This is a genomic window from Roseibium sp. M-1, assembly GCF_054515675.1.
Genome location: NZ_CM137257.1, coordinates 4,766,706 through 4,815,000 on the forward strand (window position 1 = coordinate 4,766,706; position 48,295 = coordinate 4,815,000).

Consider the following 48,295-nt stretch of genomic DNA (forward strand, 5'->3'; position numbering starts at 1 on the left):
GGCAAGGTCTTTCACGGCGGCGTGCTGGGCTCGCAGCCTGACGCGATCGAGCAGACCCGTCTGGGTGTCATCGATTTCGGCGTCTTCAGCCTCGGCCCGATGGGCCAGGTGGTGCCGGAGGCAAACGTCGTTTCCCTGCCTTTCATCTTCAAAAGCGTGCCGGATATGTACGCGATTATGGACGGGGCACCAGGAGCCGCGCTCAGCAAGGGGCTTGAAGCAAAGGGTCTTGTCGCACTTGGCTATTACGATGCCGGTGCGCGGTCTTTCTACACCTCGGTCAAGCCGATCGGTGAACCCGATGACCTGACCGGCATGAAAATCCGCGTCATGAACAATGACCTCTTCGTCGGCATGGTGGACTCGCTTGGCGGCAACGCAACACCGATGGCTTTCGCCGAGGTCTACCAGGCCATCAAGACCGGCGTCGTGGACGGAGCGGAAAACAATCCGCCGTCTTATGAATCGACCAATCATTTTGAGGTTGCGAAATACTATTCGCTTACGGAACACCTGATCATTCCGGAATGCCTTTGCATGAGCAAGAAGAGCTTCGATGCCCTGACGCCCGAGCAGCAGGAAATCGTCCGCACGGCCGGCAAGAACAGCACCGACCTGCAGCGCAAGCTCTGGCAGGAGCGGGAAGCCGCCAGCATGGCCAAGGTCGAGGAAGGCGGCGTTGCCGTGAACAAGATCGAGGAAAAGGCCGCGTTCCAGGCCGCCATGGCTCCGGTCTACGACATGTTCCTGACCCAGAACCCCGAGCTTGCTGATCTGGTCGAACTGTTCAAGAACGCCCAGTAACAGCCCGCGTGGACCGTGCCATTTCTCTCTCCTCCGGCACGGTCCACATCCTCACAGAGATAGGCTCATGCTGCATTCCGAGATTTTCTGGGACCGGCTGGAAACGTCGCTGGTACTGTTGAAGCGCCTTTGCGTGTTTCTGGCCTCCGTAGCCCTGGTGGTCCTTGTGGCAACGTTCGGCTGGCTGGTGTTCGGCCGGTATGTTCTCAACCAGACACCAACCTGGGTCGAACAACTTGCCCTTCTGCTTATCTGCTACATCACCTTCCTGGGTGCTGCCGTCGGCATTCAGGAGCAGTCGCACCTTGGGGTGACGTTCCTGCGCGATGCGTTGCCCGCAAAGGCGCGCGAGTGGTTGCTTCTCCTCACCGACCTTTGTCTCGCGACTTTCGGAGGCGTGATGCTGACGGCCTGTCTTGAGCTGTTCCGGTTCGGATGGACGACACGTCTTCCAATGCTCAACCTGCCTGAAAGCGTGCGCACGGCCTCCGCGGTCGCTTGCGGTCTGCTGATGCTGCTCTTCGCGGGCGCCCGCGTCCTGCTGCGGCTCAAGTCCCTGCTGCGCGGTGAGATCTACAGCACTGAAAAGGTAACAACATAATGGGTCTCGCAATCCTGCTCGGGGTCTTCGGTCTCAGCGTGGTGCTGGGTGTGCCGGTGGCGTTTGCAATGGGTATCTCCGCGGCGGCTGCCTTCCTCTACGAAGGCTTCCCGCTTCTGATGACCTTTCAAAGAGCCATTTCCGGAGTTGCGTCATTCTCGCTGCTCGCCATTCCGTTCTTTGTGTTTGCAGGCGAGTTGATGCTGCATGGCGGCATCGCCGTTCGTCTTGTCCGCTTCGCCTCGTCGCTGGTCGGTCATGTCCGGGGCGGGCTCGCCTCCGTGAACATCTTCTCCAGCATGCTTTTTGGCGGCATTTCCGGATCAGCGATCGCAGATATTTCGGCCCTTGGGTCGCTGCTTATCCCGGTGATGAAGGAAAAGGGCTACCGGGCGGACTATGCGGTCAATGTCACCGTCACGTCGTCGGTTGCCGGCATCGTCATCCCGCCAAGCCACAACATGATCATCTTCGTGGTTGCCGCCGGTGGCGGGATCTCGGTGTCGAAACTCTTCCTCGCAGGCGTGATCCCGGGCATTCTCATGTGTGTTTGCCTGGCTGTAGCTGCCTATCTGGTTGCTCTGAAACATAATTACGGCTCTGAACCTTTCCCCGGTTGGCGGATCGTTGCACAGACCGCCGTCAGCGCCATTCCCGGCCTCGTCACTGCGGTGATCATCGTCGGCGGTGTTCTGTCCGGCATCTTCACGGTCACGGAGTCGGGTGCTTTCGGCGCGATCTATGCGCTGGCCCTGACTGCCATCGTCTACCGGACACTCGACTGGGACAAATTCGTCATCGCCGTGACAAGTGCCATGCGCACCACCGCGATGGTGATGATCCTGATCGGGTTCGCCAGCTCGTTCGCCTATCTGCTGGCGCTGTATCAGGTTCCGGAAAAACTCAGCGATCTGCTGCTAGGCATCTCCCAGGAGAAGATAGTCATTCTCCTGATGATCAATGTCATGCTGCTGCTTCTCGGGATGATCATGGACATGGCGGCGCTTATCCTGATCTGCACACCGATATTCCTCCCCATTGCCAGGGACCTTGGAATGGATCCGGTGCAGTTCGGCATCATGATGCTGGTCAATCTCGGGCTCGGGCTGTGTACGCCACCGGTCGGCACCTGCCTCTTTGTCGGATGCGCAGTCGGCAAGATCCCGATCGAACAAGCCCTGAAGTCGATCTGGCCGTTCTACGTGGCTCTCTTAGTGGCGCTGATGTTCGTCACCTATGTGCCGGCTTTCTCCCTGTACCTGCCCTCGCTGTTTCAGTGACCGCGACCGCATACGAAGGAAAACTCATGAATCTCAAAGGAAAAACAGCCATCGTCACCGGTGGCGGACGGGATATTGGCCGCGCATGCGCCATCAGGCTCGCGGCTGCGGGAGCGAATGTCGCGATCAACTACTTCTCCAGCAGCACTGGGGCGGACGAGACTGTCGAGGCGATCCAGTCAGCGGGCGGCAAGGCGATTGCCCAGCACGGCGACCTCAACTCCGAATCTGATGCACATCGCCTGGCAGCAAAAACACTGGATGAGTTTGGCGGCATCGACATCCTCGTCAACAACGCCGGCGGCCTGATTGCAAGAAAAACGATTGCGGACATGTCGCTCGCACATTGGCATGCAGTCATGGACCTCAACCTCACGAGCACATTCCTGATGATCAAGGCCTGCCTGCCGCACTTCACTTCAGGCGCTATCGTCAACATCGCCAGCCAGGCGGGACGGGACGGGGGCGGAGGCGGCGCTGTCGCCTATGCGACGTCAAAGGGGGCGATCATGACGCTGACCCGGGGACTTGCAAAGGAACTCGGCCCGTCTGTCCGTGTGAATGCGCTGTGCCCGGGCATGATCGACACCGACTTTCACAACACCTTCACCAAGCCTGAAGTGCGCAGGAACGTCGAAGCGGCAACGCCATTGAAACGCCAGGGCACGCCTGAGGACATTGCCGATCTGGTTGCCTTCCTGGCCTCGGACGAGGCTGCCTTCATCACGGGCGCCAATGTCGACATCAATGGCGGACTGTATTTCAGCTAGATGAATGAACCGGAGTGAAACCGTGAGCGAGTTTGCAGTGGTAAAGACGGGCGAAAACGTCACCCGGCAGGTGCTGGCTGATCATCCCGACCTGATGGTTGTCGCCTTCAGTTTCGAAAAGGCCGGCGCCGAGGGAGCGCTTCACAGCCATCCCCATGTCCAGTCGACATTTGTCGAGAGCGGACGGTTCCGGTTTTTCCTCGGCGACGAAGCGCGAGAAGTTGCCGCTGGCGACAGTTTCGTCATCTCTTCCGGTCTTACGCATGGATGCGTTTGCCTGGAGCCCGGACGGCTGATCGACTGCTTCACGCCGCGGCGAGAGGATTTCCTGTAAGGTCCGCCTCAGGAGGATCTAAACGTCAAAACCAAAAAACCCCGCCGAAGCGGGGTTTTCCGGAAAAGTCTGAGGTCGGTCCGATTACTTGATCGGAGCCAGAACCATCACCATCTGGCGGCCTTCGAGCTTCGGAGCCGATTCCACCTTGGCGATTTCGTTGGTTTCTTCGCGGACCTTGTTGAGCAGGTTCATGCCCAGGTCCTGGTGCGCCATTTCGCGGCCCCGGAAACGGAGCGTGACCTTCACCTTGTCGCCTTCGCCGAAGAACCGCAGCATGCTCCTCATCTTCACGTCATAGTCGTGCGTGTCGATGTTCGGACGCATCTTGATCTCCTTGATCTCGACGGTCTTCTGCTTCTTGCGGGTTTCTGCGGCTTTCTTCTGCGCCTGGTACTTGTACCGGCCGTAATCCAGGATCTTGCAGACAGGCGGATTGGCATTCGGCTGGATTTCTACAAGATCCAGGCCTGCCTCCATGGCGATGTCCATCGCCTCTTCCGTCAGTACGACGCCGCGGTTGGCGCCTTCATGATCAATCAACTGGACTTCGCGGACGCGAATTTCGTGGTTTGTGCGCGGACCTTCCTTCGTGGGAGGCGGGGCGCGGAAAGGACGGCGAATGGTCGCGATCTCCTATATTGTTTCAACGTGGCGTCAGGGATTGGCTCGGTCCCTACACAAATAGCCTCGGAATTTCTGTCCAAGGCGACTCTATGTGCTTGGCCTGACGCCAATGCACAAGCTCCTGCGAAACCGGCAAAAAGTCAACCGAAAACAGTGTTTTTCGGGCTGCCGGCGCAGAAAAGGCCGGCCAAACGGGGTGCGTCGGATACGTTAACCGGGGTTGGCCGGTTTCAGGCCCTGATTGCAATGCGGATGTCCCGGCTTGCAATCCGGGGCGTCATCGCTCAGGTAAGGGGGCAAGCGGCCCGGATCAAGGAGGACATCGGATTGGACGGCGGAAAGCTTTTGGTTCAGCTCCTGAAAATCTGTTTCGGCTTCATTCTTGCCGTCATAGCCTGCGGCGTCTTCCTTGCCTGGGGCTTTTTCCGTGCCGGTCATCCCAATGAGGATCCGGTCGCCTTCGCCGCCATGGTGGGCACCGGCCTTGTCGGTGCGAGCGTCGTTGGCGCGACCGCGCTGGTCCCGGCTGCCGTTTTGATTGCGATTGCCGAAGCCGTGCGCCTGCGCGGATTGATCTTCCATGTTGCCGCTGCCGGGGCTGTGGCGTTTCTGGTCTGGTCGCTCGGCGAGCCAGTGGCCGCGCGCGGGACAGTGGAGGGGCTGCGGCCGGGCAGCGCCGTTGCGCTGGCGGCAGGGTTCCTGGCCGGTGCGGTCTACTGGCTGGTGGCGGGAAGGACGTCCGGCTGCTGGCATGCAAAGGCAGCGCCAAAAAGTCCGGAGCCGAAGGCGCCTGAATGAAGGCGCCTGAATAGAGTGCCTTCGGTCAGGGCCATAGGGCAGAGCCGGCGAGGAGGCCGGCGGTAAGGCGTTAGAGTTCCCCGTCCTTCAGGCTTTCGCGCGCGGCCTGATAGTGATCCTCGCGCATGTGGCTGCGGATCATGGCAAGCGCCGCCATCAGCACCGTGGCGTCGTCTCCGAAGCCGACACCGAGGATGAAATCAGGAATGGCATCGATCGGCAGCACAAAGTAGGCAAGCGCCGCAAGCAACGTGGCACGTACCTTGGTCGGGGTCGCGGGGTCCAGGGCGCAGAAATAGCCGGCAATGACATCTTCCACGAACGGAACCTGCCGTGCCGCCTTGCGGGCGGTCGTCATCAGCTTCTGCCGGATGGTTCTCTTCTGCTCTTCTTCGGGCCCGAGGATTTCGGGATCGAAACCGAGGTCTTCGAATGTTGTGGTCATCGCTCCGCCCGCTCTGGATTTCATTCCCTAAAGATAGGCGCGCAGGCGAACCGGTTCAACATATTGCCCGTTTCGGGCCAAGCGGCCCGCCGTGCCGTACGCTGTTCAGAGCGTTGCCGCGCTTTTCTCGTCGGCTTCCGTCAACTTGCCGTGGCCGAGGCGCTCCAGTGCCCGGTCGACCTCCCTGAGGCCCGAATCCTTCGAGGTCTCTGTCCCCATCGGGCTCTCGGTCGCCGCCCGCTCCAGGGCGCGGGCGTCGTCACGCAGTTTCAGAAGTTCCAAAATCCGGTCGTCCTTGCTGCGGCTGTCATCCTTGAGAATGCGCGCAATTTGATCCGTCATCCTGTCACTCATGGCTTGTCCTCCTGAGGTTCGCCGCCGGAGTTTCCAGTCGCCAAATCACCGGCCGGCCTTCTGAAGAGAAACGCTTTCGCGAGCGGGAAGTTCCGTTGCTGCACGGGGGTGCCAGAGCACGTACATGGTTCCTTTTTCGTCGGCGGTTGGCGAGAAGAGCGCAAATGGCCGCGGAATGAATCCTTCGCTTTGCGTTTGGTTCCAGCACAATTGGAATGACTTCGGCATGTGGAAGTTCATGCTTGTTGCTGTTCTGCTGACCAGCTTGGCCGCCTGCAACACCACCCAGTGAGGTGCCGTAATCGGCGGCGCGTCAGGTGCGTCAAAAAGAGTTAAAGCGGGTCCCGTGAATTCAAATGAACGCGACACGCTTCAGATCAGCCAGATGCCGACGACGCCGAGTGCGATGGCAGCGCCTGCGGTGCCGATTGCCAGCACGTAGCGAATTTCATTGAGTTCAAGCCCCTGCTTGGCGCTCGTCTCCTCAAGGACTATCTGCTTTTCCTGATTTTCGGGAGAGCCGTGAACGGTCATCTTTCACCTCGCAAGTGTGTTCGGGGAAGGTTTTCCGGGCGCTGCCCTTTCAGGACAAGCCCGGAAGTCGGGACGCTCCGGCTGCCGAAAGCCGTGGACGCCCTGGCGTCATTAGGCCTCATTGGACTGAAGGCGGACCGAGCGGGATCGACGCGCGCCAGCGCTTTTCGGCGCATCATCGCACCCGGATCAGGCGGCCGGATCAGTAGGTGAGGAGAAAGACCAGCGCAAGCATCGACAGAAGGATGCCGCTGAGACCGAATCCCAGCGCCAGTTGCTTCCAGCTGGAGGCCTCCTTGTCCCAGATCCGCTCGCGCAGCCTGGCGTGTTGCCGAGCCGCATCGTCGTGAAAGCCGTGATAAATCATCATCGTCTCAGCCTCGCGGTTTGCCTGACTGCAGCCTTCTGGCCGCGTTCGGTAAGTAAACGTATGACTGAAGCGATCGTTCCCATTGAGGAACCTCGACGGCTTGCAGCCGTTTGCCGTGAACGGAAAGCCGCATTGACGGTTCCGGCTCACGGTTGCCGAGGGGACGATTTTGATATGGGATTTGGCGACCAGCCGCTTTGGGTACTGCTTGCGTTGTTCGCGGGGGCTGGAGGCGTCATTCTCATTTGCGGCATACGGCTGACCGGTCAGGCCGACAGGATCGCCGACCGGACAGGCCTTGGCGAAGCCCTGGTCGGCGGCGTGCTGCTCGGGGCGGCGACGTCCCTTTCCGGAACGGTCGTGTCCGTGACAGCGTCGCTGGACGTCCGCCCGTCTCTGGCCTTTTCCAACGCGGTGGGCGGCATTGCGGCCCAGACCGCCTTTCTGGCGTTTGTGGATGTTCTTTACCGGCGCGCCAACCTGGAACATGTGGCTGCGGATCTCGCCAGCCTGTTCCAATGCGCCCTGCTTATGCTGCTGCTGGTCATTCCGCTTATTGCCTTCACCACGCCGGAGGTCACGCTGTGGCAGGTTCACCTGATGGAAACCCTTCAATCGAAGATCCGTTCCTGATCAGGGGGCGACACGAAGCCGGAAAACAAGCCGGTTCGTCGCCGAGCCGCTCAAAGCCTTTATTGCAGGTGGCAGCAGCCCTACATGACAAAGGGCTGTCGGGGGCATTCAACAAGCATCGCATTCGACAAGGGAGGATTTCATGAAGAAACTTGCAACCGGCCTTGCAGCAATCGGCATCGCACTCAGCACGTCCTTTGCTTTTGCCGGCGAAACGCCGGCGCCCGAAGGTGCCAAGGTTTATTTCATCAACCTGAAGGACGGGGACACGGTGAAGAGCCCGGTGACGGTGCAGTTCGGCCTTGCCGGCATGGGCGTTGCCCCGGCGGGCACCGAGAAGGAGCACACCGGGCATCATCACCTCCTCATCGATGCCACGCTTGAGGGCGACGCATTGAACGAGCCGATCATTTCGGATGACAATCACAAGCATTTCGGCGGTGGACAGACCGAGACAACGATCGAGCTGCCCGCCGGCACGCACACACTGCAACTTGTGCTGGGCGACTGGAGCCACATCCCGCACAATCCGCCGGTGATGTCGGAGAGGATCACGATTACGGTGGAATAACGCCGGGTCCGGGTGACCGGGCCCGCGACTGCCGCGGGTTCGGTCGTTTTCGGAACGAATACCTCGTTGCGCTGTTTTCTTCAGGGAGACACTATCCGCAACGAGGGAGCGCATATGACGGATCGGATATTTGCCGAACTAGATGTCAGCTTTACGGCGCTTCCCGTCGACATCCTCATGATACGCATGTTCGCCGCCCTGCTTCTTGGCGGCATAATCGGATTTGAGCGCGAAGGCCGCGGCAAGGATGCCGGTCTGAGGACCCATATGCTGATCGCTCTCGCGTCCTGCCTTTTTCTCCTCATCAGCCAGTCACTTGGCGAACTTTCCTTCGAGGGGGCCAGCAATATCAATATTGATCCACTGAGGCTGGTGGAGGCTGTAACCGCCGGTGTTGCGTTCCTGTCCGCCGGCCTGATCTTTTCCCGCAACGGTTCGGTCCGGAACGTGACCACCGGCGCGTCCATGTGGTTGGCAGGGGCCATCGGCATGGCCTGTGGTGTCGGCCAGATCGGTCTTGCCGCTCTTGCGGCGGTGATGGTGGTTTTCGTGCTGGCACTGATCGGCAAACTGGAGCGCTGGGCTATTCGTCCGGGAACCGATCAATCAACCCCGGACGAATGAAGTTTGCCTGAATTTCAGGCATTTCCACACGTTTCCAGAAGCCGGCGGGCAATCACCTGCGCCTGGATTTCCGCCGCGCCCTCGAAGATGTTGAGGATGCGCGCGTCGCACAGCACGCGGGAAATGGCATATTCCAGCGCAAAGCCGTTGCCGCCGTGGATCTGCAGCGCATTGTCGGCGGTCGCCCAGGCGACGCGCGCACCGAGCAGTTTCGCCATGCCGGCTTCCAGATCGCAGCGCTTGCCACTGTCCTTCTGCCAGGACGAATGATAGGTCAGCTGGCGGGCAATCATCAGTTCGGCCGTCATCATCGCCAGTTTGTCGGCAACGCGCGGGAAGTGAATCAGCGACTTGCCGAACTGGATGCGTTCCTCGGCATAACGCAGACCGAGATCGAGCGCCGACTGGGCGACTCCGAGCGCGCGGGCGGCCGTCTGGATGCGCGCGCCCTCGAAGGTCTGCATCAGCTGCTTGAAGCCTTCGCCCTCGACCTGTCCGAGGAGGTTCTCTTCCTTGACCTCGAACCCGTCGAAGGCGATCTCGTATTCCTTCATGCCCCGGTAGCCGAGCACCTCGATCTCGCCGCCGCTCATGCCTTCCGCCGGGAACGGATCGGCATCCGTACCGCGCGGCTTTTCCGCAATGAACATGGAAAGGCCCTTGTAACCGGGCTCGTCCGGATTGGTACGGGCCAGCAGCGTCATGATGTCGGCGCGCACCGGATGGGTGATCCAGGTCTTGTTGCCGGACACTTTCCACACATCCCCGTTCTTGACGGCGCGGGTCTTCAGCGATGCGAGATCCGAGCCGGTGTTGGGCTCGGTGAAGACGGCGGTCGGCAGGATCTCGCCGGAGGCGATCTTTGGCAGCCAGTGCTGCTTCTGCTCTTCCGTGCCACCGCACAGGATCAGTTCGGCGGCGATTTCCGAGCGTGTGCCGAGAGAGCCGACGCCGATATAGGCCCGCGACAGCTCTTCGGAGACGACGCACATGGCCTCCTTGCCGAGGCCGAGTCCGCCGTATTCCTCCGGGATCGTCAGGCCGAAGACGCCGAGTTCGGACATCTGCGAAATCACATCGAGCGGGATATATTCGTTCTTCAGGTGCCACTCATGGGCATTCGGCACGACGGTGTCTTCCGCAAAGCGCCGCATCTCGTTGCGGATCTGCTCCATGGTCTCGTCGAGGCCCGGATCGCCGAAGGTGGAGTGGCCTGCCTGGTCCCGGATCAGGCGGGTGATTTCCGCCCGGACTTCCGGGGCGCTGCCGGCTTCGATCAGGGCGGCGATTTCCGGGGTGTGAAATCCCTTTGCTTCCTCGAAGGAGATGCCGAGATCAGGCAGACGGACGATCTCACCCTGGTTCATCGGAATGCCACCGAAGATCTGCGCAAGGTATTCGGCAAAGCCGAGCTGGACGATCCGGTCCTCCAGCGTGCCGTAGCGTCCTTCCGAGGTCAGACGCCGCGCATAGGCGTCTAGCTGGCGCAGGGACTCCACGTAAGTCGCGAACCAGGCAAGGCCGTGGGTCGCCCGTTGCTCCGCGTCCATCCGGGCGGAAGAAATTCGACCGTCCACGCTCACCAGTGCTCGCACGCGCTGCGCCGCAAGATCGAGCAGGCGGTCGAGAGTGAGGACAGCGGCTTCCGTGCGCTCGGGAAGGCTTTCCGGCGTTTGGGCCGCCGAAAGGGCTGCGGGGGACATGGCGATCTCCGTTTTCATTTGTTGCGCGGCAGCGCTTCTTGTTGAAGCTATGTTGCGTCGCACACATGCATTTGTCGAGCCGGAATTTATAGACCTTTTGGAGAATGCGGTTTTTGCAACTTGAGCGCTGCTGCAGCCAGTTTTCCATACCTTGCGGACTTGACGGGACGCATTGGCAAAGGCCACATCAAAAGCCATGAGTGCCCGACAGACAGTTCTCGTGGTCTATGCCGTCCTCAAGGATGCCATCGGTCACTTCGCTCGCGACGACGGTTTCGCCATGGCCAGCCATGTCGCTCTCTCGGGCCTTCTGGCAGTGTTTCCCCTCCTGATCTTCATTGCCTCGCTGGCGGCTTTTTTCGGCATGACCGGAGCTGCGGACACGGTGTCGGATCTCTTGTTCGATTCCTGGCCGGAAAGCGTCGCCTCGCCGGTGGTGCGCGAGGTTCAGAATGTCCTGACCGTCCGCCGCGGTGATCTTCTGACCTTCGGTGCCGTGGCCGCGCTCTGGTTTTCCTCCAACGGCGTCGAAGCGCTGCGCACGGCCCTGAACAGGGCCTACCGTCAGCACGAGCACCGCTCGATCTTCCTGCTGCGGCTGCAGTCCCTGGCGCTTGTCCTGGTCGGGGCCGCCATCCTGCTGGCCTATACTTTCCTGGTCGTCCTAGCGCCGCTCGCGATGGAGACCCTGAAGCGATACGTGCCGCAGGTGGAAGCGTTTCTGCTCTCGATCAACGTTGCCCGGTTCTCGCTCGCCGGTTCCCTGCTGATCATCGGTCTTTTCATCACCCACTGGCTGCTGCCAGCGGGCCGCCGGAAATTCCGGGACCTGTGGCCCGGGGTTCTGGCGACGCTGGTGATGTGGATCGTTGCCGGCAGCGTCTTCGGGGCGTATCTGGCGAGCTTTGCCAATTACGTCTCCACTTATGGCGGTCTGGCAGGGATCATGACCGCGCTGATCTTTCTCTATATCTGCGCGCTGGTCTTCATTCTCGGCGGAGAACTGAATGCCGCGATTTCCCGCCAGCGGCGCTTCTGGCGGCGCCGGCAGGAACAGCTCAGCTTTGCCGGGATCGCTGACGGATCGTCAGAACCGCGCTGATCACCAGCGCCATGCCGACGATCTGCACCAGGGAAAGTTTCTCGCCGAAGAGAAGGTAGCTCTCGACGGCGGTCGCGACCGGCACCAGGTAGAAGAGACTCGCGACCTGAGAGACTGCGCCTTCGCGGATCAGCAGCATCAAAAGCAGGATCGCGCCGACGGACAGCACCAGCACGAGCCAGGCCATGGCGAAAATCAACTCGCCCGACCATGTGATCTGCCAGCTTTCCAGGAGGCTGAGCGGAGCGGTGACCAGCAGCGCACCGACATATTGCCAGACCGTCGCCGCCAGCAGGTCGGTCTGTTGCACAAAGCGCTTCTGGTAGACGGTGCCAAGGCTGATGGCGGCGACCGCAACAATCACCATGGCGATGGTGGCCGGCGTGATGCCGGTGCCGGCAATGTCGAATTTGGGACCGAGCACGAGGGCAAGACCGGCGCCGCCGATCGCAATCGCCAGCCAGTGCTTGCGCGAAACGCTCTCGCCGAGCAGTCCGACCGCGATCAGCGCGGTCAGTACAGGCTGCAGGCCGACAATGATGGAAGACGCGCCTGCCGGCATGCCCTGCTTGATCGCCCAGAAGACACCGCCAAGATAGATGCCGTGCACCAGCATGCCGGTGAAAATGCAATGGCCGATCGCTGCCGGGGTCTTCGGCCAGGATTTCGACCAGATCAGCGCCAGGAGAACCAGAACGGGCAGGACCGCCGCGAACCGGACGGTCAGGAACACCATCGGATCGATATACGGCGCGCCGAGTTTCGAGCCGACAAAACCGGTCGACCACAGCAGGACGAAGATCGCCGGTGCGGTTCTGGCAAGAAGGTTCACGTGTGGCCTCGATGAAAAGAGCGGTCAGGGGAAAGAGTGGTCGGGCATACTGATGGGTGCGACGGGCAGGCTGATTGCGCATACGTTAACCGTAAATTGGCATTTTTAGCGAAATCTACGGCGCTAACGAGCAGTGTTAAGGGACATACGCCGGTGGCCATGGGATCTCAATCACCTTTTCTGATCTTGTCCAATTTGTCGGTCAAAGTGAGAATTCTGGCGTTGAGCCTGTTCACGATTGTCGGCCTTCTGGCGATCGGCGGCGTGTTCTTCTGGAGCCAGGGCGAACTGAACTCGGCCTTTTCCCGCATGAGCAGCAGCTCGATGCTGGCCGAACAGGTCGGAACTCTTGCCGAAACGGCCGCCTCGCTGCGTTCCATCGAAGAGCAGTATCTCAGCGCACCCTCAGCTGACCGGTTCCAGGCTTTCGGCACGAAGCTTGCCGAAGCGGACAAGATCATCGCGAAGGTTGCCTCAAATCCCGCAGCGGCTGCCTATTCTGCCGAAGTGGCAGACGTGAAAGACACGCTTGAAGGCGCTGGAGGCGCGTTCGAGATGCTCGATGCGGCCCAGCAGAAGATCGGGTATGACGTCACGCAAGGTTATCTGTCGGGCCTCGCCGAGTATGCCGGGGCTGTCAAGTTTCGCCTGTCGGAAGAGATGAAATTCGGTGGCGGACCGGATTTTGACAAGCTCGCCCGCGCGATCCTGACGGTGCAGCTGGCCGAAAAGGAATTCACGCTAAACGGAACGCCCGAGGCTGCTGAAGTTTTCGAAACCGAATTCCAGGCCTTCGAAAAGCTTCTAAAGAAGGTCTATATCTCTGACGCGATCAAGGCGGAACTGACCGCCAACATGGTCAAGTACAAGGAGACGTTCGACGGCTACAAGGTCGCGAAAGGCCAGCGTGCCGAGCACAAGGAGCTGCTGGGCAGCCTGTTTGAACTCGTTCCTCCGCATATCGCCAAGCTCAACGAAGCCGCCAATTCCATCCAGCAGGAAGCCGCCGGCCAGCTGGAAAGCGCCCGCTCGATTGCTGCCTACGCCATTGGCGGGGCGATCCTGGTGCTGCTGGTGCTGCTGCCCGCCATTGCGATCCTGATCGGCCAGTCCGTTGCAAAGCCGCTTGCCCGTCTGCAGTCGGCGATGGAAGCGCTTGCCAGCGGCCAGACCGATCTCGACCTGCCGGAAATGTCCGGCAAGACCGAACTCGCCTCCATGAGCCGCACAGTTCAGGTCTTCCGCGACAACGCGGTGGAGCGGGCCGAACTTGCGGCCGCCCAGGACAATGAAAACCGGCAGCGGGAGGAACGCGTTTCCCGTCTCGATGCCCTGATCGGCCGTTTCGAAGGCACTGTCTCGGACGCGCTCGACAGTCTCGACCGGGCGAATGGCGAACTGCGCCAGACCTCCCAGTCGATGGAACAGTCCGCTGACGATGTCGCCAACCAGTCCGGCGAGGCGGCCGATGCCGTGCGCACCGCTGCCGAGAACGTGACTTCGGCCGCCCATTCGGCAGAGGAACTGGCCGCGTCCATCGCAGAGATTGCCGGTCAGGCCAACAAGTCGACCGAAGTGGCGCAGCAGGCGGTGGTGAGCGCCTCCTCGACGGTGGCCACCATGCAGGAGCTTTCCAGCGCCGCCGACCGTATCGGTGAGGTCATGGGCCTGATCCGCGATATCGCCAACCAGACCAACCTTCTGGCACTGAACGCAACCATCGAGGCCGCCCGCGCGGGCGAAGCCGGCAAGGGCTTTGCGGTCGTTGCTGCCGAGGTCAAACAGCTTGCCGACCAGACCTCGAAGGCAACCGAAGACATCGCCACCCAGATCGAAGCCATCCAGGGCTCTTCCGGTCAGGCTGTCCAGGCGATCGAGGACGTCAACCGCATAATCTCCGACATGGAAGGCCTTGCCTCTGCCGTCGCCTCTGCCGTGCAGCAGCAGGACGAGGCGGTGCAGGCGATTTCCCACAACGTCTCGAGCGCTTCGGCCCGGTCCGAGGAAGGCGTCAACCGCATGGAGGCGGTTGGCTCCGCGGCGGAACTTGCCCGCTCGAACGGCGCCGAGGTGGAGCACCTGGCCGAATCGCTCGGCGAGCAGGGCGCTCTCATCCGGCAGGAAGTCGCCGAATTCCTGCGCGGCGTGCGCAGCGCCTGAGGCCGACCGGTCCAACCGATCCATCAGAAAAACGCCGCGCCGGTCCCGACGCGGCGTTTCGCCGTTCTGGCGGACCGCCTTTCTTCGTGCTAGCCATGCTGTTCAAACACAGGCCGGAGAGGCTGTTCCTAAAAAAGGGCGGAGCGGAATGCAGGAAGAAATCGTCATCATCGGAGCAGGACAAGCAGGCGCCCAGGTTGCACAATCGTTGCGCCAGGGCGGCTTTGAAGGGCCGCTGCGGCTGATCGGCGACGAACCTCATCCGCCCTATCAGCGCCCGCCGCTGTCGAAGAAATTCCTGGCAGGCGAAATCGGCGCGGAAGGCCTGTGGCTGCGCCCGCCGGCCTTCTTCACGACCAACAATATCGACCATATCCCGAACACCAAGGTCGTCGCGATCGACCGCGCGGCCAAGCGCCTGAAACTGGAAAACGGCGACACGCTGCCCTATGGCAAACTGGTCCTGGCGACCGGCACCAATGCCCGCTTCCTGAAACTGCAAGGCGCCGACAAGAAAGGCGTCGTGACGCTTCGTTCCATCGCCGATGTGAATGTCATCCGCGATGTCCTCACAGGAAGCCGCAGGATCGCCATCATCGGTGCAGGCTATATCGGCCTCGAAGTGGCAGCCGTCGCCAAGTCACTCGGCAAGGAAGTTACGGTCATCGAGGCACAGGACCGGCCGATGAAGCGCGTCGTCAGCCAGGCCGTCTCGGACTATTTCACCGGCCTGCACACGGGGCGGGGTATCGATCTCAGGCTCAACACCGGCATTGAGGCCATCGAGGGCGGTGACAGTGTTACCGGCGTGAAGCTGTCGAATGGCGAGACGGTTGCCGCAGAACTGGTGCTGGTCGCCGTCGGTGCCGAGCCCAACGACCATCTGGCCGCCGAGGCCGGTCTGGAGGTCGATAACGGCATCCTGGTGGACGGTTGCGGCCAGACCAGCGATCCGGATATCTTTGCCGCTGGCGACTGCACCCGCTTCTATTCCAACCGCTACCAGCGTTCCGTGCGCATGGAGAGCGTGCAGAATGCCATCGACCAGGCCAAGGCCGTTGCGCAGACCCTTCTCGGCCAGGACGTCGACTATGACCCGCTGCCCTGGTTCTGGTCCGATCAGTACGACATCAAGCTGCAGATCGCGGGTTTGTCGGAAGGTTATGACGACACCAAGGTCATCGGCGACACCTCCGCGAGCAAGTTCTACGTCGCCTATCTCAACAACAACCGGCTGATTGCCGTCGACAGCATCAATTCGCCGCGCTCGCACATGATGGCCCGGCGGGTCATCGGCGAAACCTGGCGCGAGGACCTGCTGCCGGAGGCTTAATTCCGGCAGCGGACAAGCACTGCCGACCGCATGGGTTACCGTGCTCCGGCGATGGCGAGGGCCTGGGTTTCGTGCAGTTTGCGGATCGTCGCCTCAGCCCTGCGGATGGATCGGCCGTCCAGGTCGGCGGCGCTGTAATGTTTCTTCTTATCGCGCCAGGTATCGTTGGCGAAGAATTTCACCTTGAAATAGCGCTCGTAGAGTTCGTTGACCCTGGCATCGATGAGATCTCCCGTGTCGCGATAACCGAGATAGGATTCCGTTTTGCCATGACCCTGAGTGTGCCGGTCATAGGCCCAGGTACCCGGATTGTGGGCCTTCGGGTAGCTGCTGTCGCTCGGTGATTTGTTGATCGGCTGCCAGGTTTCGGATTCCGTGTGATGACCGTCCCGCGCGTGGAAGGACGTCTTGTGGACAAGAAAGTCGCGGCTCAGAACATGGTTCATCCAGAACGTCAGCTCGATATTCTCACGCATCCTGCCCTGCGACCTGCGAATGTCGGGAATTTTTGAAAAGAACGGCGCTTCCTTGAGTTTTTCAAGCAGCTCATCCTTGTTTTTCGCACTGCTCTTCTCGATGGCGTCCGCCGCAAGAATGATCTTGTTGTGAAGCTGCGCCACGTAGACTTCGAGCTGTGTCTTGAGGTTGTCCGGATCCTTGACGATCTGGTCGATGGACGCAGAAACCGGGGCGTTGGTCAGGAGGGTCTTGAATTGAAGCGTCAGATCCGCCGAGGCCTTGTCATAGGCGGATCCCAGGATGAAGTGCAGCGTGGCGCTGCTGCTGGCGAATTCTGCGGCCTTGTAGAGGCGCATGCTGTCCTTCTTGACGATATAATCCATGACCGGGCCATGCAGGGTGTTGAGGGCCGCCTGGCCCAACCCTGTCTTGAGGGCGGCTGCGCCAATCGTCGCGGTCAGGATCGAGCCGCCGCAAACGGTCAGGGCGAGCATCACAAGGGCCGCTTTTTCCTCCCGCGCCTTCGCCGCGGCAGCCTTGTCCGCGTTGACGACCTCGGAGTACTTTTTGTAGGCGTCATTATAGGCAATCGAGAACGGCCCGACATATTGGATGAGCCACTTGTTGCGAGCGATCATGGCGGCGCGATCGATCTTCATCCCTTTGTACATGTTGGGCATCTGAGGCTCCTATGTCCGGTTCGTTCTGGGTTCCGTATTCTGGTTGATGAGTGCTTCCCATCAGGGGCGGCCAACGTGCTGGCTCTCGTCCCGAAGCCCCTGCACGTTAATCCGGGCTCTTCGGGGCCGCAGTGACACCTGTCACAATCGGTCGGTTCGGTGATCTTGACGAAAAAGCCCCGCCGAAAACCGGCGGGTTTTTTTCGTCACCGATACGGAAGCCGGCAGGCGAGATCGTGGAGACCGAATGCGGGCGCCTCTATAGCGCCCCCGCATTTTGCAGGATGAGCCGGGTCACTTCCTTCGGGATTTCCAGGTGGACCATGTGGCCGACGCGCTCGAAAATATGCGTCGCGACGGTCCCGGGCAGCTTGTGGGCCTGGCGGGTCGGCAGGACACGATCCTGTGTGCCCCAGACCACCTTGACCGGCATTTGCAGATCGGCCAGCTCGTTACGCGGCAGCGTCTTCTGCACATCGCCGTCGATGATCTCGCCGGCGATGGTTTCCAGCGTCGCGGCGGCACCGGGACGCCGGCGGCTTTCCGCCGCGGTTCTGGCGAGGAATTTCGGCAGCCTGAACTCCCAGCCGAAGAACTGTTCCAAAAGGATTTCCATGGCGTCGGGCTCGGTGGCAACCGCGTAGCGGCGCAGCAGCCGGTGATTGATCTCGGGGCCGAAACCGCCAGGCGCCAAAAGGGTCAGGCTAGCGACCAGATCCGGATTGCGCAGCGCGATCAGTGCGGCCACGGCGCCGCCCATGGAATGGCCGACAAGATGCACCTTCGTCAGTCCGAGCGCTTCCAGTGACTGGGTCACCGCCTTCGCCGCAATGCCGGCATTGCCGATGCGCGGCCAGTCGAGCGCTTCCCCATGGCCCGGCAAGTCGAAGGCAATCGAACGTTTTTTCGGTGCCAGCGCGGTCTGGATGTTGAGCCAGGTCTGGCGGTCGCCGCCGAAGCCGTGCAGCAACACCACCGGTGCGCCGTCATCGGGACGGGCAGCTTCCTGGTCTCTGAAGGGCAGATGGGTCGGGGTGTCGGGGCGCAGATCTGTCATGGGCGAGTCGTCTCTGAAAGGGGCCGCCTGGCCTTGCCGGCGGGCGGTCTTGTCTGGGAGTGGGGTCAGTTGAGAGTGAAAAGGGGCTGCGGGCTGGTGAAGCCGTTCAGCTCGAAAGATCCGGCAGGCGCGGTCCTGGCAGCGGCAAACCGCGCGACATCGGCGGTCACCAACACGTCGGCGCCGACCGTCTTGGTCAGGCTCTCGATCCGCGCTGCGGCATGCACCGTCTGGCCGATGACGGAAAAGGTCAGCCGGTGCGGTACGCCGATATTGCCGAACATGACCGAACCGACCGACAGGGCGATGCCGGCTTTCAGGGGATGAGCCAGTTGCGGATCGGCGTTGAGAGCCAGCAACCGCCTGCGGCTTTCGTCGGTCGCCGCAAGGGCCTGTTGCACGGCGTTGTCCAGGCTTTGCGGACCGATGGGGAAGACGCCCAGCACCGCGTCGCCGATGAAGTCCAGGACCTCGCCGCCATTGTCGAGCACCGCGCCGGCCGTGGCGTTGAAATAGGTGTTGAGGAAGGCGAGGTAGGTTTCCGGCCCGAGAAATTCGGCAATCGCGGTGGAGTTGCGCATGTCGCTGAAAAAGATCACCGCGTCGATGGTTTCCCCGTCGCCGTGCCGGATCTGGCCGCTCAGCACCTTGTTGCCGGCGATCCTGCCGAGATAGGTCTCGGCGATCGTCTGGCCGATCTGGCTCTGGATCGTGGCGCGGGCGGCAAGCGCGAAGCGCTTCTGGATATAGCGGATGGCAGTCAGGGCCTCGTCGGTGAAGCCGCCTGTCTCGCGTGTCGCCCAGCTGATGACGATGCCCGAGGTGTCGATCTCGTCCTTGATCGTCGGCAGATCGAACTCCGTCGCGATCACCAGATAGTCGGTATAGCCGTTTTCGGCCAGCCGGACGAGCAGGGGGAATTCCAAAGGTGCGTTGGCATTTGCCAGCCGGCGCCGCAACACTGGCTCGCCGCTGAGCAGGATGGCGCGGATGGGACTGTTCAGCCAGTCCTCGGATTCCTCCTGCCAATGGGCGATCTGTTCGCGGTGCAACTGGTTGCCGTTTTCCCAGACTGCGGTTTCCGCCTCGATCAGGGGATGCAGCGTCGACCAGCCGATCATCGCCCGGTCGATGGGAACGTGACAATTGCGCAGGCGCTCGCACATTTCGCCGAACATCACGCCGAGATCCGGCGCACCGAGCGCCTGGTCGATCAACCAGTCTTCGATACCGTCTATTTGGGACATACTGATCATGGCGCCAAGGTAGTGGGCTTTCGGCCCGGTTTCCAGACGGACCTTCCGGACAATCCGTGTTATTTTCCCGGCGTTTCGGCGACAGCCCCCGGCGGGACGATCAGCCAGTTGACGGTCACCTCGGGAATGTCCGCGGATGAGTGGTAGGGAAAGCTCAAGAAGCCGTCACGAACAGCATCCGGATACAAGGCGCTGATTTCTCCGGGCAGTCTGTCGCTGCCGCCGCGCCAGACGATCATCAGACCCTTCTCCTGAACATCCCCGACGTCGATCCAGGGGCTGAGTACCGGATCGTGCAGGTAGAACATGGACGGCCGTCCGGGAGCATGGATGGTCACGTTGGCGGCGGACCACATGTCGCCGGCGACATAGGCAAGGTCGGTGCCCATGCGCTCCTTCCAGACCCCGGCAAGGGCAGCGGCGATCGTATCGCCCGGATAATGGAGCCGCGTCTGCTTGTGTTTCCAGTGCGGCTCCAGCACCGACTGGCCGAAAAGAATGCCGAGAAAGAGTGCCTGGATGGCGATGGCGGCGGCAAGGGCGCGGCCCTGATGCGGCCAGAGCACCGGCAGGCCGAGGAATCGTATCGCGACAAGTCCCGAGAGCACGAACATCGGCGTGCCCCACATGTGTTCGAATTCGTTACCGGTGACGGTGGAGGCTAGCAGCACGACGCAGAGCGGCACGAAGGCGAACCAGAGAAGGAACCGGTCACCGGAAGCCGGCAGGACCTCAACCGCTTCGCTGCGGTGGTCACGGGCTGCCTTCAGCCCAGTCCAGCCAAGGCCCGCGAGCACCACCAGGAACAGCCCAGCATGGTTGCCGATCTGGGCGCTGAGGAAGGCAAGCGGATTGGTGATGTGGCCGAGAAAGGATGCTGCCGGCTTGCTGCGGCTGGCAGCGTATTTCAGCGTCAGAAGATCCGTCTCGCGCAGCCATTGCAGATGCGGCACCAGCAGCAGCAGGCAGACCAGGGCCGCGAGCCAGGGACCGGGGCGCGCGAGGCGGCTGCGGGCGTCGGCAAAGAGGAGCGTGTAGAGCCCGATGGTGCCGATCAGCAGGAAGACGAAATACTTGGTGTAGAGGCCGAAGGCCGCGAGAGCGCCGAGAAGAAGCCAGTCGGCGATGCGGTCCTTCTCCAGCGTCCGGTGAAACAGCAGCATCATGCCCGTCCAGACGGGGATCTGCAGGATGTTCGGGTTGAATTCCGGCAGGGGCAGGGTGAAGTAAAAGGTGACGCTGGTCAGCACCAGCGCCCAGAAGGCCTGCAATGCGGAGAAGGTCAGGCGACGGGCAATCTGCCAGATGAAGAGGTAACCGAGCGCGACGGAAAGTCCACTCAGCCAATAGCCGCCCGCGAGCCCGCCCGTCAGCCGGTAGGTAAGTTCCAGGAGCCAGGCCTGCATGGGCGGATGCTTGGTGTAGCCGAGCTGAAGTTCGCGGCCCCAGGCGAAACCTTCCACCACATCAAGCGGCGGATTGGGGAAAGACAACGACGGCAGCAGTGCATAAAGGAGGCATAGGAGGCCTGCATAGAGGAGTGCGGCGCGCGATGCGGTCTGGTCTGTCGGGTGCATGAAGGATCAGGTCTCGGCAGGGCGGTGCGAAAAGGCCCACAGCCGCGCACCCAGGAAGGAGAAGGCCGGCACGATCGCAATGGAGAACATCAGGCCAATCAGGTCCGGCCAGGGCGTCAGCTTCAGCCACAGGGTCAGCACGGTCGAATTGAGGGCAAAGCCGGAAACCGAAATCACCAGGAAGCGGCGCATGCTTTTCCAGGCGGTTCCCTTCTGCCTCAGATGGGAGAAGCTCCAGAAGAAGTGACCGCTGAATGAGACGCCGAAGGCAACCAGAAACCCGCAGATATTGGCGGGGAATGCTTGCAGCAGACCGGATTGCAGCAGGCCACCGGCCACAGCGGCGTGGGTCAGCGTTGCGAGCACGCCGATCACCGCGAATTTGCCGACGGAGGCGCCCTCCGTCTTCATTTTGCGCCGCCGCTCGTCAGGTGACATCGGCGTTTTCTTTTGCTGGCGCCTTTTCACGAAGGGACGCCACCGGTGCGGCTCCCTCGATCACATCCTGCAGGATATAGACCGGCCTCTGCTTGGCCTCGTTGAAGAGCCGGGCGACGTATTCTCCGATCATGCCGATCGACAGCAGCTGAACGCCCGAGAAGAACAGCAGGGCCACCATCAGCGAGGCGTAACCGGGCACGTCGATGCCGAAGACAAGCACCCGCAGGACGAGGTAAAGGGCATAGGCAAAGGCGCTCAAGGAAATCAGAGCGCCGCCGTAGAACCAGACGCGGAGGGGCAGCGTGGTGAAGCCGGTGAGGCCGTCGAGCGCAAAGTTCCAGAGCTTCCAGTAGTTGAACTTGCCTGTTCCCGCCTTGCGCGGCGGCCGCTCGTAAGGCAGTGCCATCGCCGGAAAGCCGACCCAGGCAAAGAGGCCTTTCATGAAGCGGTTGCGCTCCGGCAGGCGAAGCAGCGCGTCGACGACGGCGCGGTCGATCAAACGGAAATCGCCGGCATTGGCGGGCATGTTGATATTGGCGAGCCGGTTGAACAGACGGTAGAACATGTCCGCAGTCGAGCGCTTCATCACCGTGTCGGAGGAGCGGTCGACCCGGAGCCCGTAGACGACGTCATATCCGGCGCGCCAGCCGTCGAGCATCTGCAGGATCAATTCCGGCGGATCCTGCAGGTCGGCGTCGATGATGACGGCGATATCGCCCTTTGCGGCTTCAAGACCTGCCGAGAGAGCGGCCTCCTTGCCGAAATTCCGGGAGAGGCCGAGGAGCCTGCCCGGCAGGCCGTCGCTCAAGACCTGCGACAAAATGTCAGCGGTCCGGTCCCGGCTGCCGTCGTCGATGAAGACATACTCATAGGCAAGTCCGGTGCGTTCCAGCACGGGCCGGGTCGCCTCCAGGAAGTGCCGGATGACTTCTTCCTCGTTATAGACGGGGACGATGACGCTCAGCAGCGGTGCCTGCGGGCGGGAGCTTTCCCGCCGGTTTACGTAGATTTCAGTCGCGGATGTGGGCTGCATGGACAGTCGGGTTCTTGTGTTGACCGGCGCAAACTGCCGGAAATGAACCCAAAAGGCCAGTCATGACTTTCCCGGTCCCGTAAATCCGTCGGAACATGGCGCCCTAGTGGTTCGATTCTGACATTTGCATCCCCCTGCTGCTAGCGCTGGAGCAAATGTCAAATTCGCTCCACTAGTGCGTTTTCTCCAGCGTGCCGCCGGTCTCCGCCTTTGTCTTTTCGATGATCTCTCTTTGCCGTTTCGCCTTTGCCACGGCTTCCCTGGACGCGGCGTTCAGGTTGAAAATCTCCAGAGCCTCGCCCTCGGCGTCCTCGACGGGTCGGATAGCCAGATCGGAATAGGTCCGGCTCGTCGGATCTTTCTGGATACGCTTGCGCATCCGGTGGATCTTCCAGCCGTAAAGGCCGAACTGCACATATTTCACCAGGCTCTCGATGGCGAAGGCCGGGTAGTGCAGAACGGCGGGCCTGCGGGGAAAACCGGGCCTGCGCTGGCGCGGGTCCTTGAAACGGAAATAACCGCATTGCTGGGGATGAACCCCCTCGAACCGCATGGCGCCATAGATCTGCAGGCAAAGACGCCAGACCCGGACCGGCTTGATGCCATAGGCTATGTTGCGGCGCATCAACGTCTCGACATGGTCGTCGGTGTAGTACCAGTCCCAGATGTCCCGGTAGGTTTTCTGCCAGACCTCCGGGGACATGATCGGGTGTTCGCAGGTCGTGTGTTCAAGGTCGTAGCGGTTGAGATCGGGATCGAGCCAGGTGCCTTTCTCATATAGTTTCTGGTGATCCTCCGACCCGGGCAGCGGCGTCAGCATCGTGAATTCGAGCATGTCGACGGGCAGCTCCCGCTTGATGATCTCGATATCCCGGCGGATGCTTTCCGGCGTGTCGTTCGGCAGACCCATGATGAAGCCCGCATAGGTCATGATACCGGCCTCTTTCCACAACTGGAACATCCTGCGGTATTCGGTGATCCGGTTCTGGCCCTTTTTCATATGGGCGAGGTTTTCCGGATTGATGCTTTCCAGCCCGATGAAAACATGCGTGCATCCGGCGCGTGCTGCCTTTTCAACGAAGTTCGGCAGGCGATGGGCAAGCGTGTCGATCTGGATCAGGAAGTGGATGCGGATGCCGTCCCGCTCTTTCAACAGGATAATCCGGTCGAAAATCGCCTCCCAGTTCTTGTTGCGGGCGAAATTGTCGTCGGTGATGAAAAAGGAATGGATGTTCTGGGCCTGGTTCGCCCGGATCAGTTCTTCAATATCGTCCGCATCGCGCCACCGGGATTTCCTGCCCTGGACATTGATGATGGTGCAGAAGGAGCACTGGAAAGGGCAGCCGCGCCCGGCATCGAAGGACGACAGCCTGCCGTCGTATTTCCGGACGATCGCTTCCGGCAGGATAGGAGGCACTTGCCGTTGCAGTCCCGGCAGGTCGTGCATGACGTTATAGACCGGTTTCAGACGTTGGGTTGCGGCATCCAGCAGCAACCCTTCAAAGTGCTCTTCCGCTTCGCCGGCAAACAGGGTGATCCCCATATCCAGCGCATCCTGCAAGTCGGGCGGAAGTTCTTTCAGCATCGACAGGCAGCCGGAGACATGAAACCCGCCGAGAAGAACGGCGACGTTTGAGCTCCGCAGTTGCCGGGCAATCTCGATCGCACGGGGAAACTGGTTGGACTGAACACCCGCAAGGCAGACGATGCCGCCCCCATTCCGGGTTCTTTCGATGATCTGCCGGAGCGGCACGCGCATGGTCATCTCGTCATAGGCGTTCACCGAAATGGCGGTGTCGCCAAGAACCTTCCGCCTCGCACAATCCTGGGCAATCGCATAGAGGCAGGCCATGGAATTGGACGGAATCCAGGCTTTCCACCATTGCAGGACATAACCGTCATCATCGTAGTGAGAGGGTTTGATGATCTCGACGTGAAACGTACTCATTCCGCACGGCCCCCGTGTCATACGCGGCCTTGCTCTTGTCGGCGGAGTGGTGGTTGTTCTTGCTTTTAACCCGTTGCCGAGACCCTTGGTCCGCGAACGCTTCAGTTAACGCAAGGTAAAGCAAGCTTGCTGCCGGCACAAGGACGACCGGGCACGCGGTGGAAGGCTTGGCGGGGGACGATAATGCAACGGGCGCCGGTCCGAAGACGCGGGCGCCCGTTCAATTCAGTGCGTTGGGAAAGATCCCGCCCACGAGGGCTTCAGGCGAGAACGCCGTGGCAGTGCTTGAATTTCTTGCCCGAACCGCAGGGGCAGGCCTCGTTGCGGCCGACCTTGCCCCAGGTGGCGGGGTTGTTCGGATCGCGCTGAGCCGACGGCACCGCGAGCTGGGCATCCGCCAGCGCAATCTCGTCTTCCCCGGTCAACGGATTGATGTGATGGGCATGCATTTCCGGCTCGGCCGGCATTTGCGGCGGCTGTTCGGTGACCATTTCCACGCGCAGAAGCTGGGCAGTGGTCATCCGGCGCAGCTGAGCGAGCATGGTTTCGAACAGGGTGAAGGCCTCGGTCTTGTATTCCTGCAGCGGATCGCGCTGGGCATAGCCGCGGAAGCCGATAACGGACCGCAGGTGATCGAGGTTGGCAAGGTGCTCGCGCCACAGATTGTCGAGGGTCTGCAGCAGGATCATCTTCTCCACCTGACGCATGATGTCAGGCGAGTATTTGGCGACTTTCTGCGCCATGGCTTCATCGGCAGCCTTGCGCAGGCGCTCCCGGACTTCCTCGTCCGCAATGCCTTCCTCGGCCGCCCAGTCCTTCACCGGCACGTCGAGATTGAGGTATTTGCGGACTTCTTCCTGCAGGCCTTCGGTGTCCCACTGCTCGGGATAGGCGCGTTCGGGAATGTGGGCGGCGACGAGGTCGTCGATCACGTCGTGACGCATGTCGGAGACGGCATCCTGGATGGCATCGCTGTCCATCAGCTCGATGCGCTGGTCGAAGACGACCTTGCGCTGGTCGTTCATGACGTCGTCGAACTTGAGCAGGTTCTTGCGGATGTCGAAGTTGCGCGCCTCGACCTTCTGCTGGGCCTTTTCAAGTGCCTTGTTGATCCACGGATGGATGATGGCTTCGCCTTCTTCAAGGCCGAGCTTCTGCAGCATGGAATCCATTCGCTCGGAGCCGAAGATCCGCATCAGGTCGTCCTGCAGAGACAGGAAGAACTTGGAATGGCCGGGGTCGCCCTGGCGGCCGGAACGGCCACGCAACTGGTTGTCGATGCGCCGGCTTTCGTGGCGCTCCGTGCCGATCACGTAAAGACCGCCGGCTTCGAGCGCCTTTTTCTTCAGCTCTTCGACCTCGGTGCGGATCTGCGCTTCCTTGGCGCTGCGCTCCGCGCCTTCCGGCATGTCGCCCAGTTCCATCTGGATCTGCATGTCGGCGTTGCCGCCGAGCTGGATGTCGGTACCGCGGCCGGCCATGTTGGTGGCAATGGTGACCGCACCCGGCAGACCAGCCTGCGCAACGATGAAGGCTTCCTGTTCGTGGTAGCGGGCGTTCAGCACCGCAAAGACCTTCGACTTGCCGCCGTCCTTCTTCTGCGCCGCCGCAAAGGCCGCCGGATTGCTGAGGTCGATCTGCTTGTAGCCGTGCTTCTTCAGCATTTCGGCCAGCAATTCCGACTTTTCAATGGAGGTCGTGCCGACCAGGATCGGCTGCGCGCGCTCCTTGCAATCGTCGATCAGCTTGACGATGGCGTTGAATTTTTCCTGGACGGTCCGGTAGACCTCGTCATCGTCGTCGATGCGCTTTACCGGCACGTTTGTCGGGATCTCGACCACTTCCAGCTTGTAGATGTCGGCGAATTCGTCGGCCTCGGTCGAGGCTGTGCCGGTCATGCCGGCCAGCTTGCCGTACATGCGGAAGTAGTTCTGGAAGGTGATGGATGCGAGCGTCTGGTTTTCCGGCTGGATGCGGACTTTCTCGCGGGCTTCCAGCGCCTGGTGCAGGCCTTCGGAGAAACGGCGGCCCGGCATCATGCGGCCGGTGAATTCGTCGATGATGACGACTTCGTCGTTACGGACGATGTAGTCCTTGTCGCGCTGGAACAGCTTGTGCGCCTTCAGTGCCTGCTGAAGGTGGTGCACGATGGCGACGTTTTCCACATCGTAAAGGCTGTCGCCCTTCAAAAGCCCGGCTTCGGCAAGCAGTTGCTCAAGCTTTTCGTTGCCGGCTTCGGTGAAGCTGGTGGAGCGGGCCTTCTCGTCGAGCTCGAAGTCCTCGGCGGTCAGGTGCGGAATGAAGGCATCGACCGTGTTGTAGAATTCGGAGCGGTCTTCCAGCGGACCGGAGATGATCAGCGGCGTCCGTGCCTCGTCCACGAGGATGGAGTCCACTTCGTCGACGATGGCATAGGCGTGGCCACGCTGAACCATGGAGGCGCGGTCATGCTTCATGTTGTCGCGGAGATAGTCGAAGCCGAATTCGTTGTTGGTGCCGTAGGTGACATCGGCGGCATAGGCAGCGCGGCGTTCCTCGTCGCTCAGGCCATGGGTGATGCAGCCGACGGTCAGGCCGAGAAACTTGTAGACCTGCCCCATCCAGTCGCTGTCGCGCTGTGCCAGATAGTCGTTGACGGTGACGACATGAACGCCGTTGCCGGTCAGGGCGTTCAGGTAGACCGGCGCGGTGGCGACCAGCGTCTTGCCTTCACCGGTGCGCATCTCGGCGATCTGGTTGGCATTCAGCACCATGCCGCCGATCAGCTGCACGTCGTAGTGGCGCTGGCCGAGGGCGCGGCGTGCGGCCTCGCGCACCGTCGCAAATGCTGGAACGAGAAGGTCGTCGACGCTTGCGCCGTTTTTGAGCTGCGCCCGGAAGTCGTCGGTGCGCGCTCTGAGAGCTTCGTCCGAAAGGGCCTGAGTTTCCGGCTCCAGGGCGTTGATCTGCTCAACCTTTGCCCGGAATGCCTTGATTTTCCGGTCGTTGGACGAACCGAAGATCTTACGTGCTAAAGCGCCAAGGCCAGCCATGTGGCGGTCCTTCCCTACGAGGCGGCGCCAGTTGGCATTGCGGCGCCTGCCCATGAAATCGTCTCAATTGCTGTCCACGTTGCCGCCAGGTGCAATGCACTGGCTGACGAGCGCGGCCGAAAAGATGCCTTCCTGGTCTGCAAGCCAGGACGCCCGACAGATAAGAGGGGGCTGAATGCTTGTCAACGCCGCAGGAATGCGCAATGTACCCACGCCCTCGAAGACCGGGGGCCGTAAAGTTTATCGTTCCGATACGTAAAGGACTTCTCATGTTCCGAATTTCGATGCGCAGGCCGGCTCAGGCGCTTGCCGTTTCTTTCCTGGCCCTGACGCTCGGATCCGCCTCCCTCTCCGCACAGGAGCCGGGTGATGTGGTTGCCAAGGTGGGCAACGCGGAGATCACGGAAGCAGATCTGGCATTCACCGCCCGCGAACTGGGCCAGGAGCTCAAGCGTTTTCCGCCCGCACAGTGGCGCCAGCTCCTGCTGGACGCGATGGTCGACATGGAATTGCTTGCGCAGGCTGCCCGGGACGACGGTCTCAACCAGGACCCGGATTTCCAGAAGCAGATGGATTTCCTGACGCTTCAGGCGCTGCGCAACGCATATCTTTCCCAGAAGATCGGCGGCGCAATTACCGACGAAGAGGTCAAGGCAGCCTATGACGAGGAATTTGCCTCCTTCGAAGGCACCGAGGAAATCCACGCCCGTCACATTCTGGTGAAGGAAAAGGCCGAAGCCGAAGAGCTGATCAAGGAACTCGACGGCGGCGCGGATTTCGCCGAGCTGGCGCGCGAAAAATCCACGGGCCCGTCCGGTCCGAACGGCGGTGATCTCGGTTTCTTCGCCAAGGGCCAGATGGTGCCGCAGTTCGAAGAGGCCGCCTTTGCCCTCGAGCCGGGCAGCTACACCAAGGAACCGGTGGAAACCCAGTTCGGATGGCACGTCATCCTGCTGGAAGAAACCCGCCGTCAGCCGAAGCCGGCTTTCGAGGAGGTCGAGAACGGCCTGCGCCAGAAGCTTTTCCGCGACCGCTACGAAGCCAAGATGGCGGAGCTGAAGGAAGCCAACAAGGTCGAGATCCTCGACGAAAAGCTGCTGAAAGCGACGGAAGAGCCGGCACCTGAAGGCGGCGCTGCCGCTGAAGACGCCACGAAGACCGAATAAGTCTGCCGGTCACACAAATGAAAGACCCGGCGGCTTTCCAGGCCGCCGGGTTTATCGTGTCTGCGGACAACTTGCGTGAAGTCCTGAAAGCACTTGGCTTGTTCCCTGCTTTTGGATAGAGCCTTTTCTGATTAATGTATCGGGCTTTCGCGCCCTTATCCTTCCTGACCGGGATTGTTCCGATGTCGACGACCGTTTCCCCCCTTGCCCCTAAATCCTATCCCGACATGCCGGAGATCGAAGGCGTACGATTCGCCACCGCCTCGGCCGGGATCAAGTACAAGGGCCGTACCGACGTGCTGCTGGCGACGGTCCCGGAAGGCACGGCGGTGGCCGGTGTCTTCACCAGGTCCAAATGCTCCTCGGCCCCGGTCGACTGGTGCAAGGCGCGCGTTGGCGCTGGCAGGGCGCGGGCGCTGCTCGTCAATTCCGGCAATGCCAATGCCTTCACCGGCAAGAAGGGCAAGGCGGCGGTCGAACTTTCCGCCTCGATCGTCTCCGGCGCGCTCGGCTGCGCGGACGGCGAGATCTTCCTCGCCTCGACCGGTGTCATCGGCGAACCGCTTCCGGCCGAAAAGTTCTCCGGCGTGGTCGATGAGCTGAAGGCGACCCAGGGCAGCGCCGGCTGGCTGGATGCGGCCAAGGCGATCATGACGACCGACACCTATCCGAAGGTGGCAACGTCCAGCGTCGATCTTGACGGTGTAACGGTATCGATCAACGGCATGGCCAAGGGAGCTGGCATGATCGCGCCGGACATGGCGACCATGCTTTCTTTCATTTTCACCGATGCCCCGATCGCGCCGGATGTGCTGCAGGCGCTCCTGAGCGGCGAGACGGGCGGCAGCTTCAACGCGGTCACGGTCGACAGCGACACCTCCACCTCCGACACGGTCCTGCTCTTCGCGACCGGAACCGCAGGGGCAAAGGGCGTTGAGCCGGTGATGTCCCTCGACGATCCGCGCGTTGACGTGCTGCGCGCCGCCCTGAGCGACGTCATGCTGGATCTCGCCCATCAGATCGTTCGGGACGGGGAAGGTGCCCGCAAATTCGTCGAAGTGACCGTGGAAGGCGCCGAAAGCAATGCTTCCGCCAAGCGGATCGCCCTGTCGATCGCCAATTCGCCTTTGGTCAAGACGGCAATCGCTGGCGAGGACGCCAATTGGGGCCGTGTCGTGATGGCTGTCGGCAAAGCCGGTGAACCGGCGGACCGGGACAGGCTGGCGATCTGGTTCGGCGATGTGCGTGTCGCGGTCGAGGGCGAGCGCGATCCGGATTACAGCGAAGCGGCAACCTCCGCCGTCATGGAGCAGGAAGACATTGTCATCCGGGTCGATCTGGGGCTGGGCAGCGGCACGGCAACCGTCTGGACCTGTGACCTGACCAAGGAATACGTCGCCATCAACGGCGACTACCGCAGCTGAGCAGCTTGCGCGGAATTGACGGGGTGCATCCGGGAACATGCTTAACGGGACATTAGCCAACCGTTCCGGGATTGGACATCAGCCATGACAAAAATCGTGCTTGTAGCCGCCTGTGCCCTTGTCGACGTGGACGGCCGTATCCTGCTGGCGCAACGGCCGGAGGGCAAATCCATGGCCGGATTGTGGGAATTCCCCGGCGGAAAGGTCGAGGCAGGAGAGCGGCCGGAAGAAACCCTGATCCGGGAACTGCACGAGGAGCTGGGCATCGAGGTTAACGAAGCGTGTCTTGCACCGCTCACCTTCGCCAGCCACACTTATGAAGATTTTCACCTACTTATGCCACTTTTCATCTGCCGCAGGTGGGGAGGTGTACCGCAGGGCCGGGAAAACCAGGCCGTGAAATGGGTACGGGCGAACCGGCTAAGGGACTATCCGATGCCGGCAGCGGATGAGCCGCTCATTCCTCACCTGATGGATGCGATCTAGATTGCAAACAGGGGTCGAACGCGGTGTCTGGAAAGTTCAAAATTTCACAACCGGCATCGTGGGTTTCGAAGGCCTTTGCCGATTTCTGCAAGGACAGGTCAGGCGCGACGGCGATTGAGTACGGCATGATCGGCGCGATCGTCAGTATTGTCCTTCTTGGCATTCTGCTCGCACTCGGCACCACGGTGCGCGAGGACATTTTCGGCGGCATATCGACTGCAGTCGTCGGCGCCTTGTCCGGAAGCTGATCCGCGCAGTCAGGCGGCCCGCCAGACCTTCACCTGATCTTCTGCTCGGAAACGCCTAAAGCGTCCGCGAGCCGCGATTTGGCCGATCCCGGCCGCAGCGGCTTTTGCTGGCTCTCATGCGGCGCCCAGCCGGAAAGCGTCACCAGCGAAAATGTCGCCCGGATGCGTCCGTCGGCGTCGGCGTGGTTCTCGGCATAGAGCGCGGCCGCGCGCAGGAAGACGCTGCGCGGCAGCGGCCGCCGGCTGCGGTCCTTCAAAATGGAGGTCGCTCCCATCGCCCTCAGATCCGCCATCAATGCGAAGAGGTGGTCGTAGCGCACTGTGATCGTGTCGAGGTCGGTGACGGGCAGGGCAAATCCCGCCCGCTGCAGAAGGGCGCCGAGGTCGCGCGTATCGGCAAAGGGCAGAACCCTGGCCGCCGCGCCGCCGCAAAGTTCAAGCTCCGCCCGTGTCAGGCTGTCGCGCAATTCGCTCAAGGTTCCGGCGCCGGGCAGGGTCGCGAGAAACAGGCCGTCCGGTCGGAGCGCCCGCCGGATCTGCACCAGTGAGCCCGGCAGGTCGTTGACGAATTGCAGACCGAGGGCCGACACGATCAGATCGACGGACTGATCGCCTAGCGGCAGCAGCGCATCGTCGAACACGAAATCGGGCGGGGCAAGGCCGGGATCCGCAGCAAAGAGATCCGCACGAACCAGGTGGTCGGCCTTGCCGGAAGATTTGATCGCGGTGAGCACATGACCGCCATGGCCGCCAAGGTCGACAGCGACCGGAAAGCGGCGGTTGACCAGCAGCAGTCTGTCGGCAAGGTCTTCCGAGACTGCCTTCAACAGGAAGTCGGCGCCCGGTTTCGCGGCCGCCAGGGCCCGGAGGCGCCGGCGTTTGAACAAGGTGCGGTCGAAGAGGTCAGGCTGAGCGGTCACGGAAGTCTCGGATGTCGTCGGATGCTAACCGGTCACATATGATACCGCACGCCTCAGGTCAAAGTCCGAAGCGTCGCGCTTGTTTCGTCGCCGGAGGAATCGACTTGGCGAAACTCGCAACTTATGGTCGTCTTCGGCTGGCAGGCGTATGGAGGATGAGCTGTTTTCACGCGCGATCAGGTTTCAGGATTTGCCCGCGGCGGTGGCACGAACGGCGCTCGACCTCGTCCTGCCCAAGCGCTGCCTTTGCTGCGACGCCAGAACCGCTTCCGCGGACAACGGATTGTGTGCCGCCTGCTGGCAGCAGATGACCTTTCTGGAACGCCCCTGGTGCCAGCGTCTCGGAACGCCGTTTGCCTATGATGTCGGCGAGGACGCCTGGAGTCCGGCAGCCATCGCGTCGCCGCCGGTCTTCGACCGGCTGCGTGCCGTCGCCTATTACGAGGGGCCGGCACGGCAGATGGTGCATGCCTTGAAATTCTCCGCGCGGCGGGAATTGGCCCGGCCGATGGCACGCTGGATGGCGCGCGCAGGCGAGGAGCTGCTAACCCCCGACAGCCTGCTCGTGCCGGTGCCGCTGCACTGGATGCGGCTGCTGTCGCGGCGGTTCAACCAGTCGGCCGACCTTGCCCGGGAAGTCGCTGTTGCTGCCGGCGGGCACTACGAGCCGGGTCTGCTCAAACGGCACAAACGCACCCGCCGTCAGGTGGGGCTGCCGGCAAAGGACCGGCGCCGGAACGTGCGCAAGGCCTTTGCCGTCGATGCCAGTCGTGCCGGACTTCTGCAGGGCCGTCACGTGGTGTTGATCGATGATGTGATGACCACCGGCTCCACGGTGACCGCCTGTTGCAATTGCCTGACTTCGGCAGGGGCGGCGTCGGTCGATGTGCTCACCTTCGCGCTGGTCGACCCGTCGCATCGTTCGGGCGGCAACGGCTGATCGTCGCAGCAATCTCTTGAGTTTTTGCCGGGCGAACGCATATAACGCCCGGATTTGATGAGCGGCGGCGCAATAGGTGTGCCCGCTGCCGGAAAAAGGACGGGACTTGATGGCAGACGTGGTGATCTATACGCGCCAGCTTTGCGGATTTTGCACGGCGGCCAAGCGGCTGCTCGACAAGAAGGGCGTCAGCTACACCGAACATGACGCCACCTTCGATCCGGGCTTGCGCAAGGAAATGGTGCAAAAAGCAAACGGGCGCTCGACCTTTCCGCAGATCTTTGTCGGCAAGACACATGTCGGCGGCTGTGACGATCTGCACGATCTGGACCGTTCGGGGAAACTGGACGCCCTGCTTGCGTCCTGATTTACTGGTTCGATAGCCCGGCCCGCAACCGGGCCGGCATGAAGGAGATTTTGGTCGCATGACCACGTTCACGGCAGCCTGCGTCCAGCTTCGCAGCGGCAAGACGATTTCGGACAATATCGCGACAGCGGAAAGCCTGATCCGGGACGCTGCCCGGGAGGGTGCGCAATTTATCCAGACGCCCGAAATGTCGAATGTGCTGGTGCGCAGCCGCGACGACCTGCTTGAGCGGATTTCCCATCCGCAATCCGACCCGTTTCTGATGCGGTCAGTTGAGCTTGCCGGCGAACTCGGCGTTTATCTGCATCTGGGGTCGCTCGCCGTGCTGGCGGGCAATGGCAAGGTCGCCAACCGCGCCTTCCTGATCGGTCCGGATGGCGGCGTCCTTGCTAGCTATGACAAGATCCACATGTTCGACGTCGACCTGCCGAATGGCGAGAGCTGGCGGGAATCGGCGACCTACGAGCCCGGTACCCGGACCGTCGTCGCAAGTCTGCCCTTTGCCAAGCTGGGCATGGCCGTCTGTTACGACATCCGCTTTCCGGCGATCTTCCGGACCCAGGCACGCAACGGCGCGCAGGTTCTCACCGCACCGGCCGCCTTCACCTGCCAGACCGGCCGGGCGCATTGGCATGTGCTGCAGCGTGCCCGCGCCATCGAGAACGGGGCCTATGTGATTTCCGCCGCCCAGGGCGGAACCCATGAAGACGGCCGCGAGACCTATGGCCACAGCATTGTCGTCGATCCCTGGGGCGGGGTCGTCGCCGAACTGGAGCATGACGAGCCCGGATACGTGCTCGCCGAAATCGATACGCAGAAAGTCACGGATGCCCGTGGCCGCATTCCTGCCATCGCCAACGAGCGCGACTTTACCTGCGATCTCGCCGAGGGACCGGCGGAGGTTCCGGCGTGATCAAATACACGCTCGTCTGCATCGGGGCGCATTCCTTCGAAGGCTGGTTCCGCAATTCCGAGGATTTCGACGCCCAGCATGACCGGAAGCTCGTCACTTGCCCGGTTTGCGGTACGGCTGAGGTCCGCAAGGGCCTGATGGCGCCGGCCGTATCGACGGCGCGCAAGAAGGAGGCCCTTGCCGGGGCGACGAAAACTGATTTGCAACCGGTAGCGCCGGCCCCGAAGCCGGAAGCGCCGGCAACGCCCGAAGCCTCCGGACTGCGGCCATCAGCCCTGTTGCCGCAGGACCTGCAGCAGAAGGACGTGATCGAGGCTCTGCGCCTTGTACGGGCGCGGATCGTCGAGAATTCGGAAAATGTCGGCCGGAATTTTGCCGCCGAAGCCCGCAAGATCCACTACGGAGAAACGGAAGAGCGCAGCATCTACGGCGAAACCTCACCGAAGGATGTCGAAGCGCTGCTGGATGAAGGCATCCAGGTGTTCCCGCTGCCGGAACTCCCCGAAGACAAGAACTGACGGTCATGAAAAAGCCGCCGCGCAGTTCGCGCGCCGGCTTTGCCTTGGCGGAAAGCTCTAACGCTTGCTGGCCACTGCCGGGCGGCGGCGCGTTGCCGCTGCCTTGACCGGCTGCCTGGTAACGCTCTTGCTTTCCTCGGCGGCCTTGCTCAGTTCGCTGACGCTTTCCACGGCCGTCTCGTTGAGCTCTTCGACGGCAGCGGCATTCTCGGCAAAGCTGTCGCGGAAAAGCGCGGCCTGCTTCTCGAAATGCTCCTGGTATTCGCTCGCCATCTTCGAATAGAAGTCCTGCAGCGTCGCCACGGTTTCTTCCGGCGCCGTGCACTGGCTCAGCGACTTGGCGCATTCGAAATCCTGATGCAGCCGGTTGCTGACGAAATCCATATGATCGTCAAACGCCTTTTCGGCGTGGGACCACATGGTCCGGCCCATTTTCTGGAAGCTGGCGATGGTCTTTGCCTCGATCCGGTCTTCGCGCTCGGCAAAGGCCCAGTTGGAAAACGCGGGCATCGGCCAGTTGTCCATTCCCGGCCAGTCGCCCATTTGTGGCCAGTCGGCCATCATGGAGCCGAAATCGAAGGCACCCGTATTGCGCTTCGTGGGCATGAAAGATCCTCCGCTGTTTGTATGAGTGATGCGGCCGGCCGGTTCCGGCGTGCCGCATTCGGTTCCCGCCTCGCCGGTTTCAGACTTCACATCCGGCAGGGGGCCAGTCCCCAAAGTGACGCAACTGTACTTTGGCTTCAAGGCATATCCTTGACGCGGATCAAAGACGAGTTACGAATTTTTCAGAAACGGCAAAAAACAATCGTCAGGGGCGGTTGAGAAAGGTCCTGAGCGCGGCCGTTACCTCATCCGGCGCCTCGAGCGTCGACAGATGTCCGCTGCCCTCGATCACCACAAGCTCGCTGCCGGGAATGTGGCCGTGAATTTCCCGCGCGATCTCCGGCGGCGTCAGCCGGTCGCCGTCGCCCACAAGCACCATTGCCGGACAGGTGATTTCGCCAAGCCGGGGACGTGCGTCGACCCGGTTGATCAGGGCGGTCTGCTGGCGGATGAAAGCCTCGGGACCGGTGTCCATCGCCATTTCAACCACGATGGATTTCAGCTCCTCGTTGTCCTCGTTCTTCTCATGCACGAAGCCCGGATAGAGAAGATGCGGAACCTTGGCGAAGCCTTTCTTCCGAGTGAGGTCGATCAGGAACTGCCGGCGTTCGCTCTGGTCGCCGAGGTCTGGCCGGGCGTTGGTGTCCAGAAGCGCAAGCTTGCCGACGCGCTCCGGCGCCTCCCGCATGATCTCCATGGCAATGTACCCGCCCATCGAGAGGCCGATCAGGGAGAACCGCTCCGGTGCCTGGCTCAGGACGGATGCGGCGATCGCCTCGATGCTGTCGTGTTCGCGGTGGTTCGCGACCATGATCGGCCGGTCGGCGAAGGCAACGATCTGCGGGGCAAACAGGGCCTCGGTGCACAGCAAACCCGGGACGAAGAGGATCGGGTCGGCCATCAGCTCTTCTGTGCCCGTTCTGCCAGGAGCATGTAGTTCACATCCATATCGCGCGAGCGCGCCCAGCTGTCGGTGAGCGGATTGTAGCTGACGCCGTTGCGGTCGACGATCGCAAGACCGGCTGCCTGCAGCGGCCCTTCGATCTCGTCCGGACGCACCAGCTTCTCATAGGAATGGGTGCCCCTCGGCAGCCAGCGCAGCACATACTCGGCGCCGACGATGGCAAGCGCGTAAGCCTTCAGTGTGCGGTTGATGGTCGCGACGAACATCAGGCCCCCCGGGCGCACCATGCTGGAGGTTGCCTCCAGGAACAGCGGCACGTCGGCGACATGCTCCACCACCTCCATGTTGAGGACGACGTCGAAGGTTTCGCCGGCGGCGGCCAGGGCCTCTGCGGTCTCTGCCCGGTAGTCGATCTGAAGACCCGAGCTCTGCATGTGGAGCTTTGCGATCTCGATATTGGTCTCGGACGGATCGGCGCCGACAACCTCGGCGCCCAGGCGAGCCATCGGTTCACTGAGCAGGCCGCCGCCGCAGCCGATATCCAGGAAGCGCAGTCCCTTGAAGGCATCGGTCGTCTTGGGGTCGCGGCCGAACCTGGCGCAGACTTCCTGCTTGATATAGGCGAGCCGCACCGGATTGAAGCGATGCAGAGGCTTGAACTTGCCCGTCGGATCCCACCATTCCGCGGCCATGGCCGAGAACCGGGCGACTTCCTCGCTGTCGATCGTGCCCGTGGTGTGGTGTGCCTTGCCTGTCATCGGACTGTCCTTTCCCTGGCGAAGATACGGATGTCTTCAGCCGGATGATCTCAGTTTAGCTGTCGTTGTTGTTCTTTGACCTTTTGTCAAGTGAGCCGACCCAAAGCCCTGTTGCAGCACGGGGTCGCAGCCTGTATGGATGTGCGCCGATCTTCAAGAGCTTCTGGTGCCTCAGCGCCAAGCGACACGACTAAAAGAATACGAGTGGTATGGCCCGACTGGTTTTAAAATTTGGCGGGACTTCGGTTGCCGATCTCGATCGCATCCGCAATGTCGCCCGCCATGTCAAACGGGAAGTGGATGCCGGACATCAGGTCGCGGTGGTTGTTTCGGCCATGGCCGGGCAGACCAACAAGCTGGTGGAATATTGCCGGGAAGCCTCGCCCTTGCACGATGCCCGCGAATACGATGCCGTTGTCGCGTCCGGCGAACAGGTGACTTCCGGCCTCCTGGCGATCGTTCTGCAGGACATGGGTGTCAACGCCCGCTCCTGGCAGGGTTGGCAGGTGCCGATCAAGACCGACGAAAACCACGGTGCCGCCCGCATCCGCGATATTGACGGCAGCCTCCTGATCGAGCGTATCGAACAGGGCCAGGTGGCCGTGCTGGCCGGTTTCCAGGGCGTTGCGCCGGACAACCGCATCGCCACCCTCGGCCGCGGCGGGTCCGACACCAGTGCGGTGGCGATTGCCGCCGCCATCAAGGCCGACCGCTGTGATATCTATACCGATGTCGACGGCGTCTACACGACCGACCCGCGCATCGTGCCCCGGGCCCAGCGTCTTGACCGCGTGTCCTTCGAGGAAATGCTCGAAATGGCCTCGCTCGGCGCCAAGGTGCTGCAGGTGCGCTCCGTGGAAATGGCCATGGTCCATGGCGTCAGAACATTCGTGCGCTCCAGCTTCGACGATCCGGACGCGCCTCAGGTCGGTACAAACGGCCTTCCGATTGGTACTCTTATTTGCGACGAGGACGAACTCGTGGAACAGCAGGTTGTCACCGGCATTGCCTATGCCAAGGACGAAGCCCAGATCTCCCTCCGTGACGTGGCCGACAAGCCGGGCGTTGCCGAATCCGTGTTCGGTCCGCTGGCAGACGCCAACATCAACGTGGACATGATCGTCCAGAACATTTCGCCGGATGGCAAGACCACCGACATCACCTTCACCGTTCCGGAAGGCGATTTCGAGCGCGCCAAGAAGGTGCTGGAAGACAACCGCGCCGTCATCGGTTTCCAGAATCTGGAAGGCGCCCGGGATGTCGTGAAAGTCTCCGTCATCGGCATCGGCATGCGCTCCCATGCGGGGATCGCGGCCCAGTGTTTCCGCGGTCTTGCCTCCAAGGGCATCAACATCCGTGCGATCACCACGTCCGAGATCAAGATCTCCGTGCTCATCGATTCAGCATATGCGGAACTTGCAGTGCGGACTCTCCATTCGCTATACGGGTTGGACGGATAGTTCATCCGGCAAGCAGGCTCCGGCGGGGACCGGGGCTTGTCTGGCCGAACATGTCTGACTGAAGCGGGATCAACGGGGGCGCGATGCGCAGCAACCTGGCCGGACCGCGCCTTCTGCTCCGCCGGCTTCGCGAAGTCATGGCCGAGCCGATCACGGCGCAGGAGCGACTCGACAAGATCGTGGTGTTGATCGCCGCGAACGTGGTCGCCGAAGTCTGTTCGGTTTATATTCTGCGCGCCGACGGCGTCCTGGAGCTTTATGCCACCGAGGGCCTGAACCGCGCCGCCGTCCACAGCGCGTCCCTGCGCGTCGGCCAGGGCCTTGTCGGCCTGATCGCCGCCGAAGCGCGGCCGCTCAATCTTCCCAATGCCAGCGCCCATCCGGGCTTCGCCTATCTGCCGGAAACCGGGGAAGAGGCCTATAATTCCTTTCTCGGCGTGCCGATCCTGAGGGCCGGGCGCACGCTCGGCGTCCTCGTGGTGCAGAACAAGTCGCACCGGACCTATCTGGAAGACGAGGTCGAGGCGCTGCAGACCACCGCCATGGTGATCGCCGAAATGGTGGCCGCAGGCGAACTGGAAGCGATCTCCCAGAAGGACACCGGTCTCGACATGTCGCGGCCGATCACCTCTTCCGGTGTCGGCCTTGCGGAAGGCGTCGGCCTCGGACATGTGGTTCTGCACGAGCCGCGTGTCGTCGTCACGAACCTGATCGCCGAGGACACCGACCGGGAAAAGATGCGCCTCGATGGCGCCATCAACCGGCTCAGGCTTTCCATCGACGATCTCCTGGCCAGCGGCGAGATCGCCGCGACCGGCGAGCACCGCGAGGTTCTGGAAGCCTATCGCATGTTTGCCTACGATCGCGGCTGGATCCGCAAGATCGAAGAGGCGATCCGCAACGGCCTGACAGCGGAAGCGGCGGTCGAAAAGGTCCAGAGCGACACCCGCGCCCGCATGCTGCGCCAGACCGATCCCTACCTGCGCGAGCGCCTGCACGATCTCGACGACCTCGCTCACCGGCTGATCCGAGAGCTGATGGGCCGCGAACACGGCCCGGGCAAGGACGAACTGCCCCAGGACGCCATCATCGTCGGCCGCAACATGGGCGCGGCGGAGCTGCTTGACTATGGTCGCGACCGTATTCGCGGCCTGGTGCTGGAAGAAGGCGGGCCGACCAGCCACGTGACAATTGTCGCGCGAGCCCTCGGCATCCCGACGGTCGGCCAGGTGGAAGATATCGTCAGCCTTGCCGACGGCGGCGATGCCATCATCGTCGACGGGGATTCGGGCGAGGTGCATCTGCGACCGGCCGTAGACCTGGAAAACGCCTATGCGGAAAAGGTGCGTTTCCGGGCGCGGCGCCAGGCGCAATACCGGCGCCTGCGCAACAAGCCGTCCGTCACCAAGGACGGCGTCGATATTTCGCTGCAGATGAACGCCGGCCTTTTGGTGGACCTGCCGCATCTGGATGAGGCGGGCGCGGCCGGCGTCGGTCTGTTCCGCACCGAATTGCAGTTCATGGTGGCGTCATCCTTCCCGCGCATGCGCGAGCAGAAGGCCCAGTACACCCAGGTCCTGGATGCGGCCAAGGGCAAGTCGGTAACCTTCCGCTCGCTCGATATCGGCGGCGACAAGGTCCTGCCCTACCTGCGTTCGATCCAGGAGGAAAACCCGGCCATGGGCTGGCGTGCATTGCGCCTCGGTCTCGACAGGCCAGGCCTCCTGCGCACCCAGATCAGAGCGCTTTTGCACGCGGCGGCGGGCCGGGATCTCAAGATGATGTTCCCGATGGTCGCGGTGGTCGAGGAATTCCTCGAGGCGAAGGCGCTGGTCGACAAGGAAGTGAAGCACCTGCGCCGGCACGGTCATGCGACCCCGGAAAACATCCGGCTCGGTGTCATGGTGGAAGTGCCTTCGCTCCTGTTCCAGCTTGAAGAGCTGATGACCTATGTCGACTTCGTTTCCGTCGGCTCGAACGATCTCTTCCAGTTCTTCTGCGCCGTGGACCGGGGCAACACGCGGGTTGCCGACCGGTTCGACACGCTCGGGGTCGGTTTCCTGCGTGCCTTGAAATCCATCATCGATGCAGCAAATAAACAGCATGTGCCGGTGACGCTGTGCGGCGAACTCGCCGGGCGGCCGCTGGAGGCGATGGCGCTGATCGGGCTCGGCTTCCGCGACCTCTCCATGTCTCCGGCCTCGCTCGGTCCCGTAAAGGCCATGCTCAGGACGCTTGACGCCGGGCGCCTGTCCGCCCGGCTGCTGCCGAGGCTGGAACCGGGACACGACGACAGCAACATCCGGGACGTGTTGAAGCGGTTTGCCGCCGAAACCGATGTTGCGCTTTAGCGCCGACAGGCTTAACTCACCGTCAAGACAGGACGATCAGGAGAATCAGCGCGTATGCTGGCGCGTCATAAACTCGATACGCTTTTGGACCGGTTCGCCGAAATCGAACACATGATGTCCTCCAATCCGGATCCGTCCGCCTATGTGAAGCTTTCGCGCGAATATGCCGGACTGGAACCTCTGGTCGGCAAGATCCGCGCGCTGATCAAGGTCGAGAAGGAACTTGCCGGGGCAGAGGCGTTGCTGAACGACCCGTCGTCCGACGCGGAAATGCGCGAACTGGCCGAAATGGAGCGCGACGAACTGGAAGAGCGCGTCGAGGCACTGACCCAGGACGTGCGCATCGGCCTCCTGCCGAAAGACGAGGCGGATGCCAACGACGCCATCCTGGAAGTGCGCGCCGGTACTGGCGGCGACGAAGCCGCGCTGTTTGCCGGCGATCTTTTCCGCATGTACCAGCGCTTTGCCGAGCTTCAGGGCTGGAAGGTGGAAATCCTGTCGGCAAGCGAAGGCGAAGTCGGCGGATACAAGGAAGTGATCGCGTCGGTTTCCGGCGACAATGTCTTTGCCAAGCTGAAATTCGAATCCGGGGTGCACCGGGTGCAGCGCGTGCCGGCAACGGAATCGGGCGGGCGCATCCATACATCGGCCGCGACGGTGGCGGTGCTGCCACAGGCAGAGGATGTCGACATCGACGTCCAGGAAAGCGATCTGAGGATCGACACCTACCGCGCGTCCGGCGCTGGCGGCCAGCACGTCAACACCACCGATTCGGCCGTGCGCATCACCCACCTGCCGACCGGCATCGTGGTCGCGGTGCAGGACGAGCGCTCCCAGCACAAGAACAAGGCGCGTGCCATGCAGCTGCTGCGGGCGCGCATCTATGACGAGGAGCGTGAGCGTGCCGCCAGTGAGCGCACCGAGGCACGGCGCCTGCAGGTCGGCTCCGGCGACCGGTCGGAACGCATCCGAACCTACAATTACCCGCAAGGCCGGGTCACCGACCATCGCATCGGCCTGACCCTCTACAAGCTCGAACAGATCCTTTCCGGAGAATCGCTTGGCGAGGTCATCGAATCCCTGATCCTGGATTATCAGGCGAACCTGCTCGCCTCCGAAGAGGCTTGAGAATGACCGTCGGCCGGCTTTACCGGAGCGTGCGCGACCGGTTTCGCGCCGCCGGCCTGCCGACGCCCGATCTTGATGCAAAACTCCTGGTCGGCGCCGCACTGGGCCTTGATGTCTCCGGCCTTGTCCTGCGGGAGCACGAGGATGCCGATGCGGCCGCTGCAGTGGTCGCGGAGGACCATGCCCGGCGCCGGCTCGACGGCATGCCGGTCGGCCGGATTCTCGGCGCGCGGGAGTTTTACGGCCGGCTGTTTCTCCTCAATCCGGCAACGCTGGAACCGCGACCCGACACGGAGACGCTGATCGAGGCCGTGCTTGCGCAGGCGCCGCGCGAGGCCGGCCTGACGATCTGCGACATCGGCACCGGCACTGGTGCCATCGCCGTCACGCTGCTGGCGGAACTGCCCCGGGCCCGCATGGTTGCCGTCGATCTCTCGGCCGAAGCACTCGATTGTGCGGTCCGGAATGCGGAGCTGCATGGCGTCCTGGACCGGTTTCTGCCCGTCCGCGGCGACTACACGTCCGCGCTGCGGCCGGAGGGGGGCTTCGACTGGGTGGTCAGCAACCCGCCCTATATCCGCACGGCCGTGCTGCAAGACCTGTCGCGCGAAGTGATTCAGCACGATCCGCTTTTGGCACTCGATGGCGGTGAAGACGGTCTGACGGCCTATGTCCGTATAGTCACGGATGCGGTCAAGCTGCTGCGCCTAGGTGGCGGCATTGCCCTGGAAATCGGCTTCGATCAAGGCGAGGAACAGAAAAAACAGCTGCGTCATCATGGCTTTGGAGCGATTGAAATCATTAAGGATCTTTCCGGAAACGACCGGGTTGCGGTCGCCCGCAAGGCCTAATATCCCCGATTTGATCGGCCTACGAAAAAGCACTTGGAAATCCCTGCGGAAACGGGTAGGTTCCTCTTGCCGAGACCGGAGATGTGACAAGCGTTCAAGCGGGGCATACGCATCCGGCAGCGTGGGGACCGGCGCACTTTCAGCGTTCTGGAAACCGTTGCAAATCGGACTATCCGGTGTTTCGGACTGTCGAAGAAAAAGACAATCGCGTTGGCTTTTCGCCATTGGCGCGTTGCGTGTGTTTTCAATGACAGCCGCGACCAGCATGGTTGGTTTCGGTAGCTATTTCGTATCGGTTTATGCCATTCCGATGTTGGGTCAGTCTTGAGCTGACCGCCGTTCCGCAAGAGAAAACGGCAGGATGAGACCAGGAAATCAAAGCAATAAGCGTATGCGCGGACGGGGCCGCAAGGGCCCGAATCCGTTAACCCGGACTTATGAATCCAACGGTCCTGATGTGAAAATCCGCGGCACTGCGATGCACATAGCGGAGAAGTACCAGCAGCTGGCCCGTGATGCCCAGGCATCCGGCGATCGGGTGATGTCCGAGAACTACAACCAGCACGCGGAGCACTATCAGCGCATCGTCGCTGCGGCGCAGCCGCAGCAGCAGCCCATGGCCCATATGTCGGCCCGCGGCGACAGCGATGACGGCTATGAAAATGCTGCCGTGAACGGCAATGGCCATGCCAATGGCGGCGAGCGTTCCCACCAGGACCAGTCCTCCATGGACGGCGACATGATGGACGCCGACAGCCCGCAGCCCTTCATCGACGACATGCCTGTCATCGACCAGGAAGGCAAGGTCAACGGCTCTGCTCAGAAAGCCGGAGCGGATGAAGGCGACGGCGAAGACAAGCCGCGCCGCCGCCCCCGCACCGTCCGCTCCCGCGCTCCGCGCCGCGGCGCAGAGGCCTGCGAGGGCGAGGGTGCACAGGACAGTGCCGAAACAGCACCGGCCAGCAACGACGAAGAGCAGGCAAAGCCGCGCCGCAGGGTTGCCCGGCCGCGCCGCGCAAAGGCCAACGACGACGCTCCGGCGGAAGCACCCGCGGGCGAATAGTCAGCCTCGATAAAGCTGAAACATGTAAACGGCGTCCCTTGGGGCGCCGTTTTCGTTTGTCCTGCCGGACGTCTTGCGGCAGGGGCCGAAAAGGGCGCAGATAAGATGCCGCAGGGGCTTTTGTGGTGAATATGCAACACTATATAAGGGGTGCAGTGGAGGGGGCATGCAGCTCCCGGAAACTGTGCGGATGCCCGTCTGAAGGGGTCCGTATCCCAGGTCGTCTCCCACGCTTCGGGTGGTGCGGACGGTAGGAGGTATCTTATGAACTTTGAAAAATACACCGAGCGCGCACGCGGTTTCGTCCAGTCCGCTCAGACATTTGCCCTGGGGCGGGGGCACCAGCAGTTCACGCCCGAACATATCCTGAAAGTGCTTCTGGACGATCCGGAAGGCATGGCCAGCGGCCTGATCGACCGCGCCGGCGGCAAGGCCAAGGCGCTGAAGGGCGATCTGGAAGGCCTTCTGGACAAGATGCCGAAGGTCTCCGGCGGTTCCGGCCAGCTCTATATGGGCCAGGCGACGGCACGGCTCTTCGAGCAGGCGGAAAAGATCGCCGACAAGGCCGGCGACAGTTTCGTCACCGTGGAACGGCTGCTCCTGGCGCTCGCCATGGATACGGAGAGCGAAGCCGGCAAGCTGATGAAGCGGCACGGCATTACACCGAACGCTCTCAATGAAGCCATCAACCAGCTGCGCCAGGGCCGGACGGCCGACACCGCGACCGCGGAAAACCAGTATGAAGCGTTGAAGAAGTATGCCCGGGACCTGACGCAGGTTGCCCGCGAGGGCAAGCTCGACCCGGTGATCGGCCGCGACGAGGAAATCCGCCGCACGATCCAGGTGCTGTCGCGCCGCACCAAGAACAACCCGGTTCTGATAGGTGAGCCCGGCGTCGGCAAGACGGCAATCGCCGAAGGCCTGGCGCTACGGATCGTCAATGGCGACGTGCCGGAATCGCTGAAGGACAAACAGCTGCTTGCGCTCGACATGGGCTCGCTCATTGCCGGTGCGAAATATCGCGGTGAATTCGAGGAGCGCCTGAAGGGCGTTCTTTCCGAGGTCCAGTCGGCCGCGGGCAAGATCATCCTCTTCATCGACGAAATGCACACGCTGGTCGGTGCCGGCAAGGCGGACGGCGCCATGGATGCGTCCAACCTCTTGAAGCCTGCCCTGGCGCGGGGTGAACTGCACTGCGTCGGTGCGACCACGCTCGACGAATACCGCAAGCATGTGGAGAAGGACGCGGCGCTCGCCCGGCGTTTCCAGCCGGTCTTCGTGACCGAACCGACCGTCGAGGACACGATTTCGATCCTGCGCGGCATCAAGGAGAAGTACGAGCTTCATCACGGTGTGCGCATCACCGACAGCGCCATCGTGTCCGCGGCTTCGCTCTCCAACCGCTACATCACCGACCGTTTCCTGCCGGACAAGGCCATCGACCTGATGGACGAGGCCGCCAGCCGGCTCAGAATGCAGGTGGATTCCAAGCCCGAGGAACTGGACGAACTGGACCGCCGGATCATCCAGCTGAAGATCGAGCGCGAGGCGCTGAAGGTCGAAAGCGACGAGGCGTCCAAGGACCGTCTGGTGAAGCTTGAACGCGAGCTGACGGACCTGGAGGAAAAGTCCCAGGCGCTGACCAGCCGCTGGCAGGGCGAAAAGGAAAAGCTGAACCTTGAGCAGAAGATCAAGGAACAGCTCGAACAGGCCCGCACGGACCTGGAAATCGCTCAGCGCCGAGGCGATCTCGCCAAGGCGGGCGAACTCGCCTACGGCGTCATCCCGGATCTGGAGCGCAATCTTGCGGACGCGGAAGCGTCCGAAGATGCCGATGCCATGGTCGATGAAGCGGTGACCCCGTCTCACATTGCCCAGGTCGTCTCCAAGTGGACCGGGATCCCGGTCGACAAGATGCTGGAAGGCGAACGCGAGAAACTCCTGAAGATGGAAGACCTGCTGTCGGGCCGCGTCATCGGCCAGGCGGAGGCCATCCACGCAGTCTCCACTGCCGTCCGCCGCGCAAGGGCAGGCCTGCAGGATCCGAACCGGCCGATCGGTTCGTTCATGTTCCTGGGGCCGACCGGTGTCGGCAAGACGGAGCTGACCAAGGCGCTCGCGGCCTTCCTCTTCGACGACGACAGCGCCATGGTGCGCATCGACATGTCCGAATACATGGAGAAACACTCCGTTGCCCGGCTGATCGGCGCGCCTCCCGGCTATGTCGGCTACGAGGAAGGTGGGGCTCTCACGGAAGCCGTGCGGCGCCGGCCTTACCAGGTGGTGCTCTTCGACGAGATCGAAAAAGCGCATAGCGATGTCTTCAACGTGCTCCTGCAGGTGCTCGACGATGGCCGCCTGACCGACGGTCAGGGCCGTACGGTCGACTTCCGCAACACGCTGATCATCATGACGTCGAACCTTGGCGCGGAATATCTGGTCAACCAGCCGGAGGGCCAGGATACGGGCGCGGTCCGGGACGAGGTCATGGGGGCAGTGCGATCGCATTTCCGGCCCGAGTTCCTCAACCGTCTTGACGAGATCGTGCTCTTCCACCGCCTGCAGCGGTCGCAGATGACCGATATCGTCAAGATCCAGCTGGAACGCCTGCGGACCCTTCTGAGCGACCGCAAGATCACGCTGAAGCTCGACGACGGCGCGGTCGGCTGGCTGGCGCAAAAGGGCTACGATCCGGCCTATGGTGCCCGGCCGCTGAAGCGGGTGATCCAGAAGGACGTACAGGACCCGCTGGCCGAGAAGCTGCTTGGCGGCGAGATCCTCGACGGCCAGACAGTGGAAGTCTCCGCCGGCGGCGACCGGCTGATCTTCCAGGTGGATGGCGCGGAAAGCGCCGCGGCTTAGTTCACGTCGCGAAAAAGTCGGTTCCGGTTTTTCGCAAAAAGACGTGCGTCAAAAAGGAGATAAAGCGGGTCACGCGAATTCAAGTGAACGCGACACGCTTTGGGCCCTTTCAGATCCTTGAAACAGAAAGCCCGCGAGACATGGTCTCGCGGGCTTTTCTTTTGCTGTTGCCGGCCGGTCAGTTGATCGCGGCGATACGCGAGGGCTTGCGTACCCGGTCCATGAGCGTGTCGATGCGGTAGCGTTCTTCCTCGAAGGCGGTGCGCATTTCGCCGTTGAGCGTGCGGCCCTTGGGCAGCTTCACGCGCATCGGGTCCATGTAGCGGCCGTTGACCAGAACTTCATAGTGAAGGTGCGGGCCGGTGGAGAGGCCGGTCGAGCCGACATAGCCGACGATCTGACCCTGCGTGACGCGGGCCCCTTCCTGGATGCCGCTGGCAAAGCCGCTCATGTGGTTGTAGGTGGTGGTGTAGCCGTTGGTGTGGCGCAGCTCTATGCGGCGGCCGTAGCCGGAACTCCAGCCGGCCTTTTCGATCGTGCCGTTGCCCGCCGCCATGATCGGCGTGCCGCGCGGAGCGGCCCAGTCAACGCCCGTATGCATCTTGGTGTATCTGTGGATCGGATGGCGGCGCATGCCGAAGCCGGACCGGAAGGTGCCGCCGTTCAGCGGCTTGCGGATCAGGAATTTCTTCGCACTCTGGCCGGTGGCGTCATAGAAATCGGTAATGCCGTCATCCGGAGTGCGGTAGCGGTAGAATTCCCGGGTCGTGTTGCCGGTGTTGAGGGCGGCATAAAGGATCTTGGGGGTCGAATTGTCGTCGCCCTCGGTGAAGAACAACTCCACCGTGTCGCCGGGCTGGACCTTGGCGTTGAAGTCGACGTCGAAGGAAAACATGCGCACCAGATCGTTGATGATCTCCTCGGGCATCTTCTGTTCCAGCGCGGTCTGGTAAAGGCTGTCATAGATCGCCGGTGTCGGACCGCCATAGGATACCCGGTCGGCTTCCTCGAAGGCGTCGGCCAGGAAGGTGTTCGGCTCCTTGGCCTTGATATAGGCACCTGTATCGGATCGGGCGACGGTTGCCTGGTGGGCAGTGTCTTCGTAAAGGCTGACGCGTTCGGGACGCATCCGTTCCATGTCATCCGGCGAGGGGGCATAGGCAATGCGCAACCTCTGGCCTTCCGTCAGTGCCGCGATGCCGTAGAGATCCGAAAAGGCGGAAGCGATGGCCCGGGCTTCGTCTTCGGTGGCTTCGTTGTCCATCATCAGGTCGGCCAGATCCTGATCGGACGTCACGGGAACGATGCTTTCGTCCATGCCCGCAAACCGGATGTCCTCGTCGCGCTTGGACACGAAGGAAACGTTCTCCGGCGTGATGCGCACCGCGTACCGTTCCAGGTCCGGTTGCATGGCGAGGTTGAAATCGAAACGGCCCGGATCGACGAGCGTCTTGGCGGCCATTTCCACCGCATCGATGGACAGCGTGCGCGCGGTGTCGCGCACTGCCAGTTCCACTTCGGTCTCGGACGGCGTCCGTCCCTGATCGATGTCGTCGCTGTAGGTCGGGAAGGGCGCCAGCGAGATGCTGACTTCGCTTTCAAGCTTGGCGCCATAGACAGAGTCCGCCAGCAACGGCGTGCCGGTCTCGCCTGGAGCGGCCGGACCATCGTCGTCGGAGTTGTCCGTGAACATGTTCAGCGGATTGAAGGCGGGGATGCTGTCGGCGAGATCCGGGTCCTTGCGGGTCGCGAGGCTCGCGCTGACGAAGATATGCGGCTGGACGCGGATATGGTCACGGTCGCCTTCGCGCGTGACCACGTTCACGTCGATGACATGCTTGCTGGAGAATTCCGCTGCCGTGCGCAGGACACGGTCGCCCTTCGCGCCGCCGCTGGAAGCGGAGAGGCCGGATAGATACGCATCGGATGTCGGCGCGGCCTCGACACTGTACTGGCCATCGAGCGCGGCCAT

General features: G+C 62.0%; 47 protein-coding genes (2 of these 47 only partly in view). 26 read left to right on the forward strand and 21 right to left on the reverse strand.

What is annotated here, in order from left to right; genetic code table 11:
- The 5 genes from ACX3M4_RS21675 to ACX3M4_RS21695 all read left to right on the forward strand — a co-directional run.
- A protein-coding gene (locus ACX3M4_RS21675) for a TRAP transporter substrate-binding protein (RefSeq protein ID WP_459355054.1) crosses the window boundary here: on the forward strand, positions 1–804 show its 3' portion. The gene continues 189 nt to the left of window position 1, outside the view; the window shows 804 of its 993 coding nt (coding positions 190–993); its start codon lies beyond the left edge, outside the window; its stop codon occupies positions 802–804.
- A 67-nt stretch (positions 805–871) separates the two neighbouring features.
- Positions 872–1,405: a TRAP transporter small permease gene (locus tag ACX3M4_RS21680; protein ID WP_459355055.1), complete on the forward strand. Its 534-nt coding sequence runs from the start codon at positions 872–874 to the stop codon at positions 1,403–1,405.
- Positions 1,405–2,685, forward strand: coding sequence for a TRAP transporter large permease (locus ACX3M4_RS21685; protein WP_459355056.1), 1,281 nt, complete (start codon positions 1,405–1,407; stop codon positions 2,683–2,685). The genes ACX3M4_RS21680 and ACX3M4_RS21685 overlap by 1 nt, the downstream gene beginning before the upstream one ends.
- 26 nt (positions 2,686–2,711) lie before the next feature.
- Positions 2,712–3,455: an SDR family NAD(P)-dependent oxidoreductase gene (locus ACX3M4_RS21690; RefSeq protein WP_459355057.1), complete on the forward strand. Its 744-nt coding sequence runs from the start codon at positions 2,712–2,714 to the stop codon at positions 3,453–3,455.
- A 4-nt stretch (positions 3,456–3,459) separates the two neighbouring features.
- On the forward strand, positions 3,460–3,789 hold the full coding sequence (locus ACX3M4_RS21695) for a cupin domain-containing protein (RefSeq protein WP_459355058.1): 330 nt from the start codon (positions 3,460–3,462) through the stop codon (positions 3,787–3,789).
- Between the two features lie 84 nt (positions 3,790–3,873).
- On the opposite strand, the gene infC is transcribed toward ACX3M4_RS21695, so the two are convergent.
- Entirely contained in the window at positions 3,874–4,413 is a 540-nt protein-coding gene (gene infC, locus ACX3M4_RS21700) for a translation initiation factor IF-3 (protein ID WP_459359482.1), read from the reverse strand.
- 330 nt (positions 4,414–4,743) lie between these two features.
- On the opposite strand from infC, the gene ACX3M4_RS21705 reads away from it, so the two are divergent.
- Entirely contained in the window at positions 4,744–5,214 is a 471-nt protein-coding gene (locus tag ACX3M4_RS21705; RefSeq protein ID WP_459355059.1) for a translation initiation factor IF-3, read from the forward strand.
- Between the two features lie 70 nt (positions 5,215–5,284).
- Here ACX3M4_RS21705 and ACX3M4_RS21710 read toward each other — a convergent pair whose 3' ends face one another.
- From ACX3M4_RS21710 to ACX3M4_RS21730, 5 genes are all read right to left on the reverse strand, one after another.
- Positions 5,285–5,659, reverse strand: a complete 375-nt coding sequence (locus tag ACX3M4_RS21710) for a YkvA family protein (protein WP_459355060.1) — start codon at positions 5,657–5,659, stop codon at positions 5,285–5,287.
- Positions 5,660–5,764: 105 nt separating this feature from the next.
- Entirely contained in the window at positions 5,765–6,013 is a 249-nt protein-coding gene (locus tag ACX3M4_RS21715; RefSeq protein WP_459355061.1) for a hypothetical protein, read from the reverse strand.
- Between the two features lie 45 nt (positions 6,014–6,058).
- The gene (locus ACX3M4_RS21720; protein ID WP_459355062.1) at positions 6,059–6,382 is read right to left on the reverse strand and encodes a hypothetical protein; all 324 of its coding nucleotides are present in this window, start codon (positions 6,380–6,382) and stop codon (positions 6,059–6,061) included.
- Between the two features lie 3 nt (positions 6,383–6,385).
- Positions 6,386–6,547: a hypothetical protein gene (locus ACX3M4_RS21725; RefSeq protein WP_459355063.1), complete on the reverse strand. Its 162-nt coding sequence runs from the start codon at positions 6,545–6,547 to the stop codon at positions 6,386–6,388.
- A 202-nt stretch (positions 6,548–6,749) separates the two neighbouring features.
- Positions 6,750–6,917 (reverse strand): hypothetical protein, encoded by a 168-nt coding sequence (locus tag ACX3M4_RS21730; RefSeq protein ID WP_459355064.1) that lies wholly within the window; start codon positions 6,915–6,917, stop codon positions 6,750–6,752.
- Between the two features lie 174 nt (positions 6,918–7,091).
- Here ACX3M4_RS21730 and ACX3M4_RS21735 point away from each other — a divergent pair, with 174 nt between their 5' ends.
- The 3 genes from ACX3M4_RS21735 to ACX3M4_RS21745 all read left to right on the forward strand — a co-directional run bounded on the left by ACX3M4_RS21735 (position 7,092) and on the right by ACX3M4_RS21745 (position 8,745).
- Positions 7,092–7,550 (forward strand): hypothetical protein, encoded by a 459-nt coding sequence (locus ACX3M4_RS21735; protein ID WP_459355065.1) that lies wholly within the window; start codon positions 7,092–7,094, stop codon positions 7,548–7,550.
- 142 nt (positions 7,551–7,692) lie between these two features.
- Positions 7,693–8,121: a DUF4399 domain-containing protein gene (locus ACX3M4_RS21740; protein ID WP_459355066.1), complete on the forward strand. Its 429-nt coding sequence runs from the start codon at positions 7,693–7,695 to the stop codon at positions 8,119–8,121.
- Between the two features lie 114 nt (positions 8,122–8,235).
- Positions 8,236–8,745, forward strand: a complete 510-nt coding sequence (locus ACX3M4_RS21745) for an MgtC/SapB family protein (RefSeq protein WP_459355067.1) — start codon at positions 8,236–8,238, stop codon at positions 8,743–8,745.
- Between the two features lie 14 nt (positions 8,746–8,759).
- Here ACX3M4_RS21745 and ACX3M4_RS21750 read toward each other — a convergent pair whose 3' ends face one another.
- A complete protein-coding gene (locus ACX3M4_RS21750) occupies positions 8,760–10,448 on the reverse strand; it encodes an acyl-CoA dehydrogenase family protein (protein WP_459355068.1) in 1,689 nt (562 codons plus the stop codon).
- Positions 10,449–10,644: 196 nt separating this feature from the next.
- Between ACX3M4_RS21750 and ACX3M4_RS21755 the strand changes: the two genes are divergently transcribed.
- Complete coding sequence (locus ACX3M4_RS21755) at positions 10,645–11,550, forward strand: YihY/virulence factor BrkB family protein (RefSeq protein ID WP_459355069.1); 906 nt, start codon at positions 10,645–10,647, stop codon at positions 11,548–11,550.
- Here the strand turns inward: ACX3M4_RS21755 and ACX3M4_RS21760 are convergent.
- A complete protein-coding gene (locus ACX3M4_RS21760; protein WP_459355070.1) occupies positions 11,507–12,382 on the reverse strand; it encodes a DMT family transporter in 876 nt (291 codons plus the stop codon). The genes ACX3M4_RS21755 and ACX3M4_RS21760 overlap by 44 nt on opposite strands.
- 159 nt (positions 12,383–12,541) lie before the next feature.
- Between ACX3M4_RS21760 and ACX3M4_RS21765 the strand changes: the two genes are divergently transcribed.
- Together ACX3M4_RS21765 and ACX3M4_RS21770 are read left to right on the forward strand one after the other, a co-directional pair.
- A complete protein-coding gene (locus ACX3M4_RS21765) occupies positions 12,542–14,542 on the forward strand; it encodes a methyl-accepting chemotaxis protein (protein ID WP_459355071.1) in 2,001 nt (666 codons plus the stop codon).
- Between the two features lie 148 nt (positions 14,543–14,690).
- Positions 14,691–15,875, forward strand: a complete 1,185-nt coding sequence (locus tag ACX3M4_RS21770) for an NAD(P)/FAD-dependent oxidoreductase (RefSeq protein ID WP_459355072.1) — start codon at positions 14,691–14,693, stop codon at positions 15,873–15,875.
- A 35-nt stretch (positions 15,876–15,910) separates the two neighbouring features.
- On the opposite strand, the gene ACX3M4_RS21775 is transcribed toward ACX3M4_RS21770, so the two are convergent.
- The 8 genes from ACX3M4_RS21775 to secA all read right to left on the reverse strand — a co-directional run bounded on the left by ACX3M4_RS21775 (position 15,911) and on the right by secA (position 27,358).
- Positions 15,911–17,014, reverse strand: coding sequence for a hypothetical protein (locus tag ACX3M4_RS21775; RefSeq protein WP_459355073.1), 1,104 nt, complete (start codon positions 17,012–17,014; stop codon positions 15,911–15,913).
- A 259-nt stretch (positions 17,015–17,273) separates the two neighbouring features.
- The gene (locus tag ACX3M4_RS21780; RefSeq protein ID WP_459355074.1) at positions 17,274–18,071 is read right to left on the reverse strand and encodes an alpha/beta fold hydrolase; all 798 of its coding nucleotides are present in this window, start codon (positions 18,069–18,071) and stop codon (positions 17,274–17,276) included.
- Between the two features lie 65 nt (positions 18,072–18,136).
- Entirely contained in the window at positions 18,137–19,318 is a 1,182-nt protein-coding gene (locus ACX3M4_RS21785; RefSeq protein ID WP_459355075.1) for an adenylate/guanylate cyclase domain-containing protein, read from the reverse strand.
- Between the two features lie 68 nt (positions 19,319–19,386).
- Positions 19,387–20,904: a glycosyltransferase family 39 protein gene (locus ACX3M4_RS21790; protein ID WP_459355076.1), complete on the reverse strand. Its 1,518-nt coding sequence runs from the start codon at positions 20,902–20,904 to the stop codon at positions 19,387–19,389.
- A gap of 6 nt (positions 20,905–20,910) precedes the next feature.
- A complete protein-coding gene (locus tag ACX3M4_RS21795; RefSeq protein WP_459355077.1) occupies positions 20,911–21,315 on the reverse strand; it encodes a GtrA family protein in 405 nt (134 codons plus the stop codon).
- A gap of 16 nt (positions 21,316–21,331) precedes the next feature.
- Complete coding sequence (locus ACX3M4_RS21800) at positions 21,332–22,378, reverse strand: glycosyltransferase family 2 protein (protein WP_459355078.1); 1,047 nt, start codon at positions 22,376–22,378, stop codon at positions 21,332–21,334.
- Positions 22,379–22,550: 172 nt separating this feature from the next.
- Positions 22,551–24,326: a B12-binding domain-containing radical SAM protein gene (locus tag ACX3M4_RS21805; RefSeq protein WP_459355079.1), complete on the reverse strand. Its 1,776-nt coding sequence runs from the start codon at positions 24,324–24,326 to the stop codon at positions 22,551–22,553.
- 260 nt (positions 24,327–24,586) lie between these two features.
- Positions 24,587–27,358, reverse strand: coding sequence for a preprotein translocase subunit SecA (gene secA, locus ACX3M4_RS21810; RefSeq protein ID WP_459355080.1), 2,772 nt, complete (start codon positions 27,356–27,358; stop codon positions 24,587–24,589).
- A 269-nt stretch (positions 27,359–27,627) separates the two neighbouring features.
- Between secA and ACX3M4_RS21815 the strand changes: the two genes are divergently transcribed.
- From ACX3M4_RS21815 to ACX3M4_RS21830, 4 genes are all read left to right on the forward strand, one after another.
- Complete coding sequence (locus ACX3M4_RS21815; protein ID WP_459355081.1) at positions 27,628–28,524, forward strand: peptidylprolyl isomerase; 897 nt, start codon at positions 27,628–27,630, stop codon at positions 28,522–28,524.
- Between the two features lie 182 nt (positions 28,525–28,706).
- Entirely contained in the window at positions 28,707–29,948 is a 1,242-nt protein-coding gene (gene argJ, locus ACX3M4_RS21820) for a bifunctional glutamate N-acetyltransferase/amino-acid acetyltransferase ArgJ (RefSeq protein ID WP_459355082.1), read from the forward strand.
- A gap of 84 nt (positions 29,949–30,032) precedes the next feature.
- A complete protein-coding gene (locus tag ACX3M4_RS21825) occupies positions 30,033–30,434 on the forward strand; it encodes a (deoxy)nucleoside triphosphate pyrophosphohydrolase (protein WP_459355083.1) in 402 nt (133 codons plus the stop codon).
- A 23-nt stretch (positions 30,435–30,457) separates the two neighbouring features.
- Complete coding sequence (locus ACX3M4_RS21830) at positions 30,458–30,682, forward strand: Flp family type IVb pilin (protein WP_459355084.1); 225 nt, start codon at positions 30,458–30,460, stop codon at positions 30,680–30,682.
- A 29-nt stretch (positions 30,683–30,711) separates the two neighbouring features.
- Here the strand turns inward: ACX3M4_RS21830 and ACX3M4_RS21835 are convergent, their stop codons facing one another.
- A complete protein-coding gene (locus ACX3M4_RS21835; RefSeq protein ID WP_459355085.1) occupies positions 30,712–31,602 on the reverse strand; it encodes a class I SAM-dependent methyltransferase in 891 nt (296 codons plus the stop codon).
- Between the two features lie 202 nt (positions 31,603–31,804).
- Here ACX3M4_RS21835 and ACX3M4_RS21840 point away from each other — a divergent pair, with 202 nt between their 5' ends.
- The 4 genes from ACX3M4_RS21840 (at position 31,805) to ACX3M4_RS21855 (ending at position 34,340) form a co-directional block, all read left to right on the forward strand.
- Positions 31,805–32,542 (forward strand): ComF family protein, encoded by a 738-nt coding sequence (locus ACX3M4_RS21840; protein ID WP_459355086.1) that lies wholly within the window; start codon positions 31,805–31,807, stop codon positions 32,540–32,542.
- A 109-nt stretch (positions 32,543–32,651) separates the two neighbouring features.
- On the forward strand, positions 32,652–32,909 hold the full coding sequence (grxC, locus tag ACX3M4_RS21845; RefSeq protein WP_459355087.1) for a glutaredoxin 3: 258 nt from the start codon (positions 32,652–32,654) through the stop codon (positions 32,907–32,909).
- A gap of 58 nt (positions 32,910–32,967) precedes the next feature.
- Positions 32,968–33,822: a carbon-nitrogen hydrolase family protein gene (locus tag ACX3M4_RS21850; RefSeq protein WP_459355088.1), complete on the forward strand. Its 855-nt coding sequence runs from the start codon at positions 32,968–32,970 to the stop codon at positions 33,820–33,822.
- Positions 33,819–34,340: a DUF1178 family protein gene (locus tag ACX3M4_RS21855; RefSeq protein ID WP_459355089.1), complete on the forward strand. Its 522-nt coding sequence runs from the start codon at positions 33,819–33,821 to the stop codon at positions 34,338–34,340. The genes ACX3M4_RS21850 and ACX3M4_RS21855 overlap by 4 nt, the downstream gene beginning before the upstream one ends.
- A 57-nt stretch (positions 34,341–34,397) precedes the next feature.
- Here the strand turns inward: ACX3M4_RS21855 and ACX3M4_RS21860 are convergent, their stop codons facing one another.
- The 3 genes from ACX3M4_RS21860 to ubiG form a co-directional block, all read right to left on the reverse strand.
- Complete coding sequence (locus tag ACX3M4_RS21860; RefSeq protein WP_459355090.1) at positions 34,398–34,946, reverse strand: hypothetical protein; 549 nt, start codon at positions 34,944–34,946, stop codon at positions 34,398–34,400.
- A 205-nt stretch (positions 34,947–35,151) separates the two neighbouring features.
- On the reverse strand, positions 35,152–35,913 hold the full coding sequence (locus ACX3M4_RS21865) for an alpha/beta fold hydrolase (RefSeq protein ID WP_459359483.1): 762 nt from the start codon (positions 35,911–35,913) through the stop codon (positions 35,152–35,154).
- A complete protein-coding gene (ubiG, locus tag ACX3M4_RS21870; RefSeq protein ID WP_459355091.1) occupies positions 35,847–36,608 on the reverse strand; it encodes a bifunctional 2-polyprenyl-6-hydroxyphenol methylase/3-demethylubiquinol 3-O-methyltransferase UbiG in 762 nt (253 codons plus the stop codon). The genes ACX3M4_RS21865 and ubiG overlap by 67 nt, the downstream gene beginning before the upstream one ends.
- Positions 36,609–36,817: 209 nt before the next feature.
- On the opposite strand from ubiG, the gene ACX3M4_RS21875 reads away from it, so the two are divergent.
- The 6 genes from ACX3M4_RS21875 (at position 36,818) to clpB (ending at position 46,323) form a co-directional block, all read left to right on the forward strand.
- Complete coding sequence (locus ACX3M4_RS21875) at positions 36,818–38,068, forward strand: aspartate kinase (RefSeq protein ID WP_459355092.1); 1,251 nt, start codon at positions 36,818–36,820, stop codon at positions 38,066–38,068.
- 83 nt (positions 38,069–38,151) lie between these two features.
- Positions 38,152–40,419 carry a phosphoenolpyruvate--protein phosphotransferase gene (ptsP, locus tag ACX3M4_RS21880; protein WP_459355093.1) on the forward strand — a complete coding sequence of 756 codons (2,268 nt, stop codon included), beginning with the start codon at positions 38,152–38,154 and terminating at the stop codon, positions 40,417–40,419.
- Positions 40,420–40,473: 54 nt separating this feature from the next.
- Entirely contained in the window at positions 40,474–41,547 is a 1,074-nt protein-coding gene (gene prfA / locus ACX3M4_RS21885; RefSeq protein ID WP_459355094.1) for a peptide chain release factor 1, read from the forward strand.
- Positions 41,548–41,549: 2 nt separating this feature from the next.
- Positions 41,550–42,398 carry a peptide chain release factor N(5)-glutamine methyltransferase gene (gene prmC, locus ACX3M4_RS21890; RefSeq protein WP_459355095.1) on the forward strand — a complete coding sequence of 283 codons (849 nt, stop codon included), beginning with the start codon at positions 41,550–41,552 and terminating at the stop codon, positions 42,396–42,398.
- A 391-nt stretch (positions 42,399–42,789) separates the two neighbouring features.
- The gene (locus tag ACX3M4_RS21895) at positions 42,790–43,461 is read left to right on the forward strand and encodes a DUF4167 domain-containing protein (RefSeq protein WP_459355096.1); all 672 of its coding nucleotides are present in this window, start codon (positions 42,790–42,792) and stop codon (positions 43,459–43,461) included.
- A 264-nt stretch (positions 43,462–43,725) separates the two neighbouring features.
- Complete coding sequence (clpB, locus tag ACX3M4_RS21900; RefSeq protein ID WP_459355097.1) at positions 43,726–46,323, forward strand: ATP-dependent chaperone ClpB; 2,598 nt, start codon at positions 43,726–43,728, stop codon at positions 46,321–46,323.
- 178 nt (positions 46,324–46,501) lie between these two features.
- Here clpB and ACX3M4_RS21905 read toward each other — a convergent pair whose 3' ends face one another.
- Positions 46,502–48,295 carry the 3' portion of a M23 family metallopeptidase gene (locus ACX3M4_RS21905; RefSeq protein WP_459355098.1) on the reverse strand. 180 nt of this gene lie beyond the right edge of the window, so the window shows 1,794 of its 1,974 coding nt (coding positions 181–1,974); its start codon lies beyond the right edge, outside the window; it ends in the stop codon at positions 46,502–46,504.

Coding starts and splice junctions, on each gene's coding strand:
- ACX3M4_RS21745 (WP_459355067.1), top strand. CDS start 8,236: ATGACGGATCGGATATTTGCCGAACTAGATGTCAGCTTTACGGCGCTT.
- ptsP (WP_459355093.1), top strand. CDS start 38,152: ATGCGCAGCAACCTGGCCGGACCGCGCCTTCTGCTCCGCCGGCTTCGC.
- ACX3M4_RS21685 (WP_459355056.1), top strand. CDS start 1,405: ATGGGTCTCGCAATCCTGCTCGGGGTCTTCGGTCTCAGCGTGGTGCTG.
- ACX3M4_RS21815 (WP_459355081.1), top strand. CDS start 27,628: ATGTTCCGAATTTCGATGCGCAGGCCGGCTCAGGCGCTTGCCGTTTCT.
- ACX3M4_RS21850 (WP_459355088.1), top strand. CDS start 32,968: ATGACCACGTTCACGGCAGCCTGCGTCCAGCTTCGCAGCGGCAAGACG.
- ACX3M4_RS21775 (WP_459355073.1), bottom strand. CDS start 17,014: ATGCCCAACATGTACAAAGGGATGAAGATCGATCGCGCCGCCATGATC.
- ACX3M4_RS21895 (WP_459355096.1), top strand. CDS start 42,790: ATGCGCGGACGGGGCCGCAAGGGCCCGAATCCGTTAACCCGGACTTAT.
- ACX3M4_RS21805 (WP_459355079.1), bottom strand. CDS start 24,326: ATGAGTACGTTTCACGTCGAGATCATCAAACCCTCTCACTACGATGAT.
- ACX3M4_RS21695 (WP_459355058.1), top strand. CDS start 3,460: ATGAACCGGAGTGAAACCGTGAGCGAGTTTGCAGTGGTAAAGACGGGC.
- ACX3M4_RS21730 (WP_459355064.1), bottom strand. CDS start 6,917: ATGATGATTTATCACGGCTTTCACGACGATGCGGCTCGGCAACACGCC.
- ACX3M4_RS21800 (WP_459355078.1), bottom strand. CDS start 22,378: ATGCAGCCCACATCCGCGACTGAAATCTACGTAAACCGGCGGGAAAGC.
- ACX3M4_RS21735 (WP_459355065.1), top strand. CDS start 7,092: ATGGGATTTGGCGACCAGCCGCTTTGGGTACTGCTTGCGTTGTTCGCG.
- ACX3M4_RS21860 (WP_459355090.1), bottom strand. CDS start 34,946: ATGCCCACGAAGCGCAATACGGGTGCCTTCGATTTCGGCTCCATGATG.
- ACX3M4_RS21770 (WP_459355072.1), top strand. CDS start 14,691: ATGCAGGAAGAAATCGTCATCATCGGAGCAGGACAAGCAGGCGCCCAG.
- ACX3M4_RS21755 (WP_459355069.1), top strand. CDS start 10,645: ATGAGTGCCCGACAGACAGTTCTCGTGGTCTATGCCGTCCTCAAGGAT.
- ACX3M4_RS21795 (WP_459355077.1), bottom strand. CDS start 21,315: ATGAAGACGGAGGGCGCCTCCGTCGGCAAATTCGCGGTGATCGGCGTG.
- prfA (WP_459355094.1), top strand. CDS start 40,474: ATGCTGGCGCGTCATAAACTCGATACGCTTTTGGACCGGTTCGCCGAA.
- ACX3M4_RS21690 (WP_459355057.1), top strand. CDS start 2,712: ATGAATCTCAAAGGAAAAACAGCCATCGTCACCGGTGGCGGACGGGAT.
- ACX3M4_RS21875 (WP_459355092.1), top strand. CDS start 36,818: ATGGCCCGACTGGTTTTAAAATTTGGCGGGACTTCGGTTGCCGATCTC.
- argJ (WP_459355082.1), top strand. CDS start 28,707: ATGTCGACGACCGTTTCCCCCCTTGCCCCTAAATCCTATCCCGACATG.
- ubiG (WP_459355091.1), bottom strand. CDS start 36,608: ATGACAGGCAAGGCACACCACACCACGGGCACGATCGACAGCGAGGAA.
- clpB (WP_459355097.1), top strand. CDS start 43,726: ATGAACTTTGAAAAATACACCGAGCGCGCACGCGGTTTCGTCCAGTCC.
- ACX3M4_RS21825 (WP_459355083.1), top strand. CDS start 30,033: ATGACAAAAATCGTGCTTGTAGCCGCCTGTGCCCTTGTCGACGTGGAC.
- ACX3M4_RS21790 (WP_459355076.1), bottom strand. CDS start 20,904: ATGCACCCGACAGACCAGACCGCATCGCGCGCCGCACTCCTCTATGCA.
- ACX3M4_RS21750 (WP_459355068.1), bottom strand. CDS start 10,448: ATGTCCCCCGCAGCCCTTTCGGCGGCCCAAACGCCGGAAAGCCTTCCC.
- ACX3M4_RS21785 (WP_459355075.1), bottom strand. CDS start 19,318: ATGTCCCAAATAGACGGTATCGAAGACTGGTTGATCGACCAGGCGCTC.
- grxC (WP_459355087.1), top strand. CDS start 32,652: ATGGCAGACGTGGTGATCTATACGCGCCAGCTTTGCGGATTTTGCACG.
- ACX3M4_RS21710 (WP_459355060.1), bottom strand. CDS start 5,659: ATGACCACAACATTCGAAGACCTCGGTTTCGATCCCGAAATCCTCGGG.
- ACX3M4_RS21740 (WP_459355066.1), top strand. CDS start 7,693: ATGAAGAAACTTGCAACCGGCCTTGCAGCAATCGGCATCGCACTCAGC.
- secA (WP_459355080.1), bottom strand. CDS start 27,358: ATGGCTGGCCTTGGCGCTTTAGCACGTAAGATCTTCGGTTCGTCCAAC.
- ACX3M4_RS21780 (WP_459355074.1), bottom strand. CDS start 18,071: ATGACAGATCTGCGCCCCGACACCCCGACCCATCTGCCCTTCAGAGAC.
- ACX3M4_RS21725 (WP_459355063.1), bottom strand. CDS start 6,547: ATGACCGTTCACGGCTCTCCCGAAAATCAGGAAAAGCAGATAGTCCTT.
- prmC (WP_459355095.1), top strand. CDS start 41,550: ATGACCGTCGGCCGGCTTTACCGGAGCGTGCGCGACCGGTTTCGCGCC.
- ACX3M4_RS21715 (WP_459355061.1), bottom strand. CDS start 6,013: ATGAGTGACAGGATGACGGATCAAATTGCGCGCATTCTCAAGGATGAC.
- ACX3M4_RS21765 (WP_459355071.1), top strand. CDS start 12,542: ATGGGATCTCAATCACCTTTTCTGATCTTGTCCAATTTGTCGGTCAAA.
- ACX3M4_RS21680 (WP_459355055.1), top strand. CDS start 872: ATGCTGCATTCCGAGATTTTCTGGGACCGGCTGGAAACGTCGCTGGTA.